This window comes from Klebsiella sp. C283 (assembly GCF_048822555.1).
GTDB lineage: Bacteria > Pseudomonadota > Gammaproteobacteria > Enterobacterales > Enterobacteriaceae > Klebsiella > Klebsiella quasipneumoniae.
The window spans coordinates 1-56,783 of the sequence record NZ_JBMEZS010000011.1 but is presented as its reverse complement, the minus strand read 5'-3'; the positions used below and the strand labels follow the sequence as shown (position 1 = coordinate 56,783).

54 protein-coding genes (1 of these 54 running past the window's edge) are annotated in these 56,783 nt (G+C 60.0%); 23 read left to right on the top strand and 31 right to left on the bottom strand.

Annotated elements, in window-relative coordinates; translation table 11 throughout:
* Positions 1-1,033, bottom strand: the 5' portion of a protein-coding gene (gene pckA, locus ACOI7Z_RS21045; RefSeq protein WP_023290179.1) for a phosphoenolpyruvate carboxykinase (ATP). 611 nt of this gene lie to the left of the window's left edge; 1,033 of the gene's 1,644 nt are visible here — the first part of the coding sequence; its start codon is at positions 1,031-1,033; its stop codon lies beyond the left edge, outside the window.
* 283 nt (positions 1,034-1,316) lie between these two features.
* Here pckA and ACOI7Z_RS21040 point away from each other — a divergent pair, with 283 nt between their 5' ends.
* Positions 1,317-2,210 carry a LysR substrate-binding domain-containing protein gene (locus ACOI7Z_RS21040; RefSeq protein ID WP_023290180.1) on the top strand — a complete coding sequence of 298 codons (894 nt, stop codon included), beginning with the start codon at positions 1,317-1,319 and terminating at the stop codon, positions 2,208-2,210.
* 5 nt (positions 2,211-2,215) lie between these two features.
* Here the strand turns inward: ACOI7Z_RS21040 and ACOI7Z_RS21035 are convergent, their stop codons facing one another.
* The 5 genes from ACOI7Z_RS21035 to ACOI7Z_RS21015 form a co-directional block, all read right to left on the bottom strand.
* Positions 2,216-2,935: an ABC transporter ATP-binding protein gene (locus ACOI7Z_RS21035; protein WP_023290181.1), complete on the bottom strand. Its 720-nt coding sequence runs from the start codon at positions 2,933-2,935 to the stop codon at positions 2,216-2,218.
* Positions 2,932-3,807: an ABC transporter ATP-binding protein gene (locus tag ACOI7Z_RS21030; protein WP_072420770.1), complete on the bottom strand. Its 876-nt coding sequence runs from the start codon at positions 3,805-3,807 to the stop codon at positions 2,932-2,934. Before ACOI7Z_RS21030 ends, ACOI7Z_RS21035 begins: the two co-directional genes overlap by 4 nt.
* A complete protein-coding gene (livM, locus tag ACOI7Z_RS21025; protein WP_072420769.1) occupies positions 3,804-5,090 on the bottom strand; it encodes a high-affinity branched-chain amino acid ABC transporter permease LivM in 1,287 nt (428 codons plus the stop codon). Before livM ends, ACOI7Z_RS21030 begins: the two co-directional genes overlap by 4 nt.
* Positions 5,091-5,099: 9 nt before the next feature.
* Positions 5,100-6,014 carry an ABC transporter permease subunit gene (locus ACOI7Z_RS21020; protein WP_023290184.1) on the bottom strand — a complete coding sequence of 305 codons (915 nt, stop codon included), beginning with the start codon at positions 6,012-6,014 and terminating at the stop codon, positions 5,100-5,102.
* A gap of 109 nt (positions 6,015-6,123) precedes the next feature.
* Positions 6,124-7,182, bottom strand: a complete 1,059-nt coding sequence (locus ACOI7Z_RS21015) for a branched-chain amino acid ABC transporter substrate-binding protein (RefSeq protein WP_075206763.1) — start codon at positions 7,180-7,182, stop codon at positions 6,124-6,126.
* 289 nt (positions 7,183-7,471) lie between these two features.
* Between ACOI7Z_RS21015 and ACOI7Z_RS21010 the strand changes: the two genes are divergently transcribed.
* Entirely contained in the window at positions 7,472-7,618 is a 147-nt protein-coding gene (locus ACOI7Z_RS21010; protein WP_004225356.1) for a hypothetical protein, read from the top strand.
* Between the two features lie 51 nt (positions 7,619-7,669).
* On the opposite strand, the gene pflB is transcribed toward ACOI7Z_RS21010, so the two are convergent.
* The 5 genes from pflB to tdcA form a co-directional block, all read right to left on the bottom strand.
* Positions 7,670-9,964, bottom strand: a complete 2,295-nt coding sequence (gene pflB, locus ACOI7Z_RS21005) for a formate C-acetyltransferase (RefSeq protein WP_087848631.1) — start codon at positions 9,962-9,964, stop codon at positions 7,670-7,672.
* 29 nt (positions 9,965-9,993) lie between these two features.
* On the bottom strand, positions 9,994-11,202 hold the full coding sequence (gene tdcD / locus ACOI7Z_RS21000; protein ID WP_087848630.1) for a propionate kinase: 1,209 nt from the start codon (positions 11,200-11,202) through the stop codon (positions 9,994-9,996).
* 27 nt (positions 11,203-11,229) lie between these two features.
* Positions 11,230-12,561: a threonine/serine transporter TdcC gene (gene tdcC / locus ACOI7Z_RS20995; protein ID WP_087848629.1), complete on the bottom strand. Its 1,332-nt coding sequence runs from the start codon at positions 12,559-12,561 to the stop codon at positions 11,230-11,232.
* A gap of 25 nt (positions 12,562-12,586) precedes the next feature.
* Positions 12,587-13,576 carry a bifunctional threonine ammonia-lyase/L-serine ammonia-lyase TdcB gene (gene tdcB / locus ACOI7Z_RS20990; RefSeq protein WP_023290189.1) on the bottom strand — a complete coding sequence of 330 codons (990 nt, stop codon included), beginning with the start codon at positions 13,574-13,576 and terminating at the stop codon, positions 12,587-12,589.
* A gap of 93 nt (positions 13,577-13,669) precedes the next feature.
* On the bottom strand, positions 13,670-14,608 hold the full coding sequence (gene tdcA, locus ACOI7Z_RS20985) for a transcriptional regulator TdcA (protein ID WP_032453338.1): 939 nt from the start codon (positions 14,606-14,608) through the stop codon (positions 13,670-13,672).
* A gap of 197 nt (positions 14,609-14,805) precedes the next feature.
* Here tdcA and ACOI7Z_RS20980 point away from each other — a divergent pair, with 197 nt between their 5' ends.
* The 6 genes from ACOI7Z_RS20980 to ACOI7Z_RS20955 all read left to right on the top strand — a co-directional run bounded on the left by ACOI7Z_RS20980 (position 14,806) and on the right by ACOI7Z_RS20955 (position 20,107).
* Positions 14,806-14,928 (top strand): hypothetical protein, encoded by a 123-nt coding sequence (locus ACOI7Z_RS20980; RefSeq protein ID WP_218811005.1) that lies wholly within the window; start codon positions 14,806-14,808, stop codon positions 14,926-14,928.
* Positions 14,929-15,365: 437 nt separating this feature from the next.
* Positions 15,366-16,454: an ABC transporter ATP-binding protein gene (locus ACOI7Z_RS20975; RefSeq protein WP_087848628.1), complete on the top strand. Its 1,089-nt coding sequence runs from the start codon at positions 15,366-15,368 to the stop codon at positions 16,452-16,454.
* The gene (locus ACOI7Z_RS20970; protein WP_023290192.1) at positions 16,447-17,076 is read left to right on the top strand and encodes an ABC transporter permease; all 630 of its coding nucleotides are present in this window, start codon (positions 16,447-16,449) and stop codon (positions 17,074-17,076) included. Before ACOI7Z_RS20975 ends, ACOI7Z_RS20970 begins: the two co-directional genes overlap by 8 nt.
* On the top strand, positions 17,076-17,744 hold the full coding sequence (locus tag ACOI7Z_RS20965; protein ID WP_087848627.1) for an ABC transporter permease: 669 nt from the start codon (positions 17,076-17,078) through the stop codon (positions 17,742-17,744). Before ACOI7Z_RS20970 ends, ACOI7Z_RS20965 begins: the two co-directional genes overlap by 1 nt.
* A 61-nt stretch (positions 17,745-17,805) precedes the next feature.
* Positions 17,806-18,705 carry an ABC transporter substrate-binding protein gene (locus ACOI7Z_RS20960; RefSeq protein WP_087848626.1) on the top strand — a complete coding sequence of 300 codons (900 nt, stop codon included), beginning with the start codon at positions 17,806-17,808 and terminating at the stop codon, positions 18,703-18,705.
* Complete coding sequence (locus ACOI7Z_RS20955; protein WP_309298353.1) at positions 18,683-20,107, top strand: LLM class flavin-dependent oxidoreductase; 1,425 nt, start codon at positions 18,683-18,685, stop codon at positions 20,105-20,107. Before ACOI7Z_RS20960 ends, ACOI7Z_RS20955 begins: the two co-directional genes overlap by 23 nt.
* A gap of 47 nt (positions 20,108-20,154) precedes the next feature.
* On the opposite strand, the gene ACOI7Z_RS20950 is transcribed toward ACOI7Z_RS20955, so the two are convergent.
* From ACOI7Z_RS20950 to ACOI7Z_RS20925, 6 genes are all read right to left on the bottom strand, one after another.
* The gene (locus tag ACOI7Z_RS20950) at positions 20,155-20,955 is read right to left on the bottom strand and encodes a phosphate/phosphite/phosphonate ABC transporter substrate-binding protein (RefSeq protein ID WP_087848624.1); all 801 of its coding nucleotides are present in this window, start codon (positions 20,953-20,955) and stop codon (positions 20,155-20,157) included.
* A complete protein-coding gene (locus ACOI7Z_RS20945; protein WP_170927800.1) occupies positions 20,948-21,934 on the bottom strand; it encodes a fatty acid desaturase in 987 nt (328 codons plus the stop codon). The genes ACOI7Z_RS20950 and ACOI7Z_RS20945 overlap by 8 nt, the downstream gene beginning before the upstream one ends.
* Before the next feature lie 423 nt (positions 21,935-22,357).
* Entirely contained in the window at positions 22,358-23,104 is a 747-nt protein-coding gene (locus tag ACOI7Z_RS20940) for a proteasome-type protease (RefSeq protein ID WP_023290198.1), read from the bottom strand.
* A 16-nt stretch (positions 23,105-23,120) separates the two neighbouring features.
* Positions 23,121-23,936, bottom strand: coding sequence for a transglutaminase family protein (locus ACOI7Z_RS20935; RefSeq protein WP_004203291.1), 816 nt, complete (start codon positions 23,934-23,936; stop codon positions 23,121-23,123).
* Positions 23,933-24,862 carry an alpha-E domain-containing protein gene (locus ACOI7Z_RS20930; protein ID WP_002910835.1) on the bottom strand — a complete coding sequence of 310 codons (930 nt, stop codon included), beginning with the start codon at positions 24,860-24,862 and terminating at the stop codon, positions 23,933-23,935. The genes ACOI7Z_RS20935 and ACOI7Z_RS20930 overlap by 4 nt, the downstream gene beginning before the upstream one ends.
* Positions 24,856-26,295 (bottom strand): circularly permuted type 2 ATP-grasp protein, encoded by a 1,440-nt coding sequence (locus ACOI7Z_RS20925; RefSeq protein WP_004180417.1) that lies wholly within the window; start codon positions 26,293-26,295, stop codon positions 24,856-24,858. The genes ACOI7Z_RS20930 and ACOI7Z_RS20925 overlap by 7 nt, the downstream gene beginning before the upstream one ends.
* Before the next feature lie 486 nt (positions 26,296-26,781).
* On the opposite strand from ACOI7Z_RS20925, the gene ACOI7Z_RS20920 reads away from it, so the two are divergent.
* Positions 26,782-28,515, top strand: coding sequence for an alpha,alpha-trehalase (locus tag ACOI7Z_RS20920; RefSeq protein WP_048297798.1), 1,734 nt, complete (start codon positions 26,782-26,784; stop codon positions 28,513-28,515).
* A 255-nt stretch (positions 28,516-28,770) separates the two neighbouring features.
* Positions 28,771-30,891, top strand: coding sequence for a TonB-dependent siderophore receptor (locus ACOI7Z_RS20915; RefSeq protein ID WP_064157417.1), 2,121 nt, complete (start codon positions 28,771-28,773; stop codon positions 30,889-30,891).
* Positions 30,892-30,932: 41 nt separating this feature from the next.
* On the opposite strand, the gene emtA is transcribed toward ACOI7Z_RS20915, so the two are convergent.
* Entirely contained in the window at positions 30,933-31,544 is a 612-nt protein-coding gene (emtA, locus tag ACOI7Z_RS20910; RefSeq protein WP_048335997.1) for a membrane-bound lytic murein transglycosylase EmtA, read from the bottom strand.
* 175 nt (positions 31,545-31,719) lie between these two features.
* On the opposite strand from emtA, the gene ldcA reads away from it, so the two are divergent.
* Positions 31,720-32,634 carry a muramoyltetrapeptide carboxypeptidase gene (gene ldcA, locus ACOI7Z_RS20905; RefSeq protein WP_044523947.1) on the top strand — a complete coding sequence of 305 codons (915 nt, stop codon included), beginning with the start codon at positions 31,720-31,722 and terminating at the stop codon, positions 32,632-32,634.
* 92 nt (positions 32,635-32,726) lie between these two features.
* Positions 32,727-34,460 (top strand): potassium/proton antiporter, encoded by a 1,734-nt coding sequence (locus tag ACOI7Z_RS20900; RefSeq protein WP_050533798.1) that lies wholly within the window; start codon positions 32,727-32,729, stop codon positions 34,458-34,460.
* Positions 34,461-34,476: 16 nt separating this feature from the next.
* On the opposite strand, the gene dadX is transcribed toward ACOI7Z_RS20900, so the two are convergent.
* From dadX to ACOI7Z_RS20885, 3 genes are all read right to left on the bottom strand, one after another.
* Positions 34,477-35,547 carry a catabolic alanine racemase DadX gene (gene dadX, locus ACOI7Z_RS20895; protein WP_087848622.1) on the bottom strand — a complete coding sequence of 357 codons (1,071 nt, stop codon included), beginning with the start codon at positions 35,545-35,547 and terminating at the stop codon, positions 34,477-34,479.
* A gap of 9 nt (positions 35,548-35,556) precedes the next feature.
* Positions 35,557-36,855 carry a D-amino acid dehydrogenase gene (locus tag ACOI7Z_RS20890; RefSeq protein WP_044523951.1) on the bottom strand — a complete coding sequence of 433 codons (1,299 nt, stop codon included), beginning with the start codon at positions 36,853-36,855 and terminating at the stop codon, positions 35,557-35,559.
* A 98-nt stretch (positions 36,856-36,953) separates the two neighbouring features.
* Positions 36,954-37,100, bottom strand: a complete 147-nt coding sequence (locus ACOI7Z_RS20885) for a hypothetical protein (protein WP_032428909.1) — start codon at positions 37,098-37,100, stop codon at positions 36,954-36,956.
* Positions 37,101-37,176: 76 nt separating this feature from the next.
* Between ACOI7Z_RS20885 and ACOI7Z_RS20880 the strand changes: the two genes are divergently transcribed.
* Positions 37,177-38,709, top strand: a complete 1,533-nt coding sequence (locus ACOI7Z_RS20880; protein WP_004203310.1) for a SpoVR family protein — start codon at positions 37,177-37,179, stop codon at positions 38,707-38,709.
* Between the two features lie 74 nt (positions 38,710-38,783).
* Here the strand turns inward: ACOI7Z_RS20880 and fadR are convergent, their stop codons facing one another.
* Positions 38,784-39,503: a fatty acid metabolism transcriptional regulator FadR gene (gene fadR, locus ACOI7Z_RS20875; protein WP_004203311.1), complete on the bottom strand. Its 720-nt coding sequence runs from the start codon at positions 39,501-39,503 to the stop codon at positions 38,784-38,786.
* Positions 39,504-39,751: 248 nt separating this feature from the next.
* Between fadR and nhaB the strand changes: the two genes are divergently transcribed.
* From nhaB to ACOI7Z_RS20860, 3 genes are all read left to right on the top strand, one after another.
* Positions 39,752-41,302, top strand: a complete 1,551-nt coding sequence (gene nhaB / locus ACOI7Z_RS20870) for a sodium/proton antiporter NhaB (protein WP_087848621.1) — start codon at positions 39,752-39,754, stop codon at positions 41,300-41,302.
* A 128-nt stretch (positions 41,303-41,430) separates the two neighbouring features.
* On the top strand, positions 41,431-41,961 hold the full coding sequence (gene dsbB / locus ACOI7Z_RS20865; protein WP_004203315.1) for a disulfide bond formation protein DsbB: 531 nt from the start codon (positions 41,431-41,433) through the stop codon (positions 41,959-41,961).
* A 150-nt stretch (positions 41,962-42,111) separates the two neighbouring features.
* Entirely contained in the window at positions 42,112-42,456 is a 345-nt protein-coding gene (locus ACOI7Z_RS20860; RefSeq protein WP_032453353.1) for a DUF1971 domain-containing protein, read from the top strand.
* Positions 42,457-42,462: 6 nt separating this feature from the next.
* Here ACOI7Z_RS20860 and ACOI7Z_RS20855 read toward each other — a convergent pair whose 3' ends face one another.
* The 3 genes from ACOI7Z_RS20855 to ACOI7Z_RS20845 all read right to left on the bottom strand — a co-directional run bounded on the left by ACOI7Z_RS20855 (position 42,463) and on the right by ACOI7Z_RS20845 (position 43,961).
* Complete coding sequence (locus ACOI7Z_RS20855; RefSeq protein ID WP_017900197.1) at positions 42,463-42,909, bottom strand: YcgN family cysteine cluster protein; 447 nt, start codon at positions 42,907-42,909, stop codon at positions 42,463-42,465.
* Positions 42,910-43,003: 94 nt separating this feature from the next.
* Positions 43,004-43,663: a fumarylacetoacetate hydrolase family protein gene (locus ACOI7Z_RS20850; protein WP_023290208.1), complete on the bottom strand. Its 660-nt coding sequence runs from the start codon at positions 43,661-43,663 to the stop codon at positions 43,004-43,006.
* A 16-nt stretch (positions 43,664-43,679) separates the two neighbouring features.
* Positions 43,680-43,961 carry a YcgL domain-containing protein gene (locus tag ACOI7Z_RS20845; RefSeq protein ID WP_004203320.1) on the bottom strand — a complete coding sequence of 94 codons (282 nt, stop codon included), beginning with the start codon at positions 43,959-43,961 and terminating at the stop codon, positions 43,680-43,682.
* Between the two features lie 126 nt (positions 43,962-44,087).
* Here ACOI7Z_RS20845 and minC point away from each other — a divergent pair, with 126 nt between their 5' ends.
* The 3 genes from minC to minE are packed head-to-tail and all read left to right on the top strand — an operon-like array spanning position 44,088 to position 45,895.
* On the top strand, positions 44,088-44,786 hold the full coding sequence (gene minC / locus ACOI7Z_RS20840) for a septum site-determining protein MinC (protein WP_023290209.1): 699 nt from the start codon (positions 44,088-44,090) through the stop codon (positions 44,784-44,786).
* A gap of 23 nt (positions 44,787-44,809) precedes the next feature.
* On the top strand, positions 44,810-45,622 hold the full coding sequence (gene minD / locus ACOI7Z_RS20835; RefSeq protein ID WP_002910900.1) for a septum site-determining protein MinD: 813 nt from the start codon (positions 44,810-44,812) through the stop codon (positions 45,620-45,622).
* Between the two features lie 3 nt (positions 45,623-45,625).
* Complete coding sequence (gene minE, locus ACOI7Z_RS20830; RefSeq protein WP_004103270.1) at positions 45,626-45,895, top strand: cell division topological specificity factor MinE; 270 nt, start codon at positions 45,626-45,628, stop codon at positions 45,893-45,895.
* Between the two features lie 76 nt (positions 45,896-45,971).
* Here minE and rnd read toward each other — a convergent pair whose 3' ends face one another.
* The 5 genes from rnd to ACOI7Z_RS20805 form a co-directional block, all read right to left on the bottom strand.
* On the bottom strand, positions 45,972-47,087 hold the full coding sequence (gene rnd, locus ACOI7Z_RS20825; protein ID WP_023290210.1) for a ribonuclease D: 1,116 nt from the start codon (positions 47,085-47,087) through the stop codon (positions 45,972-45,974).
* A gap of 81 nt (positions 47,088-47,168) precedes the next feature.
* Entirely contained in the window at positions 47,169-48,854 is a 1,686-nt protein-coding gene (gene fadD, locus ACOI7Z_RS20820) for a long-chain-fatty-acid--CoA ligase FadD (protein WP_085551111.1), read from the bottom strand.
* 205 nt (positions 48,855-49,059) lie between these two features.
* Positions 49,060-49,641: a Slp family lipoprotein gene (locus ACOI7Z_RS20815; protein ID WP_032453356.1), complete on the bottom strand. Its 582-nt coding sequence runs from the start codon at positions 49,639-49,641 to the stop codon at positions 49,060-49,062.
* A gap of 38 nt (positions 49,642-49,679) precedes the next feature.
* The gene (tsaB, locus tag ACOI7Z_RS20810) at positions 49,680-50,375 is read right to left on the bottom strand and encodes a tRNA (adenosine(37)-N6)-threonylcarbamoyltransferase complex dimerization subunit type 1 TsaB (protein ID WP_101861952.1); all 696 of its coding nucleotides are present in this window, start codon (positions 50,373-50,375) and stop codon (positions 49,680-49,682) included.
* A gap of 145 nt (positions 50,376-50,520) precedes the next feature.
* Positions 50,521-52,431 (bottom strand): ATP-dependent DNA helicase, encoded by a 1,911-nt coding sequence (locus ACOI7Z_RS20805; protein WP_032453357.1) that lies wholly within the window; start codon positions 52,429-52,431, stop codon positions 50,521-50,523.
* 131 nt (positions 52,432-52,562) lie between these two features.
* Between ACOI7Z_RS20805 and ACOI7Z_RS20800 the strand changes: the two genes are divergently transcribed.
* A complete protein-coding gene (locus ACOI7Z_RS20800; protein ID WP_002910910.1) occupies positions 52,563-52,907 on the top strand; it encodes a RidA family protein in 345 nt (114 codons plus the stop codon).
* Here the strand turns inward: ACOI7Z_RS20800 and ACOI7Z_RS20795 are convergent, their stop codons facing one another.
* Entirely contained in the window at positions 52,908-53,093 is a 186-nt protein-coding gene (locus ACOI7Z_RS20795) for a YoaH family protein (protein WP_004203339.1), read from the bottom strand.
* Between the two features lie 88 nt (positions 53,094-53,181).
* Between ACOI7Z_RS20795 and pabB the strand changes: the two genes are divergently transcribed.
* From pabB to sdaA, 3 genes are all read left to right on the top strand, one after another.
* Positions 53,182-54,537 carry an aminodeoxychorismate synthase component 1 gene (gene pabB / locus ACOI7Z_RS20790; protein WP_137916237.1) on the top strand — a complete coding sequence of 452 codons (1,356 nt, stop codon included), beginning with the start codon at positions 53,182-53,184 and terminating at the stop codon, positions 54,535-54,537.
* Positions 54,538-54,540: 3 nt separating this feature from the next.
* Positions 54,541-55,119, top strand: coding sequence for a CoA pyrophosphatase (locus tag ACOI7Z_RS20785; protein ID WP_023290215.1), 579 nt, complete (start codon positions 54,541-54,543; stop codon positions 55,117-55,119).
* A 162-nt stretch (positions 55,120-55,281) separates the two neighbouring features.
* Positions 55,282-56,646 carry an L-serine ammonia-lyase gene (gene sdaA, locus ACOI7Z_RS20780; RefSeq protein WP_004203344.1) on the top strand — a complete coding sequence of 455 codons (1,365 nt, stop codon included), beginning with the start codon at positions 55,282-55,284 and terminating at the stop codon, positions 56,644-56,646.
* Positions 56,647-56,783: the final 137 nt, after the last annotated feature.

The following is a 56,783-nucleotide window of genomic DNA, read 5'->3' as shown; positions in this document are numbered from 1 at the left end:
CGATATTGTCGATATGCGACAGCGGATAGGAGACGCGGGTGTTCTCGGTTTTGCTGCCGTCGGCGTAATCCACGCTGCCGTCGGCGCGCACCACCACGTTTTCCAGCAGCGCATTGCGGCGGATGGCGCCATAAATCTCCGGCTCCGCCTGCGGGTCGAGATTGATGGTCTTGGCGTAGCAGCCGCCTTCGAAGTTAAACACCCCATCATCGTCCCAGCCGTGCTCGTCATCGCCAATCAGTTGACGATGCGGATCGGTGGACAGCGTGGTTTTGCCGGTACCGGAGAGGCCGAAGAACAGCGCGACGTCCCCTGCTTCGCCGCGGTTGGCCGAGCAGTGCATCGACGCGATGCCTTTCTGCGGCAGCAGGTAGTTCATGACCGAGAACAGCCCTTTTTTCATTTCGCCGCCGTACCAGGTGCCGCCGATGAGCTGAATACGCTCGCTCAGGTTAAAGGCGACGAAGTTCTCGGAGTTCATGCCCTGCGCCTGCCAGTTAGCATTGGTGCAGCCGGCGCCGTTGAGCACCACGAAGTCCGGAGTAAAGCTGGCCAGCTCGTCGGCGCTCGGCACGATAAACATGTTTTTGACAAAGTGGGCCTGCCACGCCACCTCGGTGACGAAGCGCACGCCAAGGCGGGTGTCCGGGCTGGCGCCGCACCAGGCGTCGATGATGTACAGTTTTTTGCCGCTCAGCTGGCCTGCGACCAGGCTTTTCAGGCTGCGCCACACTTCTGGCGATAACGGCTTATTGTCATTGCGGCCGAGGCCGGAGTCAGCCCACCATACGGTGTCGCGCGTCTGCTCGTCTCTGACGATATATTTATCGCGCGGCGAGCGGCCGGTGAAGATGCCGGTATCCACTGCCACAGCGCCAGAGTCGGTCATTACGCCGCGGGCCGCGCCGGTCAGCTCAGGAGCGGTTTCATGTGCAATAAGCAAATCGTAATCAGGGTTGTAAAACAATTCGCCGCTTGCATTAATCCCCAGCTCCTGCAGAGCCATTTTTACTGATTCAATTTGTTGTGACATGGAACTCCTGACAAACTATTTAAGGTAAGAGGCCTGGGTTATTCATTGCTTTCGTCATCGTCGCCAGCTATTTAATAAGATAAATCCTGGGCAATGAAATAAAGCAATAAATAACCGTGAGTCGCGATTTCATATCGTGCTCATGTAGGGTCGCCGATACGCATTCTTAAATCTCAACTTTCCAAAAAATGTTAACACCTGTCGATAATTATGTTAATTGCATAGTTTCTATGCGCTATGCTAAAATTGCATAGCCTTTATTGCGTTTTTGAGGACTGGATCGGTGTTGGCAAATCTGGAAGTTAAATGGCTGTATGATGTGATTGCTCTCGAGGAGTCACGCAGCTTTACCCTGGCGGCCAAAGCCCGCAATATCTCCCAGTCCTCGTTCAGCCGACGCATTCAGTCGCTGGAGGCTTCCCTCGGATTCAGCATCTTCGACCGCAGCGCCAACCCCCTGCAGTTGACCAACCGCGGGAAAATTTTTGTCGGCTACGCGCGAAATATGCTCGACGACATGGATTTTCAGATCAGCCGAATTAAAGGTTTAAATAACACCACGCAAAAAATAAGAATCGACGCCGCCCCTTCGCTGTCGGTGTTATTGCTGCCGGAAATTATCGCCGGTTACACCGACCGTAAAAATAAGACTTTTCATGTTGAATCGATTAACGTCAACGACGCCGTATTTAACCTGAAAGAGGGTAAAAGCGATTTTATCCTCTCCTTCTATAATGAAGAATTAATGAACTATCCGTTTATTAATCATAAAATTTTTGATTCTTACCTGCATCTGGTCTCCCCCTGCGACGAACATGGCCGGCCGCTGTTTCATTTACATCGCGGCGTGCTGCCGCTGATGAAATACGCCAACGACAGCTATATGGGGCGCCAGGTGAACCAGGTCATCGACCGCACGCCAGAGATCACCTTCTCCCTCACCTTTGTCTCTTCCATGAGCGAGCTGCTCAAGCGCATGATCCTCAATGGCGACGGCGTGGGCTGGCTGCCGCAGTACTCCATTCAGCGCGAGCTGGACGAAGGCCGACTGACGATCCTCGATGAGAGCCTGTCGCTGCCGATCGGTGCCTGGCTCTACCGCTCCGGCTCGCGGCTTAACCAGGCCGCCGAACGTTTCTGGCAGCACATTAAAACCCGTAACCAACCGCGGGATTAACCCTCTCAGCCGCTGATCCCCAGATACGCCTTACGCACCTCCGGGTCGTTGAGCAGCGCCTGGCCGCTACCGCTCAGGCGGATCTGGCCGTTCACCATCACGTAGGCGCGGTCCGACAGGTTGAGGGCATGGCGGGCGTTCTGCTCCACCAGAAACAGCGTCATCCCCTGGGCCGTTAGCTCGCGCAGGATCTGAAATATCTGCTTCACCACCAGCGGCGCCAGTCCCAGGCTCGGCTCATCCAGCAGCAGCAGGCGCGGCCGGCTCATCAGCGCCCTGGCGATGGCCAGCATCTGCTGTTCGCCGCCGGAGAGGGTCATCGCCCGCTGTCCCCGCCGCTCTTCCAGCCGGGGGAACAGCTGGTACATCCGGGCCTTGTCCTCGGCCTGATAGCGGTTGCCAATGGCAATGGTCCCCATCAGCAGATTCTCCTCGACGGTCATATCGGGAAAGATGCGCCGCCCTTCCGGGGCCTGGGCGATGCCGTTGCTGGCGATAAAGTGGGTCGATTTCCGGCTGATCGCCTCCCCGCGATAGAAAATCTCCCCGCCGGCAATACGCGGCTGCCCGAAGACCGACATCAACAGCGTCGATTTACCCGCGCCGTTGGCGCCGATCAGCGCCACCGTCTCCCCCTCGTTGACGGTCAGGGAGACCTGCTTCAGGGCCTGGATCGGCCCGTAGAAGACATCCACCTCATCAAAGGCAAGCAGTGGCTGGCTCATCGGCGCGTCTCCTCTTCCTCAGCGCCAAGATAGGCGGCAATCACGCTGGCGTTGGCCTGAATCGCCTGCGGCGCGCCACGGGCGATGACGTCCCCGTGATCGAGGACGATGATATGATCCGAAATCTCCATCACCATCCCCATATCATGTTCGATCAATAGCACCGTGATGCCGTGCTGCTGGCGCAGAAAGCGGATGATCCGGCTCAGCGCCTGGGTTTCGACCGGGTTGAGTCCGGCCGCCGGCTCGTCCAGACAGATCATCTCCGGACGGGTGCACATGGCGCGGGCGATCTCCAGCCGCCGCTGCTGTCCGTAGGAAAGCGTTCCCGCCAGACGGTTGGCGCAGTCCACCATCTCCACCACCTCCAGCCAGTAAAACGCGCGATCCAGCGCCTGACTTTCCGCCTGCCGATAGCTGCGGGTGTTGAGGATCCCGGCCAGCAGATGGCGGTTGACCTGGGTATGCTGGGCCACCAGCAGGTTCTCAATCACCGACATCTCGCGGAACAGGCGAATATTCTGGAAGGTGCGGGCCAGACCGGCGCGGTTCACCAGATGGGTGCCGCCGAACATCTTGTAATAGATCCGCCGCCCCAGCTGCGCCGGGTGGAGGAAATCGTCCGGGTGAAGCTTTTGCCCCAGCACCTGAATGACATCGGTGACCTTTTCCCGCGCCCGTAGCACGATACTCCCCCCCGTCGCCCGGTAAAAGCCGGTCAGGCAGTTAAATACCGTGGTTTTGCCCGCGCCGTTGGGGCCGATCAGGGCGGTGATCGACCCCCGCTCCACCTCCAGATTGACGTCATTCAGCGCTTTGATGCCGCCGAAATGCATCATCAGATGCTCAACGCGTAAGATGCTGTCGCTCATGGCGCGACTCCTTTTCGCAACGCGACCCCGCTGCGGCTGGTGCGCACCAGGCCGCGCGGCCGCCAGATCATCATCAGCACCATCAGCACGCCAAACAGCAGCACGCGATATTCGTCAAACCCGCGCAGCAGCTCCGGGGTGACCGTCAGGACAAACGCCGCCAGCACCACCCCAAGGGTGGAGCCCATTCCCCCCAGCACCACAATCGCCAGGATCAGCGCCGACTCAAAAAAGGTGAACGACGTCGGATTAACAAATCCCTGATAGCTGGCGAAGAACACTCCGGCGATGCCGGCGGTCGACGCGCCGAGCATGAACGCCGAGAGCTTAACCAGCACATGGTTGAGCCCCATCGCCCGACAGGCGATCTCATCCTCGCGCAGCGCCTCCCAGGCGCGGCCGATGGGCATCCGCGTCAGGCGATGCTTCACCAGCAGCACCAGTATCACCACCATGCACAGCACGGCGTAGAGGAAGATGAATTTCAGGTTGGGGTTGTAACTGACGTGGAAGAATTCATGGATAGGGATACCGCCATCCTTTGCCCGGCGGGTAAATTCGAGGCCAAACAGCGTCGGGGACGGCACCGGGACGCCGTTGGGGCCGCCGGTGAAGCTCACCCAGTTGTTAAGCACCAGGCGAATGATTTCGCCAAAGCCGAGGGTGACGATGGCCAGATAGTCGCCGTGCATGCGCAGCACCGGAAAGCCCAGCAACGCCCCGGCGAGGGCCGCCATCACCGCCCCCAGCGGCAGCATCGCCCAGAAGCCGAGGCCCAGGTACTGGTAGCCCAGCGCCAGGCCGTAGGCACCGATAGCATAGAACGCCACATAGCCCAGATCGAGCAGCCCCGCGAGACCCACCACGATATTCAGCCCCAAACCGAGCAGGACGTAGATCAGCCCGAGGATCGCCACGGTCAGCAGGTATTTGCTGGCGAGAAACGGAAAGGCGATAGCCAGGCCCACCAGCAACGGCATTATCCAGCGCAGCCGCGAGCGGTAGCCCGGGGGCCGAACGTACACCCCGTCATCCGCCCCCTCAAAGCGGGCAACCAAGGCCTTGCCCCGCCGGCTCTGCAGCAGCAGGCTGAGCGCCAGTCTGCCGGCCATCACCACCGCCACCAGGATCGCCACCCGCACGGGCGCGAGGGTAAAGCCATAGCCTTTGAGCACCACGCCGACGATCGGGCCAAAGACAATTAACGCGCAAAGACCGGCCAGCACGCTGTCGATCAGCGCGCTTTTGATATCCCGCGCAGGCTGGCGCGTCAGTTCACCCATAGAGCCCCCTCAGACCTTGGCCACCAGCGGACGACCCAGCAGCCCCTGCGGGCGAAAAATCAGGATCGCCACCAGCAGCGCAAAGGAAAAAACGTCTTTGTAATCCGAATTCACCATTCCGGCGAACTGCGCCTCGGCCACCCCGAGCAGCAGTCCGCCCAGCATCGCGCCAGGCAGCGAGCCAATCCCGCCCAACACCGCGGCGGTGAAGGCTTTGATGCCGATAATAAATCCGATGTAGAAGTCGAAGGTGCCGTAGTTCATGGTCACCAGCACCCCGGCCAGGCCGGCCATCGCCGCGCCGATGACAAACACCAGGGAGATCACCCGGTCGGTATTGATGCCGAGGATCGCCGCCATGCGCCGGTCCTGCTGGGTGGCGCGGCAGATGCGCCCCAGCCGGGTGTACTGGATAATCCAGGTCAGGATCAGCATCCCCACCAGCGCGGCGACGAGAATAAACACCTTGGTCCAGGTGATCTGCACTACCCCATCGCCCACCGTCATACGCAGCGCGCCGCTGAGCAGCGTCGGGATCCCCTGCTGGTTTGGCCCCTGGCTCAGCTGAACATAGTTCTGCAGGATCAGCGACATTCCAATAGCCGAGATCAGCGGCGCCAGGCGCGTCGAGTTGCGCAGCGGCCGGTAGGCGATGCGCTCGATCGCCCAACCGTACACGCCGGTGACCACAATGGTGAATACCAGGGTGGCGAAAATCAGCAGCGGAAACGAATGGATCCCGAAGAAGGAGAGCAGCGCCAGGCCGATGGCGCACAGGTAGGCGGAGACCATATACACCTCGCCGTGGGCGAAGTTGATCATGCCGATGATCCCATACACCATGGTGTAGCCGATGGCGATTAAGCCGTACACCGCGCCCAGCGTCAGCCCATTGATCAGTTGTTGCAGAAAAAACGCCGTCATAGCCCCTCCAGCCGCCAGGCCGACGGCCGCCGGGATCGGTACCCGGTCGACCGCCGTCGTGAGACGATTAGCCAATCAAAACAACGGATAGTTCCTGGGTGGTCGCCGATCAGAGCTGGTGATATTTGCCCTTGTCGTCCCACTGATAGACCACATAGTCCGACACCTTGAGGTCGCCTTTGCCATCCCAGCCTTTTTTGCCCATCACCGTCTCGACGTCGTGGCTCTTCAGCCAGTCGCTGGCTTTGGCGTTATCGGTGCCGACGGCGTTCCAGGCGGCGGCGATAGCCTGAATGGAGGCGTAGGCGTAGAGGGTATAGCCTTCCGGCTCAAAGCCGCTGGCGCGGAACTTCTCGATCACCGCTTTGCCTTCCGGGAGGGTGCGCGGGTCCTGACCAAAGGTCATCAGTACGCCGTTGGTGAACTGCGGCCCGCCGGCGGCAGTCACCAGCTCCTCGGTGACAATACAGTCGCCGGAGAAGAATTTCGCCTGCACTCCCTGCTCGCGCATCTGGCGCACCAGCGGGCCCGCCTCAGGGTGGCAGCCGCCAAAATAGACCACGTCCGGCTTGAGGGCGCCGATCTTGGTCACCAGGGCGTTAAAGTCTTTTTCACCGCGGGAGAGGCCTTCGTACAACACTTCTTTGGTGCCCCGCTTCGCCAGCGCCGCGCGGGTGGCATCGGCCAGCCCCTGGCCATAGGTGTCTTTATCGTGGATGACGGCAATTTTCTTCGCCTTCAGCACGTCCAGCATATAGTTGGCGGCAATCGCCCCCTGCTGATCGTCGCGGCCGCACATGCGGAAGAGATCCTTCATGCCGCGCTCGGTGATCTGCGGATTGGTGGAGCCGGGGGTAATGGTCAGAATCCCGGCTTCGTCATACACCTCGGAGGCCGGCATCGTTGAGGAAGAGCAAAAATGCCCCACCACGGCGGAGACTTTCGCTTCGTCCACCAGCCGGTTGGCCACCGCTACCGCCTGTTTCGGTTCGCACGCGTCATCCCCCTGCACCAGCACAATCTTTTCGCCTTTGATACCGCCGGCGGCATTGATATCAGCCACCGCCTGCGAGGCCCCCTTCCAGTACTGGGCGCCGTAGGTAGCGTTGGGGCCGGTGAAGGGCCCGGCGACGCCGATCTTCACGTCAGCCTGGGCGTAAAAGGCCATGCTCATACAACCTGCTATCACAACATGAAGCGTCATTGTTTTCAGTTTCAAAGACATTCGGATATTCCTCAGCGATTTAGAGCCTGGCGTCATGGAATGACGCAGAAAATATCACTTACCGTGTGGTACCGACGCAGGCGCAGCGCCAGGACGGCCAGGGTGGAAGAAGCAAAAATCCCGCCAGGTAGAGAAATCGCGCCGGAGAGCGGACGCCCCGGTCGGTGCGCACGCGACGACAACCCGTGCCGCATCCGGCAAGGGCGCATTCCCTTTCAGGTCAGGAGATCGGTTGCCATCACGTGGCGAGCCGGACAACGCGGTATCCGTACCGGCCCGTGAGCTAAACATAGATGCAGTTAGCGGTCGCTGCGCGCCAGCGTGGTGCAAAAATGCGAATATGATCAACAGTGGTGATTATTTTGTTGCGGTAATGTGAAGATGATAACAGGAGAGCCCGTTAAGGGCTCCCCTGTGGCCCGGCGGCCGCTCAGAGCTGGCTGGTGAACGTTCGCGAGATCACATCCTGCTGCTGCTCGCGGGTTAGCGCGTTAAAGCGGACCGCATAGCCGGAGACGCGGATCGTCAGATTCGGATACTGCTCCGGATGTTCTATCGCATCGAGCAGCTTTTCCCGGTTCAGTACATTGACGTTGAGGTGCTGTCCCCCCTCCACCGTCTCCTCGTGATGGAAGTAGCCGTCCAGCAGCCCCACCAGGTTGTTTTCCTGCGCCGACGGCGCTTTGCCGAGGGCCGCCGGCACGATGGAGAAGGTGTACGAGATGCCATCTTTGGCGTAGGTAAACGGCAGTTTCGCCACCGAGGTCAGCGACGCCACCGCCCCTTTGCGGTCGCGGCCATGCATCGGATTGGCCCCCGGGGCGAACGGCGTCCCCGCCCGACGTCCGTCCGGCGTATTGCCGGTTTTCTGCCCGTACACCACGTTGGAGGTAATGGTCAGGATCGACTGGGTCGGCACCGCCTGGCGCCAGGTGGGCAGCGCCTGAATTTTGCGCATAAAGCGCTCCACCAGGTCGCAGGCGATGGCATCGACGCGATCGTCGTTGTTGCCATATTGCGGATAATCCCCCTCAATGACAAAGTCCACCGCCAGCCCGTGATGGTCGCGCACCGGCTTCACCCGGGCGTACTTTATCGCCGACAGCGAATCCGCCGCCACCGACAGGCCGGCGATGCCGCAGGCCATCGTGCGGTAAACGTCACGGTCGTGCAGGGCCATCAGCACCGCTTCGTAACTGTACTTATCATGCATGCAGTGGATGATGTTCAGCGCGCTGATGTACTGCACCGCCAGCCAGTCCATAAAGTGGTCGAGGCTGGCCATCACGCTGTCGTAGTCCAGCACCTCATCGCGCAGCGGCGCGGTTTTCGGCCCCACCTGGATCTTCAGTTTCTCATCCACCCCGCCGTTAATCGCGTAGAGCAGCGTTTTGGCGAGATTGGCGCGGGCGCCGAAGAACTGCATCTGCTTGCCGATCACCATCGGGCTGACGCAGCAGGCGATGGCGTAGTCGTCGCTGTGAAAATCGCTGCGCATCAGATCGTCGTTCTCATACTGCAGCGACGAGGTGGCGATTGAGACCCGGGCGGCGTATTTTTTAAACGCCACCGGCAGCGCCTGCGACCAGAGCACGGTCAGGTTCGGCTCCGGCGCCGGACCCATGGTGTGCAGGGTATGCAGGTAACGGAAGGTGGTTTTACTGACCAGGGTGCGGCCATCCAGCCCCATACCGCCCAGGACTTCCGTCGCCCAGATGGGATCCCCGGAGAACAGCGAGTCAAATTCCGGGGTACGCAGGAAACGCACCATGCGGATCTTCATGATGAAGTGGTCAATCAGCTCCTGGGCCTGCTCCTCATTGAGTAAACCGGCGCGCAGATCGCGGTCAATATAGATGTCAAGGAAGGTGGCCGTGCGTCCCAGCGACATGGCGCCGCCGTTCTGCGACTTCACCGCCGCCAGGTAGGCGAAGTAGAGCCACTGCACCGCCTCCCGGGCGGTGCGCGCCGGGTGGGAGATATCGCAGCCGTAACGGGCCGCCATCTCCTGCATCTGCTGCAGCGCGCGCCGCTGTTCGGCCAGCTCTTCGCGCAGGCGCAGGGTGGCCTCCAGCGCCTCGCCGCGTTCAAGGGCCGGCTGCAGGTCGGCAAACTGCAGCTCACGTTCGCGGACCAGATAGCGAATGCCGTACAGCGCCACGCGGCGGTAATCGCCGATGATCCGTCCGCGACCGTAGCCGTCCGGTAGCCCGGTCAGCACCCCGGACTTACGGCAGCGCAGCATATCCGGGGAATAGACGTCAAATACGCCCTGATTGTGGGTCTTGCGCAGCGCCGTAAACTGATACTCAAAATCGGGGTCCATTTCGCGGCCATAGGCCTCGAAGGCGCTTTTGATCATATTGATCCCGCCAAAGGGATGCAGGGCGCGCTTCAGCGGCCGGTCCGTTTGCAGGCCGACGATCTTTTCCAGCGGCTGGTTGATATAGCCCGCCGCGTGGGCGGTGATGCTGGTGGCGACATTGGTGTCGAAATCCACCGGCGCATGGGTGGCGTTCTCGACGCGGATCCCGGCCATCACCTGCTCCCAGAGGGCGGTGGTGGCCGGCGTTGCGTCGGCGAGGAAGGACTCATCGCCCTCGTAAGGGGTGTAGTTATGCTGAATAAAGTCGCGAACGTTAATCTGCGTTTGCCACGCCGTACCGCGAAAGCCCTGCCAGGCGTCGGCGTATCGTGCGTCGTGGGTGTCGATATCTACTTTCATGAACATCGTCTCTCTACAGAATAAAAAAATCAGGCCAGCGCCGCCGCGGTGTGGATCCGGCCTAAGCGGATCGCATCGAGGGCAATCATGCGCTCTTCATTGGTGGGGATAACCGCACAGCGCACCCGGCTGCCGTCGGCGGAGATCAGGCGCTCGCCGGCCGAATTAGGCTGCTGGTTGCGGGCAGCGTCCATCTCAAGGCCAAAGACCGCCAGCCGCTCGCTCACCAGCCGACGGATCAGCACCGAGTTTTCGCCAATCCCGCCGGTGAAAATAATCCCGTCGAGACGCTGCAGCGCGGCGGCGTGGCCGGCGATATGGCGGGCGATGCGATGGACGAAGGTTTTGATCGCCAGGCGGGCGCGGGCATGGCCCTCATCCCAGGCCTGCTCCAGTACCCGCAGGTCAGAGGAAAGGCCGGAGATCCCCAGCAGGCCGGAAGCGGTGTTGGCCACCCGCTCCAGGTCGCTGAGGGTCTGCCGGGTTTCCGCGGCAATCCACGCCATGGCGCCGAAGTCGACATCGCCGCTGCGGGTGCCCATCATCAGCCCCTCCAGGGGCGTCATCCCCATCGAGGTGTCCACGCTGCGGCCGTTGTGCACCGCGCAGATCGAGGCGCCATTGCCCAGGTGGGCGATCACCAGGCCGCTCTCCTGCTCCGGCAACCCGAGCAGCGCCAGGGCGCGCCGGGAGACATAGCGGTGAGAGGTTCCGTGGAAGCCATAGCGGCGCACCCCGAGGTTCTGGTAATACTCCCACGGCAGGCCATAGAGAAAGGCTTCCGGGGCCAGGGTCTGGTGAAAGCTGGTATCAAAGACCGCCACCTGCATGACCCCCGGGAACAGCCGCTGCGCCGAGGCGATGCCGCTAAGGCTGGCGTAGTTATGCAGCGGGGCCAGGGACGATACCTGGCGAATATTGTCGATAACCTCCTCGCTGATAATGACCGACTCGGTGAAGAGGTCGCCGCCGTGGGCGACGCGGTGGCCAATCAGGGCCACGCTGTCGATAAGATCGCGTTGGGCTAATGCCCCGGCAATCGCCTGCAGGGCGCCTTCGTAGCCGCGCGGCGCCAGCGCCACCGGCTCGCCGCCGTTGAGCGAGAGAGACGCCTGGTCCGCGTTGATGCCCTCGGCTACGCCGTTGAGCAGGCAGTCGCAGCTGGCGGCGTCCAGCACGGAAAATTTGATCGACGACGAGCCGCAGTTGATCACCAGCACTACCGGAAATTCAGTCATGTTGTACTCCGCGTGGCCTGAGCCGGATTAGAACAGTTTGTAAACGATATTGAGGATGGTCAGCAGACCAATGGCGGTCACAAAGAGGTTATCGAGACGGCCACGGTATTTGGCCAGCGAAGGCGCTTTACGAATGGCGTACATCGGCAGCAGGCACAGCAGCGAGGCGATAATCGGCGCGCCCATGGCCTCAATCAGGTCGAGGATATTAGGGTTGGCATAGGCCACCACCCAGGTCGAACCCATGATGAACACCATGCTCAGGGTATTGAGCTTGCCGCTGGAGACCCGGGTTTTATCCCCTTTATAGCCGAAGCGCAGGATCAAACCGTTCAGCCCCTCGAGGGTGCCAAGATAGTGGCCGAAGAACGATTTGAAGATGGCCACCAGGGCGATGATCGACGCGCCATACTCCAGCAGGGTGGCAAAGGTGGATTTGGCGCCCGACATCGAGGCAAAGTGGTTCGCCAGATAGGAGAGCACCGGGATATTCTGCGCCTTGGCGTCCGCCATATTCTGCGGCGAGAGGGTAAACAGGCAGCTGAAGGCGAAGAACATCACCACCGCCACCATCAGCATGCTGGCCCGGGAGATGATCTGCGAGCATTTGTGTTCGGTATACTCCCGGCCAAACTGCGCTTCATACTCTTCGCGTTTGGAGACCACAAACGAGGAGACGATCGGCGAGAAGTTAAAGGAGAACACCATAATGGAGATGCCCAGCCACACTGTCACCAGAATGCCGTCGTGACCGGTTAAGGCGATATCGCTGAGGTTCACCTGATCAATCACCGCGCTATTCCAGTAAGGGATCAGAGACAGGGAGATCACCACCAGGCTGGCGATAAACGGCCACACCAGATAGCTCATCACCTTGACCATCAGGTCTTTGCCAAACCAGATGACAAACGCCATCAGCAGCAGCAGGAGCAGCGCCACCACTCCGCGGTTGAGGGCCGGCATCTGCAGCTGGTTCTCCCAGAAGGTCATGAAGGTATTGGTGATCGTCACGCCATAAATCCACAGCAGCGGGCAGATGGCGAAGAAGTACAGAAAGGTGATCACCACCCCGCCGGTTTTGCCAAAATGCTCTTCCACCGTTTCGGTGATATTGCCGGAGGGGTTAGCCCCCGACAGGCACAGCCGCGCCAGCGCCCGGTGGCAATAGAAGGCGATGGGATAGGCCAGCACCAGCATCACCAGGATCGGGATCAGCCCGCCGAAGCCGGCGCGGATGGGGAAAAACAGCACCCCGGCGCCGATGGCGGTGCCAAACAGGCCCAGGGTCCAGGTGGTGTCGGATTTACGCCAGGACAAAAGGCTTGTCTGGCTGGATGCAATGCTCTCAGTCGTACTCATATCCTGTCCTCACTTATGTATTGAATTAAGCGTCAACAAAACCGGTAATTTGCGATACCCGCGAGAGATCGATATTGCCGCCGGAAATCAGGCTGACCGTTTTGCGGTTCTGGATATAGCTGTCTAATTTGCCGCTTAATAACGCGGCGCAGGCCAACGCTCCGGCCCCTTCGGTGATCACTTTATTGCGCTGAATTAAGGCGACCATGCTCTGGCGAATGTCGTCCTCGCTGACGAGGACGATGTCATCCACCAGCTGGCGGGCGATTTCATAGGTCAGTTTTCCCGGGCGGGCGACATCGCAGCCATCGGCTAAGGTGCCGGCGTGGCGATGGCTGGTGATCTCTCCGGCGTACCAGGAGGCGGCCATGCCGTGAACATTCTCCGACTGCACGCCGATAATCCGGATCGTCGGGTTAATGGATTTAATCGCAATCGCGATGCCGGCAATTAAGCCCCCGCCGCCAATCGGCACAATGACATTATCCACGTCATACAGATCTTCTAATATTTCGAGACCGATAGTGCCCTGCCCGGCAATAACCTGGGGATCGTCATAGGGGGGAATAAAGATACGGCCTTCAAGTTCAACAATATCGCTGGCTTTGGCGAGGGTATCGTTAAAATTATCGCCATGCAGCACCACCTCCGCCGAATAATCGCAGGTGGCGGCGACTTTCGATTTCGGCGCCCCTTTCGGCATCACCACTTTCCCGTCAATGCCGAGCATGGCGCAGGAGAGCGAGACGCCCTGGGCGTGGTTGCCCGCTGAGCAGGCCACCACCCCTTTGCGTTTTTCCGCTGCGGTTAAGCCGCAGAGCTTATTAAAGGCGCCACGAATTTTAAATGAACCCGTGCGCTGCATATTTTCGAATTTAAGAAATATTTCACCCTTACAGCGTTCGCTAAAATAATTCGACCGCGGCATACCCGTTTTATATATTTTTCCTGCCAGGCGTTGCTTCGCTTCGAGAATATCGTCAATGGATACCGGAAGATCGTAGGTAATATGCATTATGGCCTCTGTATCTTAATATAAAGTCAATGACCGGGCGTCATCCTGCTGACAACAGCGAGGATGGTTGTTGGATTATTTAATCAATATCAGTCAGGCAATTTCTATTGGCTGCCAGTGGCGGTTGCCCTGCCCCGATGAATACTGTTTCGCCATCTCCACCAGCGACGCCGCCGCGGTTTTCAGCCGGTAATTTTTCGACCACACCGCCGCATAGCGCGCCACCGGCAAGGCCTCTTTAATGGGGATGGTGACAAACTGGCTCGAGCCGAACGGCGTGGTCATGTCGCAGGGAATGACCGTCAAAAAATCGGCATTGAGCACCAGGTTATAGATCGTCACCACCGAATCGGTATTGACGATATTTTCACGGCGGATGCCGCTGCGCTGCAGGGTGGTCAGCAGTTCGCTGTAGTAGCCCATATTGGTCTCCGGCAGCACCCACTGCTCGTGCTGGAGCGAGGCCAGGCGGACGGTGCCGTTGCCGATCCGCGCCCGGTTCGCCACCAGCACAAACTCAGACTCAAACAGCGGCTCGACGTGCAGGTCCTGCAGCTTCATCTCATCGCTCAGCGTCCCGATGGCGAAGTCGAGGCGCCCGTCGCGGATCGCCGGCAAGAAGGCAGAGAGCTGCGCCTCATACATCGATACCCGCGCCTTAGGGAAGGTCATTTTGAACTGATGCACCATCTCCGACATAAAGGTAAACCCCACCAGCGAGGGAAAACCAAAGGAGACATCCACCACCGTGCTGTTGGTCAACGCATTCATTTCATTGACCATATTTTTCATTTCACGGGTGATCGCCTCTGACCAGTTCAGAAATACCTGCCCGGCCTCGGTGAGCGAGACGCCGGTATTTCGCCGGACGATTAATTCGCTGCCAAAATAGCTTTCCATGTCGCCAATGATTTTACTGACCGCCGGCTGTGTGAGTCCTAACGCTTTTGCTCCGGCCCCGATAGACCCGCTGCGGATCACTTCCTGGAAAACCACCAGATGCTGAGTTTTAGGCAGAGAAAAAGTATTCATCACGTCTCGCTTTCATTCCTTTGTTGACGGCGGAAAGTGTAACAAATCGCGATTAGCGGGTTATGTGAGAGCTCTCACAAAGGCTCCGCCGTGGCGGATTAGCAGGATTCACCATCCAGAACAATGTATTTAAAATCAACACATTAAAATCATTATAAACGTTATTTGCGCGCCTTTTGCCATAACCGAATGCGGGGATAAAAATAATTGATGGCGATAACATCGACGGTAAAATGGCGATAAAAAATACGCTTTTTGTACGCTATTTGACCCGCGCCGTCAGGGCGATAAAAAAGGCTAAAATTAAATTAATGCTATAAAGAATAAAAAGCGGACGTAATCAACGCCATTATTTTACGACAAGTCGGTTTGGCATCACATTTTATCGGCGGCGGGCGGGAAAAAGGCGCAGGCATTATTTACATCAAAGAAACATTAAATTCACAATCTTGTTTTTCTTATGCGGCGGAGGGGGCGGCTTTTTCCGCCATATCGCAGGCGGTCATACTTTGATTAAAATCAACCCTGGCAATTTATCTTTTGCGGCGCCTGGCAGGCAGTCATTTGTGTTGCCGATCACAAATCCATAAAACAACCTCCCGGCCTCTCTTCCACCGCGACTGATTAACCGGCTTTTCACTATGCAAATGCAAATAACGTATTTGCCCTCCCCGCAGGCGCTCTGTAGTTTGAGCCAGGATCCCGGCGCCACTTTTTCCGGGTCAGGACTTTATTATTCAGAGTGTTGAATTTCGCCATGATAAAATTAGCGCATCTTTTCAAAACCTATTCAGGCAGCGCCCAGCCGGCCATTCGTGACCTCAGCCTGGATATTGATCATGGCGAATTCTGCACTTTCGTCGGCCCGAGCGGCTGCGGAAAAACCACCATCCTGCGGATGATCAACCAGCTGGATATTCCCGACAGCGGCGACGTCTATATTCAGGGCGTCCGCCTCGCTGACGCTGATATTATCCAGGTCCGCCGCCAGATCGGCTTCGTGATGCAAAGCGCCGCGCTCTTTCCCCATCGTACCGTGGCGCAAAATATCGCCACTGTGCCGCGGCTGGCGGGCTGGAGCAAAGCGCGCATCAACGCGCGCATTGAGGAACTGGTAGCGTTGATGTCGCTCGACAGCCATCTGCTGCACCGCTATCCGCATCAGCTCTCCGGCGGCCAGCAGGGACGCGTGGCCATCGCCCGCGCCATCGCCGCCGATCCGCCGATTTTACTGATGGATGAGCCCTTCGCCGCCATCGACCCGGTGGTCCGTGAACGCCTCCAGGACGAGCTGTTGCTGTTGCAGCAGCGGCTGCAGAAAACCATTGTATTAGTGACCCACGACATCAATGAAGCAATCCGCCTCGGCGATAAAATCGCCATTTTCCAGGAAGGCGGCGTGCTGGCGCAGTTTGATACCCCCGACCGTATTCTGGCCCACCCGGCGAGCGAGTTCGTGCGCCGCTTTATCGGCCCGGAACCCAATCTGAAACGGCTGGGTATGATTCAGGTCGGCCAGCTGCCGCGTCACGATGTCCCCCTGCTCGACGAAGCGCTGACGCCGATCGCCAGCGCCCATCCACCGCTGGCCAGCCCGCTGCGCCTGGTGCTTGACCGCCAGCGACGTCCGCTGCACTGGTTCGATCCGCAACACGGTCTCACCCTGCCGGTGGAGCGCCCGCTCGCCAGCAGCCACAGCCTGCGTTTCGCCTACAGCGCGCTGCTCGACGTGGCGACCGGCGTGCTGGTGCATGTGGATGGCGAAGGACAATACCAGGGGGCGGTGTCCCACGCCCTGCTGCAGCAGGTGCTCGACGGCGCGGTGGGGGTGAGACCTCATGATTGACTGGGGCTGGGTTATCGATAACCGCGCGATGATCGGCGATCTTCTCTGGCAGCATGCGCGGATGGTCCTGCTGGCGCTGTTTTTCGGCTCCCTGCTCACCGGCGGCCTGTTAGCCATTACCCTGCGCTGGCCCGCGACGGCGCAGCCGCTCATCACCCTCTGCGGCGTGCTGTTTACCATTCCCTCGCTGGCGCTGTTTATTTTATTGCTGCCGTTTACCGGGCTGTCGCTGACCACCTCGCTGATTGGCCTGACGCTGTACTCGCTGTTGATCCTGCTGCGCAACGTGCTGGCCGGCATGGAGAAGCTGCCGCAGGCGGCGCTGGAGTCGGCGCGGGCGCTCGGCTACACCCGCGGTTTCCGCTTCTTCGATATCGAGCTGTGGCTGCTGCTGCCCTCTCTGTTTGCCGGGCTGCGCATTGCCTCGGTGACGCTGGTCGGCCTGGTCACTGTCACCGCGCTGATCGGTCAGGGCGGGCTCGGGCAGTTGCTGATGGCGGGCTTTAATCAGGACTTTCTGACACCGATTGTCGTCAGCCTGGTCCTCAGTCTTGTACTTTCGCTGGTCTTTGACGGGCTGATTGCCCGTCTCGGCGACTGGCTAACGCCGTGGACGAAATGATGACGCTGCTTCTCGCCACCTTTCACTGGTTAACCCAGCCGGAGCACTGGCTGGGCGACGATGGCATCCTGCTGCGCCTGGGCCAACACCTTTATTACGTGCTGGTCAGCATGGCCGTTGCCTGCGCCATTGCCCTGCCGCTCGGCATCGCCCTGGGTTACTGGCGCAAAGGCGCCTTTGTGGTGATCAACCTGTTTAATCTTGGCCGCGCCATCCCTTCGTTAGGGCTGATTTTATTATGCATCATCGTTTTTGGCTTTAACGATATCCCGGTGCTGGCGGCGCTGATCGCGCTTTCTATTCCGCCCATTCTCACTAACACCTGGGTGGGGATTTATCACGCCGACCGCCCGCTGTGCGATGCGGCCATTGCGCTGGGCATGACCCCCTGGCAAAGCCTGTGGCAGCTGCGGATCCCGATGGCGGCGCCGCTGATCCTCGCCGGGATGCGCACCGCGCTGGTCCAGCTTATCGCCACGGCGGTAGTCGCAGCCTATGCCGGCCTGGGCGGGCTGGGACGTTTTCTGATCGATGGCCTCGGGCAGCGGGATATCCCGCAGGTGATCGGCGGCTCGCTGGTGGTTTCCCTGCTGGCGATAGGCGGCGAACTGCTTTTCGCCCGCTGCGCCGGACGCCTGACCCACCGCCGAATTGCCGCGCCTTATTAGCGTGTACCTGACATTACCCTCAGCGCCTGGCGCTGATTAACCTGAAAATACAAGAGGTATTATGAAGCAATTATTTGGCAAGGCCGTCACCGCCCGTCGATTTCGTCTCTCGCTGCTGGCCGCCGGGCTCTTCAGTCTGAGCGTTAACACCTTTGCCGCCGGCGTCACCGTGGGCGGGGCCAACTTTACCGAAAGCTCCATTCTCGCCAACATCTACGCCAGCGCGCTAAAGAAAAATCATATTGAGGCCAACACCCGTCTCAACCTCGGCAACCGGGAAATTATTATTCCGGCGCTGCAGAGCGGTGAGATCGATATCGTTCCGGAATATCTTGGCGCCCTGCTCAATTTCTATAACGGTAAAACCGAGGCCACCAGCCAGCAGGACGTCAGCGCAGAGCTGGCCCAGGCCCTGCCCTCCGATTTCACCCTGCTGAACCCGGCCCCGGCCACCTCGATCACCGCCTGGGCGGTACGTGCCGAGACCGCGGAGAAATACCATCTGCGTACCCTCTCCGACCTGAAGCCCGTCGCCCCGCAGCTGGTGATCGGTGGACCGCCGGAGCTGGCGGTACGCGCCCTGGGCCTGCCGGGGCTGAAGCGCGTCTATGGTCTTGAGTTCAAAGCGGTGAAATCGCTGGACATGGGTGGGCCGCTCACCCGGCTGGCGCTCAATTCGGGCAAAATCGACGTCGCAACGGTCGTCTCCACCCAGGGCAATCTGGCGAAGGAGAAATGGGTGGTCCTCGAGGATGATAAACATGAACAACCGAGTCAGAACGTGGTGCCGCTGGTGCGCAAAGCCAGTCTGACGCCGGAGATAGGCGCCGTGCTCAATGAGGTTTCCGGCAAGCTGGACAATGCCACGCTGATTGCCCTCAACCAGCAGGTGGATCTCCAGCATAAAGATCCGGCGGCCGTCGCCGAACAGTGGGTTAATGCCAACCTATCCCAACACTGACCGTCACCCCGCCACGGATGGCGTTCAGCCGCGAGTCTATACTATGTCTAACCGACACATGATCCTGAACCTCTTCTTTTATAACCCACAGGGGGATTACCGTTTCTCCTGGCGCCACCCTGACGCGCCTGAAGCGGACATATTTACCCTCGACTATTACGCCAGCCTGGCGCGTAAGGCCGAAGCGGCGACCCTGGACGCTATCTTTGTCGCCGACCATGTCGCGGTGTGGGATACGGTGCCCAGCGGCCTGAGCCACTATGCTAACGCCCGGCTTGAACCCCTGACGCTGCTCTCCGCTCTCGCCGCGGTAACGGAGCATATCGGCCTGATGGCCACCGCGTCGACCTCCTATAACGAACCCTATAATCTCGCCCGGTACTTTGCCTCGCTGGATTTTCTCAGCAATGGCCGGGCAAGCTGGAATGTGGTGACGTCGTGGCTGGAAGAAGAAGCGGCAAACTTCGGTCTGGAGCAGCTTCCCCGCCACGGCACCCGCTACCAGCGGGCCAATGAATTCATCGACGTGGTCACTCGCCTGTGGGATTCCTGGGAAGATGGCGCGGCAATCTTTGATAAAGCGCGCGGAGTCTTCGCCGATGCCGACAAGGTGCATCACCTCGACTATCAGGGCGAGTACTTCCGCGTCCGCGGCCCGCTCAACGTACCTCGCCCGCCGCAGGGCCATCCGCTGCTGGTGCAGGCCGGCTCTTCGGAGGCGGGAAAAGCGCTGGCCGCCGCCTGGTCTGATATGCACTTCGTGTTTATTCATTCGGTCGCCGAGGGGCTGGCCTATCGCGAAGAGATGAACCAGCGGCTGCGCCAGCACGGACGCGATCCGGCCCATTTCAAAATCATCGCCGGGGTCCTGCCGGTGGTGGTGAACTCCGGCGAGGAGAAGGCGGCCCGCCAGCAGCTTAACGAGCAGCTCATGAGCGACCAGATGGCTATCGATCTGCTCTCCTCTTATCTTCGAATGGATCTCAGCGCCCTGCCGCGGGACCAACCTCTGCCGCCGCTCCCCGATGAGGAGAGCTTTGACGGCATCCGTACCGCGCTGAAGCTTATCCGCCAGTACGATCCGCAGCTCACCCTGCTGGAGTTGGGGAAGTTGTTATTACAGAGTTCTGATAGCTGGCTGCTGCTGGGCAGCGCCGAGGAGATTGCCGCCACCTTAACGGAGACCTGGCAGGCGGGCGCCGCCGATGGGTTCAACCTGATGTTCCCGCTGCTGCCGGGAGACTTTGACCGCTTTATTGACCAGGTGGTGCCGCTTCTGCAGCGTAACGGCGTCATGCGCGACCGCTATCCGCCCGGCACCCTGCGTGAAAAGCTCGGTCTGCCGGCGGTGGAAAACCGCTTCACCGCCCCGTCCCGCCCCGCGTTACCGCCGACGCCGTAGCTTGCCATGGCCCGCCCCGGCGCAGATCGCTGGCCGGGGCATTTTACCTACAGCTGACTGACCCCCAGCGCCGCGGCCTCATCCCGCCACGCCAGCAGCGGAGCATAGGCCTCCCGCGACATATCGCTATAGCCGCAGATCAGCAAGGCGTCGCACAGGGGACGATAGCGCGCATCGCTCACCAGCTGCTGGAGCGCCTCGCGCAGGCTGTTCAGCGTCGCCGCCGGGGTGGCGCCGGCGGTGATCAGCGGCAGGCCTGGCGCGGCCGGGCTCCAGCCGATCGCCGCCAGGCCTGCCAGGGCCTGCGGCTGATGGCGCTGCAGCAGAGCGTAGGTCACGCAGTCGATGGCGGCGATATCGGCGTTTTCCTGCTGCAGCTCGCGCAGCGACTGCCGATGGCTGCCGCTGAACACCACCGCCGAAAAATATCGCCCCTGCCGGGAGAGCAGCGCGACCATTTTGCGCAGCACGTTGTAGCCAGACTGCGAGTGCTCGGCATTGCACACCGCGCGGCGGCCAAAAAAGTCCGCCAGCATCCGGTGACTATCCGCTTCGCGAACCACCAGCAGGCTGCGGTAGCGGCGCCCCTCGCAACCGGGCGCGGCGTAGTGGAAGCAGCCCACCGTCTGCACCTCCGGCAGCTGGGTCACCAGCGGATAGCCACAGGTCTGGCTCAGCAACAGCCCCGGCTGGCGCCAGTGGGCCAGCAGATCCTCGGGATCGGCCGCCGGAGGGTCCCCCGCCACCCTCACGCCGCGTTCAGCCAGCAGCGACTGCACCGCCAGCCACAGGGCCTGGGTCTGTTGTCGGTGGATGGCATACATGGGAAAGGTCATACGTTCAGCCATGTTCTCCTCCCGCCTGCGCCTGTTCGCCAAAGCCTGGATGGGCGTTCACCGCCACCGCCCGGCGGCTAAAATGGCGTCGCCACTCACCGTACCCGCGCACCAGGAACCCCTGATTACGCTGCAGATAAGCCGCCTGGCGATGCAGATACAGCCGACGTAAAGCGTACCAGGGGACCCCTGGCAGGTCATGATGTACCGCATGGTAGTTGAGATTGAGGAACAGCACCCGCCAGGGAAGCCCGGCCTCGTTGATCACCGAGCGGGCCAGCGGGTCATCCGCGGCCCGGTGTTCGAGAAAAGAGCGCACTTTGGTCAGGGCCAGCGCCGGGTAGCTCACCGCCAGCACAAACCACAGCGGGGAAAAACCCTGCGCCGCCATCCAGGCCAGCAGACCCGTCAACAGAAACAGATGCAGGCTCCACATGGCGATGGTGCGGCGGTCGCCCGCGCGGAAAGCCCGCAGCGCGCTACGCAGGGTGTGAACGATATCCATCAGCGGCGCCAGCAGCAGACGCCCCCAGAAGGTATTGCGCAGGTGGATAAGACGGCGCTGCCAGGCAGAGAAGCGCTGCCAGCTTTCCGCCGTCACATAGTACGACTCGGGGTCGTCCTCGGGGTGCGTCAGCAGATGGGTGCGATGGTGCGCCAGATGGCTGTCGCGGTAGACGCCGTAGGGATACCAGACCGCCAGCGGCAGCGTCCCCAGCAGCTGGTTGAACCATGCCAGCCGGGTGGGATGCCCATGGATCAGCTCATGCTGTAAGGACATATACCAGGCGGTAAACCAGATTAGCAGCAGCGTGGCCGGAAACAGTCCCAGCGTCCGCCAGCTCGTCACGCAGGCAAACCAGCCGCCGTAAACCGTCACAATCAGCAGCCAGGTCGGCAGCTCGCTGCGCCACAGCCAGCTGCGCGCCAGCTGGCGGATCAGGATGCGCTGTTGGTCATCCACATAGACAGCCGTCTTCTTTTCCGTCACTTCCGATACCTTGCCGTGTTGCCTCATTCCCTTCGAAGATGTGAGATAACACGTTAAATAACAAAGTATTTAATTTACTTAGCTTTGCCAAAAAGCGCGTTTGCGTTCCGCATGAATCAGAGAATGCCGTCCACGGCGCAACGGGTCGATGGCGTGCAAATAGCGTGGGATTCTGACAGCCGTGGCATGAGTTAAGAGGAGACGTTCGCTGCGACCGCCATCCGGTTATGATGGCCCATCGCCCGGCGGCGCTAAGCTTGCCGGGCCTACGGGATGAACGTCGATCCCCGGTCACTGGAGGCCGGTGTTAGCGCAGCGCCGCCCGGCAATCCGCAGCAGGCAACGTACCCCCCTTTCTTGCCCGCTGGAGGCTGGCGCCTTATCCGCCTTCGCGCCGGCGTGGCCGGCGGAGCGGCGCAGAGACTACTCCTCTTCCCGCTCCGCTGGGGTCCAGGCCGGCAGAGTCCGGAAGGTGTGCAACAGCCCTTCCGACCACGCCTTGCGGATGCGGTTGAAGTAGGGATCGCTGTCGGTGATGCGATGCTGCCCGGCGCTGCTCAGGCTGCCGCTGCGGTAGAGCAGCGTATCCAGCGGCAGACCGACGGACAGATTACTGCGCAGCGTCGAGTCAATGGAGATCAACGCGCAGCACATCGCCTGCTCCAGCGGCGTATCGATGGTCAGCACCCGATCGATGATCGGCTTGCCGTACTTGCTTTCGCCAATCTGGAAATAAGGCGTGTCGCGGGTGGCTTCAATAAAGTTACCCTCCGGATAAATATGGAACAGACGATGGGTTTCACCGGCGATCTGGCCGCCAAGCAGCAGGTTGCAGTTGAAGTTGGTGTTACTGCAGTTTTGCTGGTTGCTGCTGTCGCGCTGGATCACCTCCAGCAGCGTTTTCCCGATCAGCATGGCGGCGTCGTAGAGGGAAGTTACCTGCATCAGGTTCGGCTCCTGCTGGGTACGGATCCGCGCGCTGAGCAGGCTTATCACGCTCTGGGTGGTGGCCAGGTTGCCGGCGGATTGCAGCACCAGCACCCGTTCCCCTTCCTGATGGAAAACGTGCAGCTTTTTAAAAGTGGCAATATGGTCGACGCCCGCGTTGGTGCGGGAGTCGGAAGCAAACACCAGTCCATCCGCCAGGCACATGGCCACACAGTAGGTCATTGCGGTTATTCCCGTATTATTGCTGCTGCGCCTGCTGACTGTGTTCGCGCACTTCAGCGTTGGTTAACATAATCTCCCCGCCGCCGCCCAACCGGGTGCCCCGTACCGGGCAGGCGTCGAGATAATCCAGCCCGGTCGCCAGCCGCAGATGCTGATTCAGACGACGGGTATTATTGGTGATATCAAACGACAGCCAGCGGCCGTCGAGCCACACTTCCGCCCAGGCATGCATCGCCACATGCTGGGCGTTATCGCTGTAGACATAGCCGCTGACGTAGCGCGCCGGGATCTCCAGCGCCCGGCAGCAGGCGAGAAAAACATGGGTATGATCCTGGCACACTCCCTTCGCCCGGGCGAAGGCGTCGGCAGCGGAGTCCTGCACCTGGGTCGCGCCGGGGGAGTATGGCATTCTTAACAGCAGATCCGCCATCAGTTGATTCAAACTCTCTTCCGCCGCATCGGGACGATAGAGGCGCTGGGCAAACTCGCGGATCGCCGTATCGGCGCGGGTCAGCGGCGTAGAGCGCAGAAAAACCAGCGGCGACAGCAGCTCGGCCTCTTCATCACGCGTCTCTTCCCCCTCGTCGGCGATATCGACAATCCCGCTGGCGCGGATGGTGATCTCTTTGTGCGGGTTATCCAGCGTCAGCACATGCAGCACATTGCCCCAGCCGTCGGTGGTGGTCACCGCCGCGCCGTCCGGCAGGGTCAGCGTCCAGGCGGTGATGGTCTGCCGTCCGGTGCTGCGCGGCGTCAGGCGCAGATACTGGGTGGAAAACTTCACTTCTTCATCGTAGCCGTAGCGGGTGAGATGATCGATGACCAGTTTCATAAGGCCTCCAGATAGGTTTGTCTGATGCTGTCGGACAGGGCGTTAATTCTCGCCAGCAGTCCGTTAAGCGTGGTCTGCAGGTCCGCCTGCGCCAGGTCGTCACGGGTGCTGAAGCGCAGGTCAACGTTGAGCTGATGGGCGAGGCGCAGCGGCTGATAGGAGCGATCGTTGGCGATCTTCTCCAGTTCGCCCACCAGGTCGGCAATGCTGGCGCGCAGCGAACGTGGAATATCATTACGCAGGATCAGCAGCTCCATTACCGTTTCGCGACTGACCGGCTGGCGGTAGAGGCTGTTGTATGCTTCGCGGGCGCTGACCGCATTGAGCAGGGTATCCAGCCGGTAGTATTCGCGCACCGGATCCGGATCGTTGGTCAGCTGTTGATCCTTAATCAGCAGCAGTTGGGTGGTGGCGAACGCACGCTCGATCAGCGTGCCGATACCGATAAAGCTCAGGGCGTCGTTGCGCAGCAGCGTGCCAATCACCGCCCCGCGAAACAGATGCACCCGCTCTTTCACCCACTCGAAAAAGCCGTCGCTCCCCAGCTCGCCCAGCCCCTGCTGGCGGAGGGTTCGCAGCTCGATGCGGGTGGCATTGATGCTCTCCCACACTTCGGCCGACAGACTGCCGCGCACCGCGTGCGCGTTGTTCCACGCCATCTCCACGCAGCTGTAAATACTGCAGGGGTTGTTGCCATCGAGGGCAAAAAAGTTGAGCAGATTGCTCATGGTAAAGCGGGCGTGGCGCGCCTGAAACAGCTCGTGGGTCATCGACAAATTTAGCGGCAGCGCCAGATCCCGCGACTGCTGACTGTGGCGGGGGATCATTGATAATTTCCAGGTCACGTCCAGCACCCGGGCGTAGCTCTCCGCCCGCTCAAGATAGCGGGCCATCCAGAACAGTTCACTCGCCGTACGACTTAGCATGATGCGTCATCCTCCATCACCCAGGTATCCTTGGTTCCGCCGCCCTGCGACGAGTTGACCACCAGCGACCCTTCGGTCAGCGCCACGCGGGTCAGGCCGCCAGGCACCAGCCGCATCTCCTGCCCGGACAGCACGTAGGGGCGTAAATCGATATGCCGCGGCGACAGCCCTTCATCAACGAAGGTCGGGCAGGTCGACAGCGCGAGGGTGTCCTGGGCGATATAGTTGGCCGGATTGGCCAGCAGGCGCTGGCGGAAGGCCTCCCGCTCTTCTTTGGTGGAACGCGGGCCGACCAGCATGCCGTAGCCCCCGGCGCCATGGACCTCCTTGACCACCATCAGCTCCAGATTGCTCAGCACGTAGCGCAGGTCCTCCGCTTTCCGGCACTGCCAGGTGGGGATATTGCTGAGGATCGGCTGTTCGCCGAGGTAAAAGCGGATCATCTCCGGGACGTACGGGTAGATCGATTTGTCGTCGGCCACCCCGGTGCCGATGGCGTTGGCCAGCACCACGCCGCCGGCGCGATAAACGGACAGCAGCCCCGGTACGCCGAGCATCGAATCGGCGCGGAAGGCCAGCGGGTCGAGCCAGGCGTCATCGATGCGGCGATAAATCACATCCACCCGCCGCGGCCCCTCGGTGGTGCGCATATACACCGCGCCGTTTTTAATAAACAGGTCGGCGCTTTCCACCAGCTCGACCCCCATCTGCTGCGCCAGGAAGCTGTGCTCGAAGTAGGCGCTGTTGAAGCGACCCGGCGTCATCACCACGACGCAGGGATCATCCACCAGCGAACTTTCGCGCAGGGTCTGCAGGAGGTAGCTCGGGTAGCGCTCCACCGGCGCAATGTGATGCTGCTCGAACATCTCCGGATAGAGGCGCATCATCATCTTACGGTTTTCGAGCATGTAGGAGACACCGGACGGCGTGCGCAGATTATCCTCCAGCACGTAGTACTGACCGTCGTTATTGCGCACCATATCGACGCCGGTGATATGGGCATAGGTGTTGTTCGGCAGGTTGATGCCCTGCATGCACGGCTGATACTGCTCGTTGGCCAGCACCTGCTCGGCCGGGATCAGCCCCGCACGCAGGATATTCTGCTCATGATAGATGTCATAGAGAAAAGCGTTCAGCGCTTTCACCCGCTGGCGTATACCGCGGTCAATGCGCTGCCACTCCCCGGCGGGGATGATCCGCGGCACGCTGTCAAACGGGATCAGCCGCTCGGTCCCTTCATCCTCGCCGTAAACGTTAAAAGTGATGCCGATACGGTGAAAGAGCAGTTCCGCTTGCGCTTTTTTCTGCCGGATAGAGAATTGATCGGTGTTGCGAAACCATTGCCACCAGGCATTATAGTGCGGCCGCTGTTCACCCTGGGCGGTCAGCATCTCGTCATAATAATGCCCGTCAGGAAGCGTTATTTTTATCATGGCCGTCTCCTCCGGTTGTACTCACTTTGTGGTAATCCCGGTAAGAGATAAGCATTAATTATGCCAGGTCATCCGCCGCCGCGGCGTTGTGCAAATCGGTTCTGACCCGCCGTCTGATTGTGCAAAAAATCGCCACAATGGCCGCCTGCGCCCGCCTGCGGTTGCACCGTCGTGAGGCAGGGCGACGATTTTTGCGCCATGGTGGACGCCAGCGCCGTCAGCCAGTGTCACGCAGGCCGGGCCTCACAACCCTTCTCGATCCGCTGGTATTCGCCTCCAGCGCGCCGTGGCCAGTGGCCCGGGCGCGTTGGCTTGCCGGTAAGCCTAATCGCGTTGCCGGCGGTTGTAGCAGAAAACCAGGCAGGTAAATCCTCTGTTTTCGCGCAAAATGTTACCCCTGACACGCGCAGCGGCAGATATTCGTCTAAGGTTTTTGGATGGCCAAACGTCGTGGCCCGCAGTCGATAATGATAAGGAGAACTCCCCATGACGAGTACTGATGCACATCGTCCCGCTGCTTTGCCCTGTTCCCTGCGCCTGGCGATCGGCGGCGCCCTGCTCGCCCTGATGAGCCTGAATGTCCAGGCGGAAGACGGCAAAACCGCGCCGCCACCCTCGCCGGATATTCTGCTGGGCCCGTTGTTCAATGATGTCCAGAGCGCGAAGCTCTTTGCCGATCAAAAAACCTTCGCCGACGCGATCCCTAACAGCGATCCGCTGATGATCCTTGCCGATTACCGGATGCAAAAAAACCAGGCCAGCTTCGACCTGCGCCACTTCGTCGAGCTGAACTTCACGCTGCCGAAAGAGAACGACACCTATGTGCCGCCCAAAGGGCAAACCCTGCGTCAGCATATCGACGGCCTGTGGCCGGTCCTGACCCGCAGCACCGTCGAGGTGGAAAAGTGGGACTCGCTGCTGCCGCTGCCTAAGCCCTACGTGGTCCCCGGAGGACGCTTTCGCGAAGTCTATTACTGGGACAGCTATTTCACCATGCTGGGTCTTGCCGAAAGCGGTCACTGGGATAAAGTCGAAGATATGGTCGCCAACTTCGCCGCGGAAATTGACACCTGGGGCCATATCCCCAACGGTAACCGCACCTATTACCTCAGCCGTTCGCAGCCCCCCTTCTTCTCCTTTATGGTAAGCCTGCTGGCGACGCACGATGGCGACCAGGTGCTGAAAACCTACCAGCCGCAGCTGGAGAAAGAGTATCGCTACTGGATGGCCGGGGCGGACGCGCTGGCTCCCGGCAGCGCCGACAAACGGGCGGTGCGGATGGCCGATGGCGCGCTGCTCAACCGCTACTGGGACGATAACGACACCCCGCGCCCCGAGTCCTGGCTTGACGACGTCAAAACCGCCAAAAGCAACCCGAATCGTCCGGCCACCGAGATCTATCGCGACCTGCGCTCCGCCGCCGCTTCCGGCTGGGATTTCAGCTCCCGCTGGATGGACAATCCGCAGCAGCTCGCCACGATTCGCACCACTTCGATTGTCCCGGTCGATCTCAATGCCCTGATGTTCCATCTGGAGAAAACCCTCGCCCGCGCCAGTAAAGCTGCGGGGGACAGCGCCGGCGCTACGCGGTACGATGCGCTGGCCAACACCCGCCAGCAGGCTATCGAGAAATACCTGTGGAATGAAAAAGAGGGGTGGTACGCCGATTACGATCTGAAAAGCCACAAGGTGCGCAATCAGCTGACCGCCGCGGCGCTGTTCCCGCTGTACGTCAATGCCGCGTCACGCGAGCGGGCGACGAAAGTGGCGGCCGCCGCCGAGTCGCGGCTGCTCAAACCCGGCGGGCTGACCACCACCACCGTCAACAGCGGCCAGCAGTGGGACGCCCCCAACGGCTGGGCGCCGCTGCAGTGGGTGGCCGTCGAGGGGCTGCAAAACTATGGCCAGCAGAAGATCGCCATGGAGGTCAGCTGGCGTTTCCTGACCAACGTGCAGCATACCTATGACAGCAAACAAAAGCTGGTGGAGAAGTATGATGTGAGTTCGACCGGCACCGGCGGCGGCGGTGGGGAATATCCACTGCAGGACGGTTTTGGCTGGACCAACGGCGTCACCCTTAAGATGCTGGACCTGATCTGCCCGCAGGAGAAACCCTGCGATGCGCTGCCCGCCACCCGTCCGGCGACAACGCCTTCACCACAGGACAAACCCGCCGCTAACGACCCCGCCCCTGCGGCACCGCAAAAGACCGGCTCCTGACGCTGTTCCGCTTCCCCCTACCAAAATCGGTAGGGGTGAAGTGGTCTCCCTGGTCACGACCCTCCCGCGCAGGGCCATTCTGCGGCTCGCGGGAAACACCTCTCCACCCCCTCGCGCTGTACAGGTCACCTTTTCGCTTGATTGCACAAATACAAACAATAATAATTCGCATTACTTTTTAACGAATAATGACAGATTCGTTTTTCCCGCGGCGGCGTACAGGAGTACCAGACCGCGCTGGTTCAGGATGATCTTATGAACGTGGCTATTTCTCGAAAACGCCCGGGGCTGCTGTACGCCCTCGCGGTCGCACTTCCCTTCACCGCGCAGGCCGAAGAGACGGTGGTGGTGACGGCCAGCCCGCCGGCGTCTGCCAGCGCGCCGACTGAAGGCTATAGCGCCAGCACCTCGCTCGGGGCGACGAAAACCGACCAGCCGTTAATCACCACCGCCCAGTCGGTGTCGGTTGTCACCCGCCAGCAGATGGCGGATCAGGGGGCGAATACCATCAGCCAGGCGCTGGAATATACCCCAGGGGTCTACTCCAGCTTCGGCGGCGGCGCCACCCGGTTTGACGCCATCTCCCTGCGCGGCTACCACGGCGGCGACGTCGATAACCTGTTCCTCGACGGCATGCGCCTGATGAGCGACGGCGGCAGCCATAACGTTGTGCAGATCGACCCATGGTTTATCGAACGCGTCGATGTGATCCGCGGCCCCTCCTCCGCGCTCTACGGGCAAAGCGTGCCGGGCGGCGTGGTCAACCTGACCTCCAAGCGCCCACAGTTCAGTCAGCAGGGCCACGTCCGCCTGACTGGCGGAACGCAAAATACCAAAGGCGCGGCCTTCGATTACACCGACGCCATCAATGAGCAGTGGGCATGGCGGCTGATCGGTATGACCCGAAGCAGCGACACGCAGTATGACCATACCCGCGAAGAGCGCTACGCCATTTCGCCTTCCCTGCTGTGGCAGCCGGACAGCGACACCTCGCTGCTGCTGCGCGCCTATCTGCAAAAAGATCCTTCCGGCGGCTATCATGGCTCTTTGCCGCTGGACGGCACCCGCTACGCGCATAATGGCCGTAAGCTCTCCACCAGCACCAACGAGGGCGATCCGGGAGATGGCTATCAGCGCCGTCAGCAGATCTACAGCTATGAGTTTGACCACCAGTTCACCGACGTCTGGTCGGTCTATTCCGCCGGGAGCTACACCCACACCAACGTCTCCCTCGATCAGGTCTACCAGGTCGGCTGGATAGATGACAGCGATAGGCTGGCCCGCGGCTACAGCGGCTCGCGCGGTTCGCTGGACGGCTGGTCAACCGATAACCGCCTGCGCGCCGATTTCAATACTGGCGATCTGGCGCATACCCTGATCCTCGGCGCCGAATATCATCGCTTCCGCAACGATCTGTGGACCGGCGCCGGCGGCGCGGCGCCGCTTAACCCGTTTACCGGCTATACCGCCCAGACCGGGCATACCGTGACCTACAGCGATGACAATAATCGCCGCTATTACCAGACCGGGCTGTATCTGCAGGATGAGATGGTCTGGGACCGCTGGCATATGGATGTTTCCGCCCGCTATGACCGCATCGTTTCCCAGCAGGTCAGCGACACCCAGGGCACCTCGAACCGCCGTTCAGACGACCATATCAGCGGCCGCGCCTCGCTGTTATACGCTCTGGACAACGGGCTTTCACCCTATCTGAGCTACAGTCAGGCGATTACCCCGGCGATGCTGCCCGGCGCGGATGGCAAACCGTTGAAACCGACCACCGCCGAACAGTTTGAAGCCGGCCTGAAGTTCCAGCCGCCGGGCAGCAGCGACCTCTACAGCATCGCGATTTACGACCTGACGCAAAAGGATGTCGCCACCCGCGACCCGAACATCGCCACCGCCACCTATATTCCTGCGGGGAAAGTGCATTCCCAGGGCGTCGAACTGGAAGCGCACCATCAGATCACGCCGCAGCTGAGCACTATCGCCTCGTATACCTGGAATCGTCTGCGCTTCCAGGATACTAAGGACGGTACCGACAACAACACGCCGCAGCTGACCCCGGATCAGATGGCCTCCTTCTGGGCGCGCTATCAGTTCCCGGCGGGGATCTCGGTGGGCGCCGGCGTCCGCTACATCGGCAAACAGTGGGCGGATGATGCCAACACCGCGCGGCTGCCGTCGGTGACGTTGATGGATGCCATGATGCGGGCCGACCTCGGCGTCTGGTCGCCGGGGCTGAAAGGCGCTTATGTGCAGGTTAACGCCAACAATATCGGCAATCGTGAATACGTTTCCGGCTGCTACGGCACCGGCAACTGCTACTGGGGAGCAGAGCGCAGCGTGATGGCTACCGTCGGCTACGATTTCTGAGGACGTGGCCTCCGGGAGACTCCCGGAGGCCAAACGAGGGATTACATGGCATCCAGCGCTTTCTGCAGCTTCCAGATATAGCGCGGCGCCTGCGGGGCCGGGTGTTTTTTCACCACATGCTCGAAGAACTCATCGGCGTCGAGATCGTTAATCTCGTCGATGGCGTCCTGCCGGTTTGACGAGAAGGTGCGCAACAGCGCGCCCGCACCGTTGGCGTAGGAGACCACCACCGCATAGCGCATCACCTGCGGGTCTTTGATCCCCGCCAGCGGGCCGTTTTCCAGAATGCTCAGATAGGCGGCCCCCATCGAGATATTCCGTTCCGGGTTTTTCAGCTCACTGACCGACGGCTCGCCGCGCCAGCCCATCCGCCGATAGACATCGCGTCCGGAGGTCGACGGCTTAAGCTGCATCAGCCCGACGGCGCCGGATTTACTCACTACCGCAGGGTTACCGCCCGACTCGATGGCGATAATCGCCGTGATCAGCTGCGGATCCACGCCCCAGGCGGCGCCGGCTTTTTCACTGATCGGCATCCACTGCATCGCCCGCTTCACCGGGACCTCGGGGTTCCACGGCGGATTGGTGTAATCATGTTTCGAACTACAACCGGCCAGAAAAACGACTAAAATAAGCAACCATCTCAATTTCACACATCTATCCTTATCTACCCAAACGCCATCATGCTGCAGAACGACGGCAGCGGTACGACCCCCGCCCGCCGACAGCCTGATGGATGACGGGTGCGGATTGAAGTTAGCCACCTGGAGATGACAATCGCCATTCCAGGCGGCATCATAACCCTTTCATTCATAGCAAGGAATTATCATGTCTCAGTTTTATCTGGTCGCGCCATCCGGTTATTGCATCAACCAGCAGGCGGCGGCCCGCGGCGTCGAGCGTCTGCAGCAGGCCGGACACGAGGTGGCCCACCAGCAGGTCATTCCCCGCCGGCTGCAGCGTTTCGCCGGGACTGAACATGAACGGCTGGCCGATATTAACCAGCTTGCCCAGCTGCCCGGGCGCAACCGGATCGTCCTCGCGGTGCGCGGCGGCTACGGCGCCAGTCGTCTGCTGCCGCATATCGACTGGCAGGGGCTGATTGCCCGCCAGCAGCGCGACCCGCTGCTGATTTGCGGCCACAGCGATTTCACCGCCATCCAGTCGGGCCTGCTGGCCCTGGGCAATGTCGTCACCTTCAGCGGGCCGATGCTCGCGGGCAACTTCGGCGCGGAGACCCTCGATCCGTTTACCGAACACCATTTCTGGCAGGCGCTGCGCCAGCCGGAATTCACCCTCGAATGGCCGGGCGAAGGGCCGAACTGCCGGGTGGAAGGCACCCTGTGGGGCGGGAATCTGGCGATGCTGACCTCGCTTATCGGCACCCCGTGGCTGCCGGCGATCCGCGACGGCATCCTGGTGGTGGAGGATATCAATGAGCACCCGTTCCGCGTCGAACGCATGCTGCTTCAGCTGTTGCACAGCGGCGTACTGGCGGCGCAGAAGGCGGTGATCTTCGGCAGCTTCACCGGCGGCACGCCGAACGACTATGACGCGGGATACGACCTGCCGCAGGTCTTTGATTACCTGCGCCAGCAGCTCTCTGTACCGATGATTAGCGGACTGGAGTTTGGTCACGAGCAGCGCACGGTGACCCTGCCGCTGGGGGCGCGCGCGCGGCTGGTGAATCAGGCGGCGGCCACCACCCTGACAATCAGCGGCCACCCGGTGCTGGCAGAATAAATTTGTCAGACGCATAGGCGGATCCCCTGCGAATTGTTAAAATAGTGTCACTTTTAGCCATTTTTTCACGCCAGTCAGGGAGTACGTGAACATTGGACGCCGCTGCGGTCATTAGTCTGTTTATTCTGGGTTCTGTTTTAGTAACCTGCAGTATCTTATTGAGCTCCTTTTCTTCTCGCCTTGGCATCCCGATTCTGGTCATCTTTCTGGCAATCGGGATGCTGGCAGGCATTGACGGCATCGGCGGCATCCCCTTCGACAACTACCCCTTCGCCTACATGGTGAGTAACCTGGCGCTGGCGGTGATCCTGCTGGACGGCGGGATGCGCACCCAGGCCAGCTCCTTTCGCGTCGCGCTGTGGCCGGCGCTGTCGCTGGCGACGGTCGGGGTGCTGATCACTTCGGCGCTCACCGGGATGATGGCGGCCTGGCTGTTCAAACTGGATATGATCGAAGGCCTGCTGATCGGCGCCATTGTCGGCTCCACCGACGCCGCAGCGGTCTTCTCGCTGCTCGGCGGCAAGGGGCTCAACGAGCGCGTCGGCTCGACGCTGGAAATTGAGTCAGGCAGTAACGACCCGATGGCGGTTTTCCTGACCATCACCCTAATCGAAATGATCCAGCAGCACCAGACCGGCCTCAGCTGGATGTTCGCCGTGCATATCATTCAACAGTTTGGCCTCGGGATCGTCATCGGCCTCGGCGGCGGCTACCTGCTGCTGCAGATGATCAACCGCATCGTGCTGCCCGCCGGGCTCTATCCGTTGCTGGCGCTGAGCGGCGGGATCATGATTTTCGCCGTCACCACCACCCTCGACGGCAGCGGTATCCTCGCCGTCTATCTCTGCGGCTTTTTGTTGGGCAATCGGCCGATCCGCAACCGGCACGGTATCCTGCAGAACTTCGACGGTCTGGCGTGGCTGGCGCAAATCGCCATGTTCCTGGTGCTGGGCCTGCTGGTGACGCCCTCCGACCTGCTGCCGATCGCTATCCCGGCGCTGCTGCTGTCGATGTGGATGATTTTCATTGCCCGTCCGCTGTCGGTGTTTGCCGGTCTGCTGCCGTTCCGCGGGTTTAACCTCCGTGAACGGGTGTTTATCAGCTGGGTTGGCCTGCGCGGCGCGGTGCCGATTATTCTCGCGGTGTTCCCGATGATGGCCGGCCTGGACAACGCCCGCCTGTTCTTCAATGTCGCCTTCTTCGTGGTGCTGGTGTCGCTACTGCTGCAGGGCACCTCGCTATCGTGGGCGGCGAAAAAAGCCAAAGTGGTGGTGCCCCCCGTCAGCTGGCCCATCTCCCGCGTCGGGCTGGATATTCACCCGGAAAACCCGTGGGAGCAGTTCGTCTACCAGCTGGGGGCCGATAAATGGTGCATCGGCGCGGCGCTGCGCGACCTGCATATGCCGCCGGAGACGCGGATTGCCGCGCTGTTTCGCAACAATGCCCTGCTGCACCCCACCGGCAGCACCCGCCTGCGGGAAGGCGATATCCTGTGCGTCATTGGCCGGGAACACGACCTGCCTGCGCTGGGCAAAATGTTCAGCCAGTCGCCGCCGGTGGCGCTCGATCAGCGCTTTTTCGGCGACTTTATCCTTGATGCCGAGGCCCGCTTCGCCGATGTGGCGCAAATCTACGGCATCGACGGCGGAGAGGAGTTCCGCGAACATCAGCAGTCGCTGGGGGAAGTGGTTCAGCAGCTGCTGGGCGCCGCGCCGGTGGTGGGCGACCAGGTGGAGTTCGCCGGGATGGTGTGGACAGTAGCGGAAAAAGAGAACGATCACGTACTGAAGGTAGGGGTCCGGGTCGCGGAAGACGAGGCGGAGTGATCCGCCCCGGAATACGTTACAGGGTCACAACCGGCACCCGCGGCGCCAGGGCGCACATTAGCTCATAGCCGACGGTGCCGCAGCTGGCCGCCACGTCGTCGATTTTAATCTCTTTGCCCCACAGTTCGACCGGCGCGCCAATCCCGGCCTGCGGACAGGGGGTTAAATCGACCGCCAGCATATCCATCGACACGCGCCCGACGGTGGTGGTCCGCACGCCGTCCACCAGCACCGGCGTGCCGCTCGGCGCCACCCGCGGATAGCCGTCGGCATAGCCGCAGGCGACGATGCCGATCCGCTGCTCCTGGGTGGTGCGATACAGGCCGCCATAGCCGATCGCCTCGCCGGGGCGCAGGTTCTGCACGGCGATGATTTCGCTGTGCAGGGCCATCACCGGCTTCAGGCCGGTGTTCGCGATATCCTGCCACTGCCCGGAGGGCGACGCGCCATACAGCACGATGCCCGGTCGAACCCAGTCAAAATGCGCTTCCGGATGCCAGAGGGTCGCCGCCGAGTTAGCCAGCGAGCGCGGGCAATCCAGTCCCTCCGCCGCTTGTTCAATACGGCGCATCGGCTCGACAATCCCCTGCGGGTTCTCCGCCTCCGCGAAGTGCGACATCAGCGTCATCTCGCCGACGTTGCTTATCGCCCGCAGCTGCTGCCAGACGGTATGCACCCGCTCCGGCATAAAGCCCAGCCGGTTCATGCCGCTGTTCACCTTGAGATAGATATCCAGCGGCGCGCGCAGCTTCGCCTGCTGCAGCGCCTTAATCTGCCAGTTGCTGTGAACGCTGGTGGTTAAGCGATATTGATCCAGCACCGCCAGCTCATCGGCATGGAAGAAGCCCTCCAGCAGCAGGATCGGACCTTTCCAGCCCTGCTCGCGCAGCAGGATCGCCTCTTCCAGGTTGAGCAAGGCGAAACCATCCGCCGCGCTCAACGCACTCCATACCCGCGCCACGCCATGGCCATAAGCATTAGCTTTGACCACCGCCCACAGGCGCGACCCGGGGGCCGCGCGACGCACTATCTGTAAATTCTGCCGCAAGGCCAGCAGGTCGATGCTGGCCACTACCGGACGGGTCATGCAAGCTCCTTAGTTGTGTGCGCCATGCAGATGCTGCGGACGCGCCGGGGTGAACCCGGGGCTGTAGCGGGCGACCGCCAGATCGTCGTAAGGGATCGCCGGCGTGCGGCCGGAGATCAAATCGCTGATAAGCTGCCCTGAGCCGCAGGCCATGGTCCAGCCGAGGGTACCGTGACCAGTGTTGAGCCACAGGTTTTTAAACGCCGTGCGCCCGACCACCGGCGTGCCGTCCGGCGTCATCGGCCGCAGGCCGGTCCAGAAGGTGGCCTGCTCAACGTGGCCGCCGCGCGGGAACAGGTCGCGCACCACCATTTCCAGAGTTTCCCGACGCGGCTGCAGCAGCGCTTTGTTAAAACCGACGATCTCGGCCATACCGCCGACGCGAATGCGCTGATCGAAACGGGTGATGGCGATTTTATACGTCTCATCAAGGATAGTGGAAACCGGCGCGCCGTCTTCCTGGGCAATCGGGATGGTTAACGAATAGCCTTTCAGCGGGTAGACCGGAATATCCACCAGCCCCTTGAGCATCGCCGTCGAGTAGGAGCCGAAGGCCATCACATAGGCGTCGCCTTTGATAATCTCATCGCCGCATTTCACCCCGGCAATGCGATCGCCCTCCTGCAGCAGGGCGTCCACCGGGGTGTTGAAGCGGAAGGTGACCCCGGCCTGTTCCGCCATCGCCGCCAGACGGGTGGTAAACAGCTGGCAGTCGCCGGTTTCATCGTTTGGCAGACGCAGGCCGCCGGTCAGTTTGTGGCTGACCTCCGCCAGCGCGGGCTCCACTTCCGCCAGCCGCTTCGCCTCCAGCAGCTGATACGGCACGCCGGCGTCCTCCAGCACCGCGATGTCGCGGGTGGCGTTTTCATACTGTTTGGCGGTACGGAACAGCTGCAGCGTCCCGCCCTGACGCCCTTCATACTGAATGCCGGTGGTGTCGCGCAGCGCCTTCAGGCAGTCACGGCTGTACTCCGCCAGGCGCACCATCCGGCCTTTGTTCTCCATATAGTGGCGGGTGTCGCAGTTGCGCAGCATCTGCCACATCCACTTCAGCTGGAACGACGTGCCGTCAAGGCCGATCGCCAGCGGCGCATGGCGCTGGAACATCCATTTTATCGCCTTCAGCGGCACCCCCGGCGCCGCCCAGGGCGCCGCATAGCCGGGAGAAATCTGCCCGGCGTTGGCCGCGCTGGTCTCCTCTGCCGGACCGGGCTGACGGTCGATAACCGTCACCTCATGACCCGCCTGACTCAAATACCACGCGCTGGCTACCCCAACCACCCCACTTCCCAGTATGACGACACGCATAGCGACTCCGTAACAGTTAAAGAACAATCATCTAATTACAAATTGATAACTCAGATGAAAATATTATTCAACATACGCTTTATTTATGGTGACTTAACTCACAGCAAACCGCACCAGCCCTGCGCTGCGAGATTTACGATCTCATGCTGCGCTTTATTTTTACCCAGCATTATATTCTGTAAATAAGCGCAAAAAACGGCTTTGAGATGGGGAAATCGCGAAGAAAAGCGATTGGCTGACAACACAGTTTGCTGTGCGGTGTTCTATGCTTGTTTAGAGGTTTTCCGTTCAGAGAAAACCAACAACAACGAGGGCGCGCTAATGGCTACGATTGACTCCATGAACAGGGACACCACCCGTTTAAGCGATGGACCCGACTGGACGTTTGAGTTACTGGAGACCTACCTGGCCGAAGTGGACCGGGTCGCTAAGCTCTATCGTCTTGACACCTACCCGCACCAGATCGAAGTCATTACTTCCGAGCAGATGATGGACGCCTACTCCAGCGTCGGCATGCCCATCAACTATCCGCACTGGTCGTTCGGCAAAAAATTCATTGAGACCGAGCAGGCCTATAAGCACGGCCAGCAGGGCCTGGCGTATGAGATTGTCATCAACTCCAACCCCTGTATCGCCTACCTGATGGAAGAAAACACCATCACCATGCAGGCGCTGGTGATGGCGCACGCCTGCTACGGGCATAACTCGTTCTTTAAAAACAATTACCTGTTTCGCAGCTGGACCGACGCCAGCTCAATCATCGACTACCTGATCTTCGCCCGCAAATACATTACCGAGTGCGAAGAACGCTATGGCGTCGACGAAGTGGAGAAACTGCTCGACTCCTGCCATGCGCTGATGAACTACGGCGTCGACCGCTATAAACGTCCGCAAAAAATCTCTCTGCAGGAGGAGAAGGCGCGGCAGAAAAGCCGGGAAGAGTATCTGCAGAGCCAGGTGAATATGCTGTGGCGCACCCTGCCGAAGCGCGAAGAGGAGAAGGCGATTGAGTCCGCCCGCCGCTACCCTTCTGAACCGCAGGAGAACCTGCTGTACTTTATGGAGAAGAACGCCCCGCTGCTGGAATCGTGGCAGCGCGAGATCCTGCGCATCGTGCGCAAAGTCAGCCAGTATTTCTACCCGCAGAAACAGACCCAGGTGATGAACGAGGGGTGGGCCACCTTCTGGCACTACACCATCCTCAATCATCTCTATGATGAAGGGAAAGTGACCGAGCGCTTTATGCTGGAGTTTCTCCACAGCCACACGAACGTGGTGTTCCAGCCGCCATACAACAGTCCGTGGTACAGTGGGATTAACCCCTACGCGCTGGGCTTCGCCATGTTCCAGGACATCAAGCGCATCTGCCAGTCGCCCACCGAAGAGGACAAGTACTGGTTCCCGGATATCGCCGGTTCCGACTGGCTGGAAACGCTGCATTTCGCCATGCGCGACTTCAAGGATGAGAGCTTTATCAGCCAGTTCCTGTCGCCGAAGATCATGCGCGATTTCCGCTTCTTCACCGTGCTCGACGACGACCACAACAATTATCTCGAGATCTCGGCGATCCACAACGAAGAGGGCTATCGCGAGATCCGCAACAAGCTCTCAGCGCAATATAACCTCAGCAATCTTGAGCCGAATATCCAGGTGTGGAACGTTGACCTGCGCGGCGACCGCTCGCTGACGTTGCGCTATGTGCCGCACAACCGTGTCCCGCTGGACAAAGGGAGGCGCGAAGTGCTGAAACATGTGCATCGTCTGTGGGGGTTCGATGTGCTGCTGGAGCAGCAGAACGCCGACGGCAGCATTGAGCTACTGGACCGCTGCCCGGCGCGGCCGAACGCGCTATAGCTTTGCGGGACGTATAAAACGACGAAGGGGGCCATTGGCCCCCTTATTGTGTTTATCGATGGCGAATAGCCAGCTTAACGCACATTCATGGCTAAATCGCCGGGCAGCGATTTCTGCATCCGGTGCCAGATCTCGCCGCTGTCATGGCCGTAGCGACGAACCAGCTCATACACCTGATCGTGCAGGCCGCCTTCGCACACCTTCGCCAGCTGATGATAAAAGCCCAGCGCCAGGCTGCGCGCTTCCGGGCTGGAGAAATAGTGGCGGCCAATGCGGGTATACAGCCCCTTCATGCCGTTGAGGATCAGACCATAGATCGGATTGCCGGAGGCGAACGCCAGACCGCGGAAAATGTTGTAATCGAGGTCGGCGAAGGCGTCGGCGTGATCTTCCACTTCCCGGGCGCTGTCCAGCACCGCCAGCGCTTTATCCGGATGCTGACGGAACGCGGTGCGAATAAAAATCGTGGAAATATTGGTGCGCACGGAGAGCAGGTTATCAATCAGCTGCGGGACGCTGTCGTGATCGAGACGCGCCAGCGTTTCAAGGATATTCAGCCCGGAGGTCTCCCAGAAGTTGTTCACTTTGGTGGGTTTGCCGTGCTGAATGGTCAACCAGCCGTCACGCGCCAGACGCTGCAACACTTCGCGCAGAGTGGTGCGGGTGACACCGATCAGCTCAGAAAGCTCGCGTTCAGCGGGGAGAATCGATCCAGGTGGGAAGCGGTTATTCCAGATGCTCTCAATGATATACTCTTCCGCGAAACCCGCAGGGCTCTGCGCCTTAATGACCATAATAATATTTCCATTACACATTGTTGCAATTGCACTCATCATACCAGAGCCGCTATAGCGCAGATAGCATCGCAAGTGAATTAAAAAGGGATCGCCGTTTCATTTTCCGTTTTTACTTTACGCTTTTCCTTCTCGCCCGTAGCCGCCGCCGAGCTGCGAAGAAAGTTGCTTCTCATTTTGCTCAACTGATACTCTTGCCAATCGTTACGCACAAAATCATGTACTAACTGACGGGGAAGGATTCTGTCGTGGAAATTTCTTATGGCCGCGCGCTGTGGCGCAATTTTCTTGGCCAGTCGCCTGACTGGTACAAGCTGGCATTAATTATTTTCTTAATCATCAATCCGCTGGTGTTCGCCTTAGCGCCGTTTGTCGCCGGCTGGCTGCTGGTGGTTGAGTTTATCTTTACCCTCGCCATGGCGCTGAAGTGCTATCCACTGCTGCCGGGGGGGCTGCTGGCATTTGAAGCGGTGCTGATCGGCATGACCAGCCCGGGTCATGTGCGGGAAGAGATCGCCAGCAACCTGGAAGTGCTGCTCCTGCTGATGTTCATGGTGGCGGGCATCTACTTTATGAAGCAGCTGCTGCTGTTCGTCTTTACGCGCCTGCTGCTCGGCATCCGCAGCAAAATGCTGCTGTCGCTGGCCTTCTGCCTGGCCGCCGCCTTTCTCTCCGCCTTTCTCGATGCGCTCACCGTGGTGGCGGTGGTAATTAGCGTCGCCGTCGGGTTTTACGGCATCTATCACCGCGTCGCCTCGGCGCGCCCCGACGATAGCGATATGCAGGACGACAGCCATATCGATCAGCACTACCGCGAGGTGCTGGAGCAGTTCCGCGGTTTTCTGCGCAGCCTGATGATGCACGCCGGCGTCGGTACCGCGCTCGGCGGCGTCATGACCATGGTCGGCGAGCCGCAAAACTTGATTATCGCCAAAGCGGCGGGCTGGCATTTTGGCGAATTCTTCATTCGCATGTCGCCCATCACGCTGCCGGTGCTGATCTGCGGGCTGCTGACCTGTCTGCTGGTGGAAAAGTATCGCCTGTTTGGCTACGGCGAACCGCTGCCGCCGACGGTCCGAAAGGTGCTGCAGGACTTTGACGATCGCAGCCGCGCGCAGCGCAGTCGTCAGGAACGGCTGCGGCTGATTGCCCAGGCGCTGATTGGCGTCTGGCTGATCGCAGCCCTCGCTTTGCACCTTGCCGAAGTCGGCCTCATTGGCCTGTCGGTGATCATTCTCGCTACCACCTTTACCGGCGTGACCGATGAACATGCGATTGGCAAGGCGTTCACCGAGGCGTTGCCCTTCACCGCGCTGCTGACGGTATTCTTTGCCGTTGTGGCGGTGATCATCGACCAGCAGCTGTTCACGCCGGTCATCGAGTTTGTTCTGCAGGCCTCGCCGCACGCGCAGCTGTCGCTGTTTTATCTGTTTAACGGCCTGCTGTCGTCCATCTCGGATAACGTTTTTGTCGGTACGGTCTACATCAACGAAGCGAAAACCGCCCTCGAGCATGGCGCCATCAGCCTGAAGCAGTTTGAGATGCTGGCGGTGGCGATCAACACCGGCACCAACCTGCCGTCAGTGGCCACCCCGAACGGCCAGGCGGCATTCCTCTTCCTGCTGACTTCCGCGCTGGCGCCGCTTATCCGGCTCTCCTATGGCCGCATGGTGTGGATGGCTCTGCCCTACACCCTCGTGCTGACGCTGGTCGGCCTGCTGTGCGTCGAGTTCACCCTGATGCCGGTCACCGAATGGTTGCTGGCTCACGGCTGGCTGGTTACCCCCACCCTGCCCTGATCCACCTGTCGCCCGGGTTCGCCCGGGCGATTCAATAACCAGTTACGTAATATTTTCCGCCGGGCCGCTGGCGTCGGTTCGGTTTTCGTTTACACTGCCATGATTTAGCATCTTCCAGGGAAATGATTATGTTGCAATATTTAAACCAGTGCTCGCGGGGACGCGGCGCCTGGCTCCTGATGGCATTGACCGCGTTCATTCTCGAACTCGTCGCGCTGTGGTTCCAGCACGTGATGCTGCTGCAGCCGTGTGTGATGTGCATTTATGAACGCTGCGCCCTGTTTGGCATCATGGGCGCGGGCCTGGTGGGCGCCATTGCCCCCAAAACGCCGCTGCGCTATGTCGCCATGCTGATTTGGCTGTACAGCGCGGTACGTGGGCTGCAGCTGGCGTGGGAACATACGATGATCCAGTTGCACCCATCGCCGTTCCAGACCTGTGATTTCGCCGCCCGCTTCCCGAGCTGGCTGCCGCTGGATAAATGGTTGCCGCAGGTGTTTGTCGCGTCCGGCGACTGTTCGGTACGCCAGTGGCAGTTCCTGTCGCTGGAGATGCCGCAATGGCTGGTGGGCATTTTCGCGGCCTATCTGGTGGTGGCTATCCTGGTGATCGTTGCTCAGCCTTTTAAAGCGAAAAAGCGCGATCTGTTTGGCCGCTAAGCCGCTGTGAGTCCCGCGCATTATGAAACGCCCTCCGGGGCGTTTTTTTGTGCCTGCTGTTCATCGCTGAATCGTTTCCTGTCTGTGGTTGACCACGGCCGCCAAAAGATGCATATTTAATACATCTTATATAGCCCCACAGGAGCTCACATGTCATCTTTACTGATCCCCGCAGACTGGAAAGTTAAACGCTCCACCCCGTTCTTTACCAAAGAGAACGTCCCCGCCGCCCTGCTGAGCCACCACAACACCGCAGCCGGCGTCTTCGGTCAGCTGTGCGTCATGGAAGGTACGGTGACCTATTACGGTTTTGCCAATGAACAGGCGACGGAGCCGGAGAAAAAAGTCGTCATTCATGCCGGGCAGTTTGCCACCAGTCCGCCGCAGTACTGGCACCGCGTCGAACTCAGCGACGATGCCCGCTTCAATATTCACTTCTGGGTGGCGGATGAAACCGACGGTGAAAACGGGCTGTTCCACGCGAAAAAAGCGTGACGGCGCTTACCGCGCCCTGTCAGGCAGATTGAGGATGTGGTCCTGCCAGTCGACAACGGTGGACTCGGGCACCGCAATATGACGGACGGAGATGCGTTCGCCGTGCATCGCCGCTTTTGAGCCGGTCAGCAGCGGGTGCCAGGCCGGCAGAGGCTTGCCTTCCGCCAGCAGGCGATAGGCGCAGGTCGGCGGCAGCCATTCGAAAGTCGGCAGATTTTCGCGCGTGAGCTTGATGCAGTCCGGCTCATATTCGAAGCGACGCTCGTAGTTACGGCACTGGCAGGTTTTGATATTGAGCTGACGGCAGGCGACGTTGGTGAAGTAGATCTCATCGGTATCTTCATCCATCAGCTTATGCAGGCAGCACTGGCCGCAACCGTCACACAGCGATTCCCACTCCGCGTCGGTCATGTCATCCAGGGTTTTTTGTTGCCAGAAAGGTTGTTCGCTCATCGAAGTGTCCGTCGTTGCCAGTTAAGGGTGCACCTTATAACCAGTCTGGCACGACGATGCAAGTTTTGCCGCCCCAAAAGGCGGCAAACCACGCTTACAGTACCCGGGTGGTGAGCGACAGGCCGTTGAAGCCGACCACCAGCTCGTCGCCGCTGTGCAGCGGCCCTACCCCTTCCGGGGTGCCGGTGAGGATCACGTCCCCGGCTTTGAGAGTAAAGAAGCGCGACATATAGGCGATCAGCGGCACGATCTTATGGATCATGTCGGCGGTGGTGCCCTGCTGGCGCACCTCGCCGTTAATCTTCAGGCTTAACGGCGTATTCTGCGGGTCGCCGTGGAACTCGGCGGCCGGAATAAAGCCGGAGATCGGACAGGCGTTATCGAAGCCTTTGGCCTTTTCCCACGGCTGTCCGGCCTTTTTCATCTTCGCCTGCAGGTCGCGCAGGGTGAGATCCAATGCGACGCCATAGCCGGCAATCCCTTTCTGCACATGCTCTTCCGTCGCCTGACGCAGCGTACCGCCGATCAGCACCGCCAGCTCGACTTCGTGATGCACCGAGCCCAGCCCCTCAGGAAGCACCAACGGCTGACGGAGATCGCACAGCGCGCTCTCAGGTTTAATAAACAGCACCGGCTCTTCCGGCGTCGCACTGCCCATTTCCTTGATGTGCTTTGCATAATTACTGCCGACGCAAACCACTTTGCTCACCGGATAATCCAGGAGCGCTCCCTGCCAGTTATGATGTTGGTACATTATTTTCCCTCGTGGGTTAATCGGATTGTTTCCCCTGTTCCGCCAGGTGTTTCTTTAGTAGATTTTCAGACGGCGGAGGAAGTTGCAGGTAATAGCCCTGTTCGCTTAACGCCTGTTTCACTTTTTCCAGGTCGGCGTTAACCAGTTTTTTGCGCCCATCCAGCGGCAGCAGCATCGCCATTTGCGGCGTGCCGAAGCCGCGCATCAGCTCGTCAGGAACGCGTGAGAAATCGTCCTTTTTTTCGACGTATAAATAGGTTTGTTCACGTTTAGTACTTCGATAGATCACACAAAACATAGTTTTACTCGGAATTAGACCCGTGGTCACTTGCCTCAATATATGAGTGACTATAACATGCCTTTTAGTCTTCGGAATATCACCGCACTTCGGCGGTCGATAAACAGCAAATTGAGTAAGGCCAGGATGTCAAATACGCCAATCGAACTTAAAGGCAGTAGCTTCACGTTATCTGTCGTTCATTTGCACGATGCAAATCCCGAGGTTATTCGTCAGGCGTTAGAAGACAAAATCGCCCAGGCTCCCGCCTTTTTACGCCATGCTCCGGTGGTGGTGAATATCGCCAGCGTCGAGGAGAGCGTCGAATGGCGCGCCGTCAACGAGGCTATCGCCGCGACCGGTTTACGTATTATGGGCGTCAGCGGATGCAAAATCCCGCGCCTGAAAACCGAAATCGACCGCGCCGGTATCCCGTTATTAACCGAAGGGAAAGAAAAAGCCCCTCGTCCGGCACCGTCCGAACCTGCCCCGCCGCCACCAGTTGCTAACCAGATCACAAAAACGCGTTTGATTGACCAGCCGGTACGTTCCGGTCAGCGCATTTATGCGCCACACTGTGATCTTATTGTTACAAATCATGTGAGTGCCGGTGCGGAACTTATCGCTGACGGCAATATCCATGTATATGGCATGATGCGAGGACGCGCATTGGCAGGCGCCGGTGGCGACAGAGACGCCCAGATATTTTGTACCCACCTTGCGGCGGAGCTGGTCTCCATCGCTGGGGAATATTGGCTGAGCGATAACATCCCGGCCGAATTTTATGGCAAAGCGGCACGCCTGCGTTTAGGCGAAAGCGCTTTGACAATTCAACCGTTAAATTAATCCCTTTTTAACAAGGAATTTCTATGGCACGCATTATTGTTGTGACTTCGGGTAAAGGGGGCGTTGGCAAGACCACCTCCAGCGCGGCCATCGCTACAGGTTTGGCCCAGAAGGGAAAGAAAACCGTCGTTATCGACTTCGACATCGGCCTGCGTAACCTCGACCTGATTATGGGCTGCGAACGTCGCGTCGTTTATGATTTCGTCAACGTCATCCAGGGCGATGCCACATTGAACCAGGCGCTGATCAAAGATAAGCGCACGGAAAACCTCTACATTCTCCCGGCTTCCCAGACCCGGGATAAAGACGCCCTGACCCGCGAAGGCGTCGACAAAGTTCTCGAAGAACTGAAGAAGATGGAGTTCGATTTCATCGTCTGTGATTCCCCGGCAGGCATTGAAACCGGTGCGCTGATGGCGCTCTATTTCGCTGATGAAGCCATTATCACCACCAACCCGGAAGTCTCCTCCGTTCGCGACTCCGACCGTATCCTTGGCATTCTCGCCTCCAAATCCCGCCGCGCGGAAAATGGCGAAGAGCCGATCAAAGAGCACCTGCTGCTGACCCGCTACAATCCAGGCCGCGTCAATAAAGGCGATATGCTGAGCATGGAAGACGTGCTGGAGATTCTGCGCATCAACCTGGTGGGCGTGATCCCGGAAGACCAGTCAGTCCTGCGCGCATCCAACCAGGGTGAGCCCGTGATCCTCGATGCCGCGTCGGACGCAGGCAAAGCCTATGCCGATACCGTTGAACGTCTGCTCGGAGAAGAACGCCCTTTCCGCTTCATTGAAGAAGAGAAGAAAGGATTCCTCAAACGCCTGTTCGGAGGATAAATTATGGCTTTACTCGACTTTTTTCTCTCGCGAAAAAAGAACACGGCTAATATTGCGAAAGAACGCCTGCAAATCATCGTCGCCGAGCGCCGCCGCGGAGACGCGGAGCCGCATTACCTGCCGCAGTTGCGCAAAGATATCCTGGAAGTGATCTGTAAATACGTGCAGATCGACCCGGAGATGGTCAGCGTGCAGCTGGAGCAACGGGACGGTGATATTTCCATTCTTGAGCTGAACGTGACCCTACCCGAAACGGAAGAGTCGAAACCCTGACCTGCTGTTCCATCCCGAAAAAAACCGGCTACGCCACGCGCCGCCGGTTTTTTTATACCCTGAACCAGACCGCCCGCTAGCGCGGATAGTCGTTTAACAGCCTCTTCAGCCGTTCGCCCATCAGCTCACCACGCCAACCGGAAATCAGCTCAGGCTCAGCGGCCTGCGTTTTCAGCTGCCAGTGCCAGTTCAGCAGCTGGTTGATCTGTCGACGCGACGCCAGTAGCTCCGCGCTTACGCCCTTCTCCGCGCTCACTTCCTGCACCAGCGCTTTAATCTCTTTAAAGGCTTTGCGGTAGCCCGGCATGTCGATCAGATTCTGCAGCGGCGCCGGCAGCGACGACTCCGGCAGCGCCTGGGCTTTCTCGACCAGGCCGATCAGCGTTTTGCCATGGAAGCGAATTTCGCTACCGGACAACCCGAGGCTGTCGAGCTCGCCGAGGCTGGTGGGCATATAGCGCGCCACGCTCCACAGATGCTCTTCCCGCACCACAAAGTTCACCGCCAGGTCGCGTTCACGCGCTTTGCGCAGACGCCACTCCGCCAGCAGCTGCAGGCAGCCCAGCTGGCGGGTACGCAGCTGCCAGGCGTTGCCGATATCGCGCCAGGCCTCGGCCGGGTCGACCACCTCCTGACGGCGCTGCTGCATCAGGCGGCATTCGTCCAGTGCCGCCGATAGCCAGCCCGCGCGATCGGTCTCCGCCATTAATTGGCTGGCGATCGGCAGCAGGTACCAGACGTCGGCCGCAGCGTATTCACACTGACGCTCGGTCAGCGGTCGCGCCAGCCAGTCGGTGCGGGATTCGCTTTTGTCCAGCGCGACCCCGGAATACTCTTCCACCATCGAGGCAAAGCCCCAGGACATCGGCCGACCGCAGAAGGCCGCCAGGATCTGGGTGTCGATCAGCGGCTGCGGCATCAGGTTGAACGCGTTGAGGAAGACTTCTAAATCTTCGCTGCCGGCATGCAGATATTTGGTCACATCCGGATTGAGCAGCAGGTCGCGCATCGGCGCCCAGTCGTTAATCGTCAAGGGATCGATCAGAGAGACCTGGTGGCCGTCGAACAGCTGCAGCAGGCCCAGCTGCGGGTAATAGGTGCGGGTACGGACAAATTCCGTATCCAGAGCGACGGCGGAGGCCGCGCTTGCCGCTTCGCAGACAGCGCGCAGGCCATCGTCGGTGGTGATCATCTGATAGTTCAAAGCATACTCTCTTAACTTGCGCCCATAAAAAACGCCGGCGTAGCCGGCGTCTGGCGACTCATTCGTTACTCAGCCTTTATTGTCCACTTTAGCGCGCGCTTCGTCACGCAGTTCTCGCCGCAAAATTTTCCCGACGTTGGATTTCGGCAGTTCGTCACGGAATTCCACCAGTTTCGGCACTTTATAGCCGGTCAAATGGCGTCGGCAGAACGTAATCAGCGCTTCTTCGGTTAACGCGGCATCTTTCTTCACCACGAAGATCTTCACCGCTTCGCCGCTGCTGCCGGACGGCACGCCGATGGCCGCCACCTCCAGCACGCCGCTGTGCTGCATGACCACATCTTCGATTTCATTCGGATAGACGTTAAAACCCGACACCAGGATCATATCTTTTTTCCGATCGACGATGCGCAGGAACCCCTCTTCATCCATCACCGCGATATCCCCGGTGTGCAGCCAGCCGTTCTTGATGATCTCATCCGTCGCGTCAGGTCGCTGCCAGTAGCCCAGCATCACCTGCGGCCCCTTGATACAGAGTTCGCCAGGCTGGCCCGGCGCCACTTCGTTATCGTCATCATCCACCAGTTTGGCTTCGGTGGAAGGCACCGGCAGACCAATGCTGCCGCTGTGGTAGTCGATATCGTGGGGGTTGACGCTGACCAGCGGCGAACACTCGGTCAGTCCGTAGCCCTCAAGCAGATATTGCCCGGTCAGTTTCACCCAGCGCTCAGCCACCGCCTGCTGCACCGGCATGCCGCCGCCGGCGGAGAGGTGCAGCGAGGAGAAATCAAGCTGCTGGAACTCTTTGTTGTTCAGCAAGGCGTTGAACAGGGTATTGACCCCGGTCATGGCGGTAAAGGGATATTTCGCCAGCTCCTTCACCAGTCCGGGTATGTCGCGCGGGTTGGTGATCAGCAGATTCTGCCCGCCCAGCTCGATAAACAGCAGGCAGTTCATGGTGAGGGCGAAAATGTGATACAGCGGCAGCGCGGTCACCACGAACTCTTTGCCGCGATGCAGCAGCGGGCCGTAGGTGGCATTGACCTGCTCGAGGTTGGCCAGCATGTTGCGATGGGTCAGCATCGCCCCTTTAGCCACCCCGGTAGTGCCTCCGGTGTACTGCAGAAACGCCAGATCTTCCGCTACGATCTCCGGCTTCACGTACTGCATGCGATAGCCGTGCTGCAGCGCGCTGCGAAACGAGATGGCATCCGGCAGATGGTACTTCGGCACCAGGCGCTTGATGTACTTGACCACAAAGTTCACCAGCGTGCCTTTGGCGGTGGAGAGCTGATCGCCCATGCGCGTCAGGATCACGTGTTTCACCTGGGTCTTCGCCACCACTTTTTCCAGGGTATGGGCAAAGTTGGAGACGATGACGATCGCCGCCGCGCCGCTGTCGTTGAGCTGATGCTCCAGTTCACGCGGGGTATATAAGGGGTTGACGTTGACCACGATCATCCCGGCGCGCAGGATGCCAAACAGGGCCACCGGATACTGCAGCAGGTTAGGCATCATCAGGGCCACCCGATCGCCCTTCTGTAACCCTAAGCCCTCCTGAAGGTAAGCGGCGAAGGCGCGACTGCGCTCTTCCAGCTTACGGTAGGTCATCACTTCACCCATATTGATAAACGCCGGTTGGTCGGCGTAGCGGGTGGTGGCATGTTCAAACAGTTCAACCAGGGATTGATAGCGGTCAGGATTTATCTCCGCCGGAACATCTGCGGGATAACGGTTTAGCCAAACCTTTTTCACTGCATCACCTCTGAAATAGTTATTCGTCGTCATCACAGCCCCTGGAAAATACACTTTGTTAACATTATATTAACTCAGCGTACCAGTTTATTAATTAGGCAATGAGCAGGTTGCGAAGCGCGTCACTATTTTTTTTCTTATTCGACTGAAAACAAAGAAACAGCGGACTGGCCGCTGTTTCTTTGAACTAACAAAAACAACAAAATCATTCAGTTACAACGTTTCTTACCTCAGCAGGGCCGGGGTTGTACCATCCCCATCCGCCATAGCCGTACCCCCAGGGGCGGGGACCCAGCATCCACGGGTCGATGGGCTGCGGGGGCATCACCACCTGCTGCACCACGTTCCAGCGTTTGTAGCCGGTGGCGTTCATCAGCATAAATTTGTAGGGCGTGCTACCCACCTTGCCATCCACCACCCCGGCAATCGGCCCGACAACGGTCACCAGCTGACCCCGGAAGTCCACCGGATCGAGGAAGCCGTTAACATCGGCAAAGATTCGCCCGCGCGAGGGTTCGCCCAGTTCCGGCCGCGCACCGCTGTCCAGCGGCACGGTAGCGATTTCTAAGCGGGTTTTACCCTGCTGGTTCTGCACGTTGACCACCTTGCCGCCAAAGCGCGCTTCCTGACCAACGTACAGCTGCGGGGCGTTCATCACCCGCACCAAATCCTGCTGCGGCGTGGGGCTGGTGCCTTTGATGGCATCCGGCACCGATACGCAGCCGCTCAGCGCAACGGCAACCGCCGCGGCCAGCAGCCAGCGAACGCCCTGTTTTTGACCCGCCATGATGCGACTCCTTTTCTCAGTCTTCTTGTTACTGAGATTCACTCGCGGCCCGGAAGTTTCTTCCACGCCACCTCGTTACGCAAATAAACCGGCTCCGCTTTCTCCACGGCCACGGTTTTCCCTGCCGCCAGCAGATAACAGGCTAACGGCAGCATATCCTCTGCCGCCGGCAGTTCAATTTCGCCGCTGCTTAAGGTCAGTCCGCTCTCTTTCGCCAGATCCGGCCACGCCTGCCAGCCGGTGCCGACGGTGGCCCATTCGCCGGAAAGCTGCGCCAGCCGTTCGGCCACCGCGTCCGGTTTGAGCACCGCTTCCGTCTCTTCGCCGTGCCAGACGCCCTGCTCGTCGCGCTGGTACTCAGCCCAGTAGACTTCACCCATCCTGGCGTCAATCGCCGCCAGCACGCGGGTGGCGCAGGTTTTGCGCCAGGCGCCTTGCGCCATGGTGGCCAGCGTGGAAACGCCGATCATCGGCAGCTCCGCGCCGAGCGCCAGCCCCTGGGCGATACCGATGCCGATACGCACGCCGGTAAAGCTGCCCGGGCCGCGGCCAAAGGCCAGCGCGTCCAGCTCGGTCAGGGTGGTGCCGCTCTCGGTGAGAACCTCCTGCACCAGCGGCAGGATACGTTGGGTGTGTTCGCGGGGACAAATTTCGAAATGAGCACTAAGGGTGCCATCATTCCACAGCGCCGCGGAGCAGGCCTCTGTGGCGGTATCGATAGCCAAAATTCGCATGGGTGGTCACGCTCTCGTTACATAGTTCAGGCCTTCAGGCAGCCTGTTTACCGGCAGACGGTCAATCCGTCGCCACACCGCCCGAAGTCTAGTGGGAACCGCTAATTAACAAAATGGCGCGCAGCTTAACACATTTTAGGGCGGATTACCTTGCCGGCGGCACGGCGAGGAAGCGCACCGCCCGGCGGATATCGCGGGTCCGCGGCGCGGGCGGCAGGCTGGCCAGGAACACCGCGCCGTAAGGGCGCATCACCAGCCGATTGTCACAGATAACCAGCACCCCACGGTCGTCGATATCGCGGATCAGCCGGCCCACCCCCTGCTTGAGGGTGATCACCGCGTCCGGGAGCTGCACTTCATCGAACGGATCGCCGCCGCGTAGCCGGCAATCTTCCATCCGCGCTTTCAGCAGCGGGTCGTCCGGCGAGGTAAACGGCAGCTTATCGATGATCACCAGCGACAGCGCGTCTCCGCGCACATCGACCCCTTCCCAGAAGCTGCTGGTGGCCACCAGTAGGGCGTTGCCGGCGTTGACGAACTGCTGCAGCAGCTGGCCTTTACTGGTCTCCCCCTGCAGCAGCACCGGCAGGGTCATGGTGGCGCGGAACTGCTCCGCCAGATCGCGCATCATGGCGTGCGAAGTACACAGCATAAAGCAGCGACCGTCGTTAGCCTCGATCAGCGGTTTAAGCATGGCCGCCAGATGGCGCGCCGCGCCGGGCTGGTTCGGCAGCGGTAGATTACGCGGTACGCAGAGCAGCGCCTGATGCTGATAGTCAAAGGGGCTAGGCAGCAGCAGAGTCTGCGCCTCGTCGATCCCCAGCCGGGCGGTGAAGTGGTGTAGATCGTCATTTACCGACAGCGTCGCCGAGGTAAAGATCCAGCTTCCCGACTTCTGCGCCATCACCTCTTTAAACTTCTCGGCCACGGTCAACGGCGTCAGCGCAAGGGTAAAGTGGCGCGAGGTGCACTCATACCAGTAGCTGTAGCCCGGCTGATTGATCTCTTTCAGCCGCTTCAGACGCCCGCGATAAAGCGTGGCGCGCTCAAAGGCGGCGTCGAGCAGCGCCGAGCGCCCCAGCGAAAGTTTGGCGACGTCGTAACACAGTTCAAGAGCATCATCGAGCAGCAGCAGCGCCCGCTGAATGTGGCTGTCCGCCAGCAGCTCGCGCAGGTTGCCGCGGTAGCCCGGGTCCCCCAGCTGCAGGCGAAAATCCTGGGCGCTTTGCGCCAGGCGGTCGGCGCATTTTTGCAGCTGCTGGGTGTCTTTCAGTTCGGTGCGGTAGGCAATGGTGATGTCTTTCGCCAGATCCAGCAGCTGGCGGCTGGAGAGCGACTGGCCAAAGTACTGGCTGGCGATATCCGGCAGCTGATGGGCTTCGTCGAAAATCATCACCTCCGCCTCGGGGATCAGTTCGGCAAAGCCGCTCTCTTTGACCACCATATCGGCAAGAAACAGATGATGGTTGACCACCACCACGTCGGCGTCCATCGCTTTTTTACGCGCCTTCACCACGAAGCAATCTTTATACAGCGGGCAGTCGCTGCCGAGGCAGTTATCGTTGGTGCTGGTGACCAGCGGCCAGGCCTGGGAATCTTCCGCCACGCTGGCGCAGGTGCTGATATCGCCATCCTGGGTTTGGTTCGACCAGGAGCGCAGGAGGATCACGTCGCTGAGGGTTTGCACCGGCAGATCGCCGCCAGCCAGCGCCTGCTGTTCCAGGCGTTCGAGGCACAGGTAGTTGGAGCGCCCTTTTAGCAGCGCCAGTTTGCCGGTGAATTTGAGCGCTTTGGCGACGGTGGGCAGATCGCGGCTGTAGAGCTGATCCTGCAGCGCTTTCGACCCGGTGGAGATAATCACCTTTTTTTTCGCCCGCAGCGCCGGCGCCAGGTAAGCGTAGGTTTTACCGGTTCCGGTCCCCGCTTCCACCACCAGCGGCCGGGAGGCCTCAATCGCTTCGCTGACCGCCACCGCCATCTGGCGCTGCGGCTCGCGCGGTTTAAATCCCGGTATGGCTTTGGCTAGCTGGCCGTCTGCTGCAAAATCGTCGATCACATTGCCCCCTGGTTATTTGGACAGTGATTATGTCAGGGAGGACGGCGTTTCGCCAGTCCGGGTAGTGACGCGAGCGGAACATTATGGCAGTCTTGCCGCTGCCGAATGGAATGCTCAAAGAGGAATGAGAAATGACAATTACGCGTATTGATGCCGAAGCCCGCTGGTCAGATGTAGTGATCCACAATCAGACCCTTTACTACACCGGCGTACCGGCGAATCTTGATGCCGATGCCTTCGAGCAGACCGCCAACACCCTGGCGCAGATTGACGCGGTGCTGGAAAAACAGGGCAGCGACAAGTCGCGTATTCTTGACGCCACTATTTTCCTTGCCGACAAAAGCGACTTTGCGGCGATGAATAAAGCCTGGGACGCCTGGGTGGTAGCCGGTCACGCCCCGGTGCGCTGCACGGTGGAAGCGACGCTGATGAACCCACAATATAAAGTTGAGATCAAAATCATCGCCGCGGTGTAATTACTCGTCTTCGTCTTCATCTTCAAAGCGCGCGACGATCCGTTCGCCGGTATGCGTCGCGCGTAGCTCTTCCGCCACCAGGGCAATCGCCTGGCCGCTGCTCATCCCCTGGGCCATCAGTTCCTGGATACGTTCGACCGCTTTTTGCTGTTGCTCGTGGCTCAGCGAAGGTAAACCTGCAAACATCTTGTACTCCTGCTACATTGTGGGGCGTAATTATTTCACGCCGTCCCCGCCTACGCCAGAGGGACGGTAACGTTCAGGATCGAGAAAGATGTTGTCCCCCGCGATTATTACCCTGCCCTGGCGCCCGGATGCCGCCGAATACTATTTTACGCCGTTAAGCGCCACGCCCTGGGCGATGCTGCTGCATTCCGGCTTTGCCGACCATCCGCATAACCGTTTTGATATCCTGGTGGCGGCCCCGCGCGCCACGTTGCTGACGCGCGGTGAACAGACCTGGATCGATGACGGCGAGACCGTTTGTGTCTCGGCTGACGATCCGCTGCAACTGCTTCAGCAGCAGCTGGATCGTCAGCCGTTCACGCCGCAGCCCCATGAGGATCTGCCGTTTCTTGGCGGCGCGCTGGGGCTTTTCGGTTACGATCTGGGCCGCCGTTTTGAGCGACTTCCCGCTGCCGCGCAGGCCGATATCGCGCTGCCGGATATGGCGGTGGGGATTTATGACTGGGCGCTGATCGTCGACCATCAGCGCCAGCAGGTGTCGCTGCTCAGCTATGACGACCCGCAGCAGCGTCTGCAGTGGCTGGAGGCGCAAACGCCGACGCCGGGTGAAACCTTCGCCCTGACCTCGGCCTGGCAGTCAAATATGAACCGCCAGCAGTATGGCGAGAAATTTCGTCAGGTGCAGGCCTATCTGCGCAGCGGTGACTGCTATCAGGTCAACCTCGCCCAGCGTTTTCAGGCCCGCTACGTCGGGGATGAATGGCTGGCCTTCCGCCGGCTGAACGCCGCCAACCGCGCCCCCTTTAGCGCCTTCATCCGCCTTGCGGAAGGGGCGATTTTAAGCCTGTCGCCGGAGCGATTTATTCAGCTCCGCCAGGGTGAGATCCAGACGCGCCCGATTAAGGGCACCCTGCCGCGGCTCGATTCGCCGCTGGCGGATGCGCAGCAGGCGGAGAAGCTGGCGAACTCGCCGAAAGACCGCGCTGAGAATTTAATGATTGTCGACCTGATGCGCAACGACATCGGCCGCGTCGCCGTCCCGGGCAGCGTGCGGGTCCCCGAGCTGTTCGTGGTGGAGCCGTTCCCGGCGGTCCATCATCTGGTCAGCACCATCACCGCCCGCCTGCCGGCGACGCTTCATGCCAGCGATCTGCTGCGCGCCGCCTTCCCCGGAGGGTCGATCACCGGCGCGCCGAAGGTACGGGCGATGGAGATTATTGATGAACTGGAACCCCAGCGACGCAACGCCTGGTGCGGGAGCGTCGGCTATCTGAGCTATTGCGGCAATATGGATACCAGCATCACCATTCGCACCCTGACGGCCTGGCAGGGGCAACTGTATTGCTCCGCCGGAGGCGGTATCGTCGCGGACAGCGAGGAAGATGCGGAATATCAGGAAACTTTTGATAAAGTTAATCGTATCCTGCACCAACTGGAGAACTAGACCATGGCGGACCACGCCCTCAATCTGGATGATTTTCTGTCCCGCTTCCAGCTGCTGCGCCCTCAGCCTTCGCGCCATGCGCTCAATCAGCGGCAGGCGGCGGTACTGGTGCCGATCGTGCGCCGGCCGCAGCCTGGCCTGCTGCTGACCCAGCGCTCGCCGCTGCTGCGCAAGCACGCCGGCCAGGTCGCCTTTCCCGGCGGGGCGGTAGATAATACCGATGCGACCCTTATCGCCGCCGCTCTGCGCGAAGCCCAGGAAGAGGTGGCGATCCCGCCGGAGACGGTTGAGGTGATTGGCGTTCTGCCGCCGGTGGACAGCGTCACCGGCTTCCAGGTGACGCCGGTGGTGGGTATTATTCCGCCGGATCTGCACTATCACGCCAGCCAGGACGAAGTCTCCGCGGTATTTGAAATGCCGCTCGCCGAGGCCCTGCGCCTCGGGCGCTATCATCCGCTCGATATCCACCGCCGGGGCAACGACCACCGCGTCTGGCTCTCCTGGTACCAGCATTATTTTGTCTGGGGGATGACCGCCGGGATCATTCGCGAGCTGGCGCTGCAGATAGGCGCGCGCCCTTAGCTATACTGATTATGAGAGGGCGCTCTCACTATTAGTAAAATCGCGGTTATCCATTAGTTTAATTCATGTGAATAGTTGAACTGACAGGGCGCTTCCCTCTTACACTATGCGCAGTTATTACATCGTTACCGCACCCGCGGTAACCCTGTCAGGAGTATTATCGTGATTAGTCTATTCGACATGTTCAAGGTGGGGATTGGTCCCTCATCTTCCCACACTGTTGGCCCGATGAAGGCCGGTAAACAGTTCGTCGATGACCTGGTCGAAAAAGGATTGCTTAATGCAGTGACCCGCGTGGCGGTTGACGTCTACGGTTCGCTGTCATTAACCGGCAAAGGCCACCATACGGACATCGCCATTATCATGGGACTGGCGGGCAATCAGCCCGATACGGTCGATATAGACGCGATACCGGCATTTATCCGTGACGTCGAGACACGCGGCCGTCTGCTGCTGGCCAACGGTCAGCACGAAGTCGACTTCCCGGCGGATGACGGCATGCGTTTTCGCAGCGACAATCTGCCGCTGCACGAAAACGGCATGACCATTCATGCCTGGGCCGGCGAGAAAGAGATCTACTGCAAGACCTATTACTCGATTGGCGGCGGCTTTATCGTCGACGAAGAGCACTTCGGCAAAGAAAACGCCAACGAACTACAGGTGCCCTACCCGTTTAAATCGGCGCAGGAAATGCTGGCCTACTGCAAAGAGACCGGCCTGTCGCTCTCCGGGATGGTGATGCAGAACGAGCTGGCGCTGCACAGCAAAAAAGAGATCGAGGACTATTTCGCTAATGTCTGGCAGACCATGCGCGCCTGTATCGACCGCGGCATGAACACCGAAGGCGTGCTGCCTGGCCCGCTGCGCGTGCCGCGTCGCGCCTCGGCGCTGCGTCGTCTGCTGGTGGCCAGCGATAAGCTCTCCAGCGATCCGATGAACGTCGTTGACTGGGTCAACATGTTCGCGCTGGCGGTCAATGAAGAGAACGCCGCCGGCGGTCGCGTGGTGACCGCGCCGACCAACGGCGCCTGCGGCATCGTTCCGGCGGTACTCGCCTATTACGATCACTTTATCGAATCCGTCAGCCCGGAGATCTATATCCGCTACTTTATGGCCTGCGGTGCGATCGGCGCGCTGTACAAGATGAATGCCTCCATTTCCGGCGCCGAAGTCGGCTGTCAGGGCGAAGTGGGCGTCGCCTGCTCGATGGCGGCGGCGGGTCTGGCTGAACTGCTCGGCGCCAGCCCGGAGCAGGTCTGCGTGGCGGCGGAGATCGGTATGGAACACAACCTCGGCCTGACCTGCGACCCGGTCGCCGGCCAGGTACAGGTGCCGTGCATAGAACGTAACGCCATCGCCTCCGTGAAAGCGATCAACGCCGCGCGGATGGCGATGCGCCGCACCAGCGAACCGCGCGTCTCGCTCGATAAAGTGATCGAGACCATGTACGAAACCGGCAAAGACATGAACGCCAAGTACCGCGAAACCTCGCGAGGCGGCCTGGCGATTAAAGTTCAGTGTGACTAACATGTTGGCTTTCGCCTGCCGCCTCCCGGGGCGCAGGCGCGGAGCGAGGGTAACTAAAAGCCCCTGCCTTCCTGATGCGCCCTCCGTGGCGCATTTTCTTTTTTCTATACCTGGCGATATTCTGCCACTACAATTGC

Bases quoted from the DNA above. Each gene is read 5' to 3' on its own strand.
- ACOI7Z_RS20815 (WP_032453356.1), bottom strand. From the start codon at position 49,641: ATGGCGGGTCAAAAACAGGGCGTTCGCTGGCTGCTGGCCGCGGCGGTT.
- ACOI7Z_RS21030 (WP_072420770.1), bottom strand. From the start codon at position 3,807: ATGAGCGACAGCATCTTACGCGTTGAGCATCTGATGATGCATTTCGGC.
- ACOI7Z_RS21020 (WP_023290184.1), bottom strand. From the start codon at position 6,014: ATGACGGCGTTTTTTCTGCAACAACTGATCAATGGGCTGACGCTGGGC.
- pflB (WP_087848631.1), bottom strand. From the start codon at position 9,964: ATGAAAGTAGATATCGACACCCACGACGCACGATACGCCGACGCCTGG.
- minC (WP_023290209.1), top strand. From the start codon at position 44,088: ATGTCAAATACGCCAATCGAACTTAAAGGCAGTAGCTTCACGTTATCT.
- ACOI7Z_RS20965 (WP_087848627.1), top strand. From the start codon at position 17,076: ATGACGCTGCTTCTCGCCACCTTTCACTGGTTAACCCAGCCGGAGCAC.
- dsbB (WP_004203315.1), top strand. From the start codon at position 41,431: ATGTTGCAATATTTAAACCAGTGCTCGCGGGGACGCGGCGCCTGGCTC.
- ldcA (WP_044523947.1), top strand. From the start codon at position 31,720: ATGTCTCAGTTTTATCTGGTCGCGCCATCCGGTTATTGCATCAACCAG.
- ACOI7Z_RS20860 (WP_032453353.1), top strand. From the start codon at position 42,112: ATGTCATCTTTACTGATCCCCGCAGACTGGAAAGTTAAACGCTCCACC.
- ACOI7Z_RS20940 (WP_023290198.1), bottom strand. From the start codon at position 23,104: ATGACCTACTGTGTGGCCATGTGCCTGGCGGATGGACTGGTGTTTGCT.
- ACOI7Z_RS20920 (WP_048297798.1), top strand. From the start codon at position 26,782: ATGACGAGTACTGATGCACATCGTCCCGCTGCTTTGCCCTGTTCCCTG.
- ACOI7Z_RS20915 (WP_064157417.1), top strand. From the start codon at position 28,771: ATGAACGTGGCTATTTCTCGAAAACGCCCGGGGCTGCTGTACGCCCTC.
- ACOI7Z_RS21015 (WP_075206763.1), bottom strand. From the start codon at position 7,182: ATGGCCTTTTACGCCCAGGCTGACGTGAAGATCGGCGTCGCCGGGCCC.
- ACOI7Z_RS20795 (WP_004203339.1), bottom strand. From the start codon at position 53,093: ATGTTTGCAGGTTTACCTTCGCTGAGCCACGAGCAACAGCAAAAAGCG.
- ACOI7Z_RS20845 (WP_004203320.1), bottom strand. From the start codon at position 43,961: ATGTTTTGTGTGATCTATCGAAGTACTAAACGTGAACAAACCTATTTA.
- ACOI7Z_RS20785 (WP_023290215.1), top strand. From the start codon at position 54,541: ATGGCGGACCACGCCCTCAATCTGGATGATTTTCTGTCCCGCTTCCAG.
- minE (WP_004103270.1), top strand. From the start codon at position 45,626: ATGGCTTTACTCGACTTTTTTCTCTCGCGAAAAAAGAACACGGCTAAT.
- tdcD (WP_087848630.1), bottom strand. From the start codon at position 11,202: ATGACTGAATTTCCGGTAGTGCTGGTGATCAACTGCGGCTCGTCGTCG.
- ACOI7Z_RS20925 (WP_004180417.1), bottom strand. From the start codon at position 26,295: ATGATAAAAATAACGCTTCCTGACGGGCATTATTATGACGAGATGCTG.
- tdcC (WP_087848629.1), bottom strand. From the start codon at position 12,561: ATGAGTACGACTGAGAGCATTGCATCCAGCCAGACAAGCCTTTTGTCC.
- tdcA (WP_032453338.1), bottom strand. From the start codon at position 14,608: ATGAATACTTTTTCTCTGCCTAAAACTCAGCATCTGGTGGTTTTCCAG.
- ACOI7Z_RS20950 (WP_087848624.1), bottom strand. From the start codon at position 20,955: ATGGCTGAACGTATGACCTTTCCCATGTATGCCATCCACCGACAACAG.
- ACOI7Z_RS20935 (WP_004203291.1), bottom strand. From the start codon at position 23,936: ATGAAACTGGTCATCGATCATCTCACCCGCTACGGCTACGATGAAGAA.
- pabB (WP_137916237.1), top strand. From the start codon at position 53,182: ATGTTGTCCCCCGCGATTATTACCCTGCCCTGGCGCCCGGATGCCGCC.
- tdcB (WP_023290189.1), bottom strand. From the start codon at position 13,576: ATGCATATTACCTACGATCTTCCGGTATCCATTGACGATATTCTCGAA.
- ACOI7Z_RS20955 (WP_309298353.1), top strand. From the start codon at position 18,683: ATGCCAACCTATCCCAACACTGACCGTCACCCCGCCACGGATGGCGTT.
- dadX (WP_087848622.1), bottom strand. From the start codon at position 35,547: ATGACCCGTCCGGTAGTGGCCAGCATCGACCTGCTGGCCTTGCGGCAG.
- ACOI7Z_RS20970 (WP_023290192.1), top strand. From the start codon at position 16,447: ATGATTGACTGGGGCTGGGTTATCGATAACCGCGCGATGATCGGCGAT.
- ACOI7Z_RS20930 (WP_002910835.1), bottom strand. From the start codon at position 24,862: ATGCTAAGTCGTACGGCGAGTGAACTGTTCTGGATGGCCCGCTATCTT.
- tsaB (WP_101861952.1), bottom strand. From the start codon at position 50,375: ATGCGAATTTTGGCTATCGATACCGCCACAGAGGCCTGCTCCGCGGCG.
- ACOI7Z_RS20975 (WP_087848628.1), top strand. From the start codon at position 15,366: ATGATAAAATTAGCGCATCTTTTCAAAACCTATTCAGGCAGCGCCCAG.
- ACOI7Z_RS20890 (WP_044523951.1), bottom strand. From the start codon at position 36,855: ATGCGTGTCGTCATACTGGGAAGTGGGGTGGTTGGGGTAGCCAGCGCG.
- ACOI7Z_RS20855 (WP_017900197.1), bottom strand. From the start codon at position 42,909: ATGAGCGAACAACCTTTCTGGCAACAAAAAACCCTGGATGACATGACC.
- ACOI7Z_RS20880 (WP_004203310.1), top strand. From the start codon at position 37,177: ATGGCTACGATTGACTCCATGAACAGGGACACCACCCGTTTAAGCGAT.
- ACOI7Z_RS20800 (WP_002910910.1), top strand. From the start codon at position 52,563: ATGACAATTACGCGTATTGATGCCGAAGCCCGCTGGTCAGATGTAGTG.
- ACOI7Z_RS21035 (WP_023290181.1), bottom strand. From the start codon at position 2,935: ATGAGCCAGCCACTGCTTGCCTTTGATGAGGTGGATGTCTTCTACGGG.
- minD (WP_002910900.1), top strand. From the start codon at position 44,810: ATGGCACGCATTATTGTTGTGACTTCGGGTAAAGGGGGCGTTGGCAAG.
- livM (WP_072420769.1), bottom strand. From the start codon at position 5,090: ATGGGTGAACTGACGCGCCAGCCTGCGCGGGATATCAAAAGCGCGCTG.
- fadR (WP_004203311.1), bottom strand. From the start codon at position 39,503: ATGGTCATTAAGGCGCAGAGCCCTGCGGGTTTCGCGGAAGAGTATATC.
- ACOI7Z_RS20850 (WP_023290208.1), bottom strand. From the start codon at position 43,663: ATGTACCAACATCATAACTGGCAGGGAGCGCTCCTGGATTATCCGGTG.
- rnd (WP_023290210.1), bottom strand. From the start codon at position 47,087: ATGATCACCACCGACGATGGCCTGCGCGCTGTCTGCGAAGCGGCAAGC.
- ACOI7Z_RS20960 (WP_087848626.1), top strand. From the start codon at position 17,806: ATGAAGCAATTATTTGGCAAGGCCGTCACCGCCCGTCGATTTCGTCTC.